A 57,671-nucleotide genomic window follows, 5' to 3' on the forward strand; every position below is an offset into this window, starting at 1 on the left:
AGGAACGGCCCCGCCGGGGTGGCGGGGCCGGTTGGGCGGGACCTCAGTCCCGGTTCGGCCGAGACCAGATCAACTGGAGGCCTTCCTCGCCTTCCACCTCGACCAGGGTGGCGTAGATGGGAGCCGGGAAGCTCGGGTCGTCGAGTTTGACCGAGAGGTAGTCCCGGCCGGTTTCCTGCGCGACGCGTTGCCAGGCCGCGCCGAGCTCGACATTAGCGGCCGCGAAGACGCGAAAGTGCGGGCCCTTGTCGGAGGGGTTCTCGATACGGCGGAACTGGGCCTTGACGTTGAGGGTGAGGGTGCGGATTGAACCGGTGAATCCGCCGTTGCCGTTGCTGGTGAAGGAGCCGATGGTCGCCATGGTATTTCGCCTTTCCTTGTGTTCGGACCGCGCCCATCGCGGTCTCGATGGCTGTCGGAAAGTCCGGGGACGATCGGACCGCACCTCGCAGAGGCCGCAATGCAATGGAGGACGGCAACTGGCGATTTTGTTAGTTGGCGAGGAATGTCGGCGCAGCCGGCAGGGGTCAGAAAATCGGCAGGCGCCGTTGCGGAAAGCCGATCGAGGCGAAGCCGGTCTCCGGTCAGACATGCCTCATCGAGCCCGCAGATGGGCCGGCACGCCCGCAGGAAAGGCATCACCATGACCCCGCGTCCATGGCGTCCATGCAAAGGGACAGTGGCGCTCACAGGCGAAACGCGAACTCCGGCGCCAACGTCAGGATGCGCTCCGCCTTCAGAACGACCGGCCAAGGGGACGGTCCCGGCAATTCGCAATGGCCCTGTTCGAGCAGCTGCCGAACCCAACAGCACGCCGCTGGCGAAACCGACACGGGACAACCCGCGGCCCGCGGCCAACGACCGCTGCACGACACCACATCCCCCATCGAGGTGAAGGGCGAGGATGACACAGCCATGATCGAAAGCGCCGCGCAGCCGCGACGAGTCTCACCTGAACGGCTCCGCGACTTGGCGGGCCGATTCATGTCCAACAGAGGTTGGAATTGCCTCGGGAGCGCCTATGTTCTAATGTGTCAACAATTCTTGGAACGGATGCCGCCATGACGATCACAACTTTGTCCAGCCGTGAGTTTCAGCAGAACGCCAACCAGGCGCAGAAGGCCGCGCGCAACGGCCCCGTCTTCATCACGAACCGGGGCCGCCCGACCCAGGTACTGCTCAGCTACGAGGACTATCAGCGGATCACAGGCAGACGCCGGAACATCGTGGCCGCCCTGTCCATGCCCGGCCTTGCAAGCATCGAGTTCGAGATCCCGCGGTCGAAAGATCTGCCCCGGCCAGCGGATCTTTCCTGATGTATCTGCTCGACACGAATGTCGTTTCGGAACTGCGCAAAGCCGGCAGCGGAAAAGCCGACCCACGCGTCGTGTCCTGGCTGTCGGCGCAAGACGCCGCATCCTTCTTCGTCTCGGCTGTCACGCTGATGGAATTGGACCTTGGCATCCTGCTGGTCGAACGTCGCGACCCGGCGCAGGGGGTCCTCTTGCGAACCTGGATGGACGACTACGTTCTTCCCGAATTCGCAGAAAGAACCGTGCCGATCGACAAAACCGTGGCGCTGCGTTGCGCGCGCCTGCATGTGCCCGATCCGCGCCCCGAGCGAGATGCATTCATCGCGGCCAGCGCCCTTGGGCATGGAATGATGATCGTGACCCGCAACGTGGCCGATTTCGAGCCCATGGGCGTCAAGATCGTCAATCCCTGGACCCATGGCGATTAAGGTTGCACGCCAGCGCCGAGTGACAACGCGCGCAGGCGAATAGGGGAAGGCTCATTGCCTTCCTCCGTCACAATCGGAGCGTGAAACATTACGCGGCCTCCCGCTCGGTCTGCGCCCGCGGCTGGAGATTGTGCAGATATGCAACGGCGCGCTGCGCAAATGCGTCAGGAAGCTAACTAGCTGCCCTCACGCAAACTTACCTCTCACATCTTGCAACCGCAGCCGCCAGTCACACCCGCCAAGATATAGGGCCCGAGTACCCGGTGGTCTCGACCAGCCTGATCGGTGACGAGCGCTGTCAGATCGTGGTACCGCCCGCCGTCTCCGCTGGCATGATCAGTCTCACGATCCGCAAGCCCTCGATACTGACCATGAACCTGGACGCTCTTGAGCGGGCAAAGCTATTCGATGAGGTCCGCTCCGCCAGTGACGAGCTGACCGCCGACGAGCATCGACTGCTCGCCCTGAAAGAATCCGGCCTCTGGCGCGAGTTCCTGGAGCTTGCGGTGCGCACCCGCCGCAATATCTTGATCTCAGGGGCGACCGGTTCGGGCAAGACCACTCTGTCCAAGGCGCTGATTGCGGCGATCCCAGCGGATGAACGGCTCATCACCATTGAAGACACTGCCGAGCTCGTCATCCCGCATCAGAATTGCGTCCGGCTGCTCTACGCCAAGGACGGGCAGGGCGTGACCAAGATTGGTCCCCGCGAACTCCTGGAATCGTCCTTGCGCATGCGGCCCGACCGCATCCTGCTGCAGGAGCTCCGCGACGGCACCGCCTTCTTTTATCTCAGAAACGTGAATTCAGGGCACCCGGGATCGATCACGACTGTGCACGCTGATAGCGCCCGTCTTGCCTTCGAACAGATGACGCTGTTGGTCAAGGAAAGCGCGGAGGGGCGTGACCTTCATCGCGACGATATCCGCTCATTGTTGCTGCATCTCGTCGACGTCGTCGTCCAGATGCAGAAGAGCGACGGCCGTTACCGCATCTCGGAAATCTACTATGACCCCGTTCGCAAACGCAACCACGCCCGTTAAGGCGGCGCTGGGCACGGCGCTTGCGCTCGGCGCCGTCGCAGTCTTCCTGCTGGTCGCCTCGAACGTTCTGCTGCTCGGACTCAGGCTCCACGATGGCGGCATTCACTGGTCGGAGATCGCCAAAGGCTGGCCCCGCTACGGCATCGACCCGCGTTTCGACCGCTGGCTGACGCTGTCGACTCTCGCCGGGTCAATTGTGGTCTTTGGCCTGCTGGGCGCCATCCTCCGGCACCGTCCGCTCCCCCTTCACGGCAAAGCCCGTTTCGCCTCCGAGCGCGAGATCAAGGCCCCTGGGCTGCGATCCAAGGACGGTCTGCTACTCGGCCGCAAAGACGGTGCTATGCTCTGCTTTGGCGGATCGGAGCACGTCCTCCTCTATGCCCCAACCCGCGCGGGAAAGGGCGTCGGCTATGTCATTCCAAATCTGCTCAATTGGCCGGATTCGGTCGTTGCGCTCGACGTCAAGAAAGAAAACTGGGATCGTTCCGCCGGCTTTCGCGCTGCCCACGGGCAGGAGATTCATCTGTTCGATCCGCTCGACGAGAACGGTCGCACCGCGCGCTACAATCCGCTGGGCTACATCCGCACCGATCCCGCCGACCTCTATGACGATCTGCAGCGCATTGCGGTGATGCTGTTTCCGGCCGAGAGCCGCGGCGACCCGTTCTGGTTCGAGGCGGCTCGTTCGGCCTTTGTGGCGATTGGCGGCTATGTTGCGGAGACGCCGGGTTTGCCATTGACGATCGGCGAAACACTGCGTCAGCTATCGGCCACACAGGATCTCAAGGCCCACTTCGACAGGATCATCGCCGACCGCAAGGCGGGTCCTTCACCGCTGTCGCGGCACTGTATCACGGCGTTGAACGACTTCCTCGCCGCCTCCGAGAACACCTTGAACTCGGTCCGCAAGACCGTGACGGCTCGGCTCGGTCTCTGGCTCAATCCCCGCATCGACGCCGCAACCTCGACTAATGATTTTGACCTGCGGCAGCTGAGACGGCGGCCCATGTCGATCTATCTGGGGTGACGCCCGATAATCTCGACCGCATGGCGCCGCTCCTCAATCTGCTTTTTCAGCAGGTGGTCGATCTCCGGCGATCTGGCAACGCCTGCAGGGTGGCGCGCGCGTGGTCGATCCGCTTGGCGTTGCGGGCATTGCGGCGGCTGACGATCTCGTCGATGAAGCCGCGGTAGGCGGCGAGATCATCGAAGTCGGCAGTGCCGCGCAACAGCAGCGCATCGGCGATCGTCCGCTTGAGATGGCCATGCGAGGTCTCGATCGCCCCGTTCTCGTGGGCGATGCCGCGATTGTTGCGGGGGAGGCCGCATGCCGTAATGGGCGCAAAGATCCTCGTACCGCCGGGTCAGATCGTCCCTCGGGTCGCGGTCGAGATTGCAGAACGCGGCCGACAGGCTGTCGGTCCGATGCTCCCGCGGTGTCCCACCGAGCGACCACAGGGCATTCTGCAGCCCTTCGGCCAAGGCGACGAAGCTCTCGCCACCGAGCACGACGTGGGCGTGTTCAAACCCGCAATAGGCCAGCCGGAAGTGATAGAGGCGATGTCCTCAGCATAGGGTCCACTTCACACATTTCCCCATAAGCAATCGCTATTTGTCTGGGACAGAGGCGAACGTTATTCTCATGTAAAGTACCAGTGAATTATCCAATCGCGGAGAGTTATTATGGATGGCGGCTTTTTTCCGAGCGCCGGAGCTGGGAACAGCTGGTACCATGAGCAGGTAGCGCAGCAGTCGGAGAACGTGCCTGCTGACCAGGCGAGTGTTGAGGAGCAGCCAGACGGGTTGCAGCTCAGTGCCTCTGATGAGCCCGAAACCAGCCCCGAACAGGCGCGTGGGGAGAGCCGGTCCCGGAATTCTGCACAGGGCGATAAGTGGAGTTTCTGCCTGACAGCGGGCACTCTGTGCCTGCGAATCAGGAGCGACAATGAACAGACGAGCCCGCCGGAACCACTCAGCGGCCTTCAAGGCGAAGGTGGCTCTGGCCGCCGTCAAGGGCGACCGAACCATCGCCCAGCTGGCAGAGCATTTCGACGTCCATCCCAACCAGATCACGACATGGAAATCGCAGCTTGAGGCAAGCGCTTCCGAGATTTTCGGACCGGGAGGCGGGACACCGGCCACGCCCGCGGTGGACGTGAAGTCGCTGCACGCCAAGATCGGCGAGCTGACGCTGGAGAATGATTCCTAAGAAACGGCACCAGCTCCCGGTTCCAACGGGTGCAGCACAAAGCCGAATGCCTTGGCAGGTCGGTGCAAATTGTTGATCACTCGCGTCCGATAGCGTGTCTCATAGGACGAGGCCCCGGGATCGACGTAGTCCATTCCGTGGCGCACAGCGTTGTAGAACAGGACTGCTATCTTGCGGGCCGTCGCGGTGACTGCTTTGGCCTTGCCAATGCGGGACGACAGTCTTCTATAAAAGGCGCCGAATGCGGTGTCAGTGCGTCCGACGGTTACGGCAGCAAGGCGCAGAAGAGCTGCGGCCCGGCCGCCGGATCGGCGCGTTCGTGACGAGAGCATTTTGCCTCCAGAGACCTTATTGCTCGGTGCCAACCCCAGCCAGGAGGTAAAATGCTTTGCACTTGGCCACGAGGTAAGGTCGTCGCCGCATTCTGCGATCAGCTTCAGCGAGAGGTAAGGACCGAGGCCGTCGATGGTGGTGACGTCCTTTCCGAGCAGCGCAAACAACGACGCGCGGACGTCGAAAGCCAGAGCGTTCGCTTGATCGGTTCTGTTCCGACGCCGCGAGACCGGCGGCGCTGATCCATGATTATGATCCCTCTGAATAGTGAGTTCCTTCAACACAGCTTCGATTCGGACATCGCAGGCAGATACCTTCTCGTGATACGCGTCATAAAGGGCGAGTGCCTGATCGAGTGCAAACAGATGCTCCGCGCGGTAGCTTCCGGTGAGCGCCTTCGCGATCGTCTCGACACTGGAGTGGCAACTGTAGTGGCGCAAGCACGCCAGCGTCTCAGGATCGCGCTCGCCGGCAAGGATCGCGCGAATGATGCGCAGGCCAGTCGCGCCCGTGATGTTGGCCACAACGTGGTGGAGTTGAAGATTCATCTCGGTCAATGCTTTTTGCATATGCTGGATGTGTGAGGCGGCGTACTCCAGCAGACGCTCGCGCTGACGCACGTAGGCTCGCAGCTCCGCAATCTGCCCTTTGGGCCGAAAGCTCGCGCGCAGTAGTCCGAACGAATGGAGGCGCTGCAGCCATTGCGCATCGCTGACGTCGGTCTTGCGCCCCGGCACGTGCTTGGCATCGCGCGCGTTGACAAGAAACACGGCAAATCCTCGTGCATCGAGAAGCTCAAAGATCGGAATCCAGTAGACGCTGGTTGATTCCATCACGACGGTCTCGACTCCGCATTCCACAAACCACTTTACTAGTTGATCGAGATCAGCCGTGAAGGTGCCAAAACTGCGTACTGGCTCAAGTGCGTGATCAGTTCCTACGGCAGCCATGTGCATAGTCGCGCCAACATCGATGGCAGCCGCGTTCGGGTGCACCATGGGCATGGTACGATCGACCTTGGACTTCGACTCCTTGCGGTTCATCTCCAATCCTCCTGCTGACAGAGAAGGGCTGAGCTGCGCAATTGATCAGATTCCTAAACGGGATCGCCTTTGCGGCGTCACCACTCTCAATTCCGCAACAGCTCATGGACCAGGTTTTTTGACGGGGTTAAATGCCACCAAAATCGTATCGGCCGCTCCCTTCCGAACGCAGTCTATCGCCAATCCGTTTCTATCCCACAGGGGGCGTGCAGCGCCGAGATCAGTTTTTTAGAAGGCGCGCTCACCAAGGCGGGATTGCTGAGCGCAAAGCGATGATCGACCGTGAGCACGAGTTGCCGATCACCAAGCAGGCGGAGGCTTTGAACATCAGCCGCGGCAGCGTGTACTACCTGCCGCGGCCGGTGCCGGACGCCGACCTTGCGATCATGCAGCGCCTCGACCGGCTGCACCTGGAGTATCCCTTCGCCGGCTCGCGTATGTTGCGAGGCCTGTTGGCTTTGCAGGGGTGCAAGATCGGCCGCCGGCATGTGAAAACGCTGATGCGGCGGATGGGGATAGAAGCGCTCTATCGCCGTCCACGGACGACAAAGCCCGAGCCGGGCCACAAGATCTACCCGTACCTGCTGCGCGGGATGGAGATTACGCGGCCGAACCAGGTTTGGGCGATGGACATCAGCTACATCCCGATGGCGCGCGGCTTCGTCTATTTGGCGGTTGTGCTCGACTGGTTCAGCCGCCGCGTGCTGTCGTGGCGCATTTCGATCACCATGGAGGCGGCGTTCTGTGTCGAGACGCTTCAGGATGCCCTGGCTCGTCACGGCAAGTCGGACGTCTTCAACACCGATCAGGGCTCGCAGTTCAGCGGACAGGCTTTTACCGGCGTGCTCGCCGCCAACGGCATCGCGATCAGCATGGACGGCAAGGGAGCCTGGCGGGACAACGTGTTTGTCGAACGGCTATGGCGCAGCGTCAAATACGAGGAGGTGTATCTGCGGGCCTATGACAGCGTCAGCGCGGCGCGCACCTCGATCGGCCGATATCTCGACTTTTATAACAGCCGACGTCCCCATTCGAGTCTTGACGGCAGCACGCCGGATCAAGCCTACTTCACCCCGCTGCCACTCCGCCTGGCAGCCTAACCCCGGTAGACGCTCCACTTATCGACGCGGAGATCCTGTTCAGACAATCGGGACCAGCTCTGAACTCATGGAACCGCTTCTCGTCGCCCGACGCGTTTTACGCGAACAGTTCACACAACTGCATCGCAAAGTGCTTCTACTTGCCCGGGAAAGCGAGGTCTGTCGTCAAGTTTTGTGTAAGAGCGTCTCTGTGAGGGGTTTGCGGGGTCAGCGGACTGACCCCATGGGGTCAGTCCGCTGAGCCTGCAAAGCGCTCGCCGAACTGGATGGCAAACTGGCCCATTGCGGCCGTCCATGCAACCGGTCGTCGCCAATGGATGCCGGCATTTCTGATGGCGAGGTAAAGCAGCTTCATCGCCGCCTCGTCGTTGGGGAAGCTGCCGCGTGTTTTGATGATCTTGCGCAGCGAACGGTTCAGCGCCTCGACCGTGTTGGTGGTATAGATCATTTTGCGTATCTCCGGCGCGAAGGCGAAGAACGGAATGACGTGCTCCCACGCCCGGCGCCAGGCCGCCCCGATCGCGGGATAGCGCTTGCCCCACTCGGCTTCGAAGTCCTCGAGCCTGAGCAGAGCGGCGTCGGCATTCTCGGCATGATAGATCGCCTTGATCGAGGGAAGGATCGCCTTGCGATCCTTCCAGGACACGAAGGATAGGCTGTTGCGGATCAAATGCACGATGCAGGTCTGGACCATCGCCTTGGGAAAGACGCTGTTGATCGCCTCGGGAAAGCCCTTCAGACCGTCGACGACGGCGATCAGGATGTCGGCGACGCCGCGGTTCCTCAGATCGTTCATGACCTTGAGCCAGAATTTGGCGCCTTCGGTTTGCTCGATCCAAAGCCCGAGCACGTCTTTCTCGCCCGATGCAGTGATGCCCAGCACGACGTAGACTGCCTTGTTCTTGACCATCCCCTCATCGCGAATCTTGACCCTGAGCGCGTCGAAGAAGACCACCGGATAGATCGCTTCCAGCGGCCGGCTCTGCCATTCGCGGACCTCGTCGAGAATCGCGTCGGTGACCTTGCTGATCAGATCGGGGGACACCTCGGTGCCGTAGAGCTCGGCCAGATGGCCCTGGATCTCCCGTACCGTCATGCCCCGCCCGTAGAGACTGATGATCTTCTCGTCGAAGCCGTCGAAGCGGGTCTGGCCCTTCGCGACGATCACCGGTTCGAACGTGCCGGCGCGGTCGCGCGGCACCTCGATCTCGATCTCGCCGTCGTCCGTCAACAGCGCTTTGCTGCTTGTGCCGTTGCGGCTGTTGCCCGACCCGCGGCCCGCCGGGTCGCCCTTCTCATAGCCAAGGTGGTGGGTCAGCTCCGCACCCAGTGCGCGCTCCAGAAGCGCCTTCTTCAGTCGTCTGAAAAGCCCGTCTTCGCCGGCTAAGTCTTCTGGCTTGAGGCTGCCCCCGGCAAGAAGCTGGTCCAAAATCTCAGGTGAAAAATCCGTAGCCATGTGAGTCTCCTGTCAAAGGTAAACTCACAGAAACCATCTTACACCGAGTTACTGACACCCTCCATGAAGAAGATTCGAACATCGGCGACGTGCGGCCGGGCCTGATCCAGATAAGCGAGCAAGGCATCCCCGGCGTCTTGCGGCAATGGTAATCTCGTCTCCCGCCGCCCCTTGCCACGAACCGACAGTGTCGCCTGTTGCCAATCAACATCGGTGAGACGAAGAGAGAGAATGTCGCCGGCCCGCAAGCCCAGTCGTGCCAACAGCAGCAGGATCGCCCGATCACGCACGCCAGTCGCCGTGGTCTGATCGCACGTTGCAATCAACGTCTCGACATCCGACGAGCGGATGTATCGCGGCAGCGACGACAGTCGCCACTGCGGAATGATTGGCACAGCCTGATCGAGTCCAGCTCGGCACAACCCCCGTGCGCTGAGGAACCGCAAATATCCTCTCAGCGCCATCGTCATCGTCTTCACATAGGCCAGCGAGACCCGCTTCGTCTCTGCAATGATCACGTCGCGAATGAGCTGAGCATTCCAACTTCGCGGCCTGATGCCAAGCGCCGGGAGCAGCCGCATGACCATGCGACCGTGCCGATCTATTGTCAGCTCTGTGACGCCGCGATGCTGTCGCAGCCAGTCCTGGAACTCGACCACCCGGCGGTGGGGCGTCGGTAATGCGGGCTTCGGCTTGCGCTGGACGATTCCGCGCTCGCCGAGAAACTCGATGAACCGGCGTACCCGCCTCACGTACTTCGCGGACACGCTCCTCTCGCGACGGATGCCGTGGCATCGACAGCGATGCCGAGCGAACCGATCGGCGACGCCATCATCGATATCAGCGACTGCGATCTTGGCCAGCGTCAGCCATTGCGCGAGGTGACGGGCTGCAGCGTCATAGCCGCTCACCGTCAAGCTCTTATGCCCCAACACCGTCAGGTGTCGTGTGAACTCCGTCACCAGCGGGTCGAGATCGCCTGCGTCCATGCAGCGCAGCCCGTGGCAGTGATCCTCACTCGACTTGGCCATTCCTTGTCTCCCTTTCGTTGCCATCAAGGCAGGAAGAAAGGCCTCAGATTATGCTGAGTGAGAAAGAGGGCAGCAGGAACTAAACTGTTGATAACGAAGCGGGTCTCGGATTGAACGGCCGCACACTCCGCATAATCGTGGGCTCCGCATAATTGCGGAAGTCGACTGGATGGCTGGCCAGGAACACCTTCACGCCGGAGGGGATCATGCCGAACGGACCGCCCGGATCACCCGCTGCAACTGCGCCTCGTCGACGTCCACGTCGGCGCGCACGATCACCTCGCCAATGGCAATTTCGATCACCGCGCCTGACACAGACGCCACCACAACCTCGCGACTTGACGGCCGCGAGGGACAATGCAACTCGGCCCGAGCATCACGGCGCCAGGCGAACAGCTGCGACGGGTGAATGCCGATCCGGCGGGCGATCGCCGATACGCTCGCGCCAGGCTCCAGCGCCTCTACCACAATTTGTGCCTTGAACTCGTCCGACCAGCGTCGGCGAAGCTGCCGCGGTGCTCCATCGAGACGGTCGGCGACCGCCTCGATCATATGGAAGGTTCTAGTTCCAGAACTAGCCCGTCCTATTCGTGAGAGTGCGGCTTTTTGGCCCGATTGATGCGGCCGCACATCTTGTCTGACGAGGCGCACAGGATTGCCTTCGGCTTTTCACCGCCTGACCACCTGTACTTTGCAACGCGCTTGAGGGATAGGTTGGGCGAACGGGGGGCGGACGCCCCGCCGGTCAAGGACTGAGCGGCAGCAGCGCGCCGGGCAAGCCGCGGATCAGATCGGCTCGGGACATGCCGCGGCGAACGCAAGGCGAATGCGGCTCGTGGTCTCGACCACACGGGCAGCGAGTTTCAAGAGACGAAGACGCAGCGTCGCGAACTCGGCAGTGGCCAATTCCCGGGCTTTGGGAATGGCGTCGCGCACGGTCAGCATCAGCCAATAAGCGGCCGTATGGAGCACGAGACGGACCTGGTTGGCGAGCGCCGAACGGCAGCTGGTGCGGTCGGAGGCGAGCTGCGTCTTATGCAGCTTGATCAGATTCTCGGCTTGGCCGCGCGCGCAATACAGGCTGTCGTAGATCCACTCGGCCGAGCCGACATCGAGGCTGGTGACGACGAAACGGATGTCGAGGCCGAGCATGGTCGCCTCAATACGGGCGACAGTGCGCCGTTCGCGATCCCAGGACTTTGCCTTGTGGCGGGTCTCGGTATAGCCACGCAGAACCGGCAGGTTCTCGATGGCGCGTCGGGTGCGGATGTCGTCGGCGACCTCGTCGACTTTTCTGGCGAGAGGCTTGGTGCCGGACAGACCGAAGATGTAGTCGATGCCGTTGGTCTCGCACCACGCCATGGCCTCCGGCCGGGCATAGTGCCCGTCGCCACGGAACGTAATTTGCGTGTTGTGCCATCGCGTGCGGATATGCCGTACCAGGCGGCGCAGATGGGCACGCACCTCGACGCCGCCCGGCGTCTTGCCGGGCCGCAGCACGACGGCCACGGGCCGGCTCTTCTCCGTGTCGTAGACGTGGATCGGCAGAAAGCAGCGTTCATCATAATGAGCGTTGAACAGCGAGAGCTGCTGATGGCCGTGGACGACGTCGCAGGTATCATCGATGTCGAGCGTGACGGATGCCGGCTCGCGCGGGTAGCTATCCATCCATGCGTCGACCAAAATGTAGGTCAGCCGGATCACGTCGCGCAGGCGCGGCGCATTCTCCAGGCGTGACAGCGTCGGTTGGGAACACAAATCCCGGCCCGTGTCCGGTAGGCGACCGCAGGCCAGCTTGAATGCGGGATCGGACCGCAGATGATCGAGGTCGTCGGCGTCCTCGTAGCCGCAGCAGATCGCGAACATGCGCGCGCGGAACATATCGACAAGGCTGTGCACGACCCGCGTCGGATCGCGCCGATCCGGGAACACCCGGGCCAGATTGTCGGCCAAACCGAGACGCCGCTCGGCCATCGCCAGAAGCATCACGCCCCCATTCGAGGTTAGGCGTCCACCATCGAAGGCAGCTGTGACTTTCTTGGCGTGAATGGCTGGAAACGAGAAGGGCGGAATCGTATCGTCGGTCATGGCGGGCGTGGCGTTCGCGGTTGGAGGTGATGGGGTTGGCTTCACAACCGAATCCTACGCCGTATCAGCGCTTTACACCACGCTCGCCAGCCTCTCGGGCGCCTCTTACGAATAAGACGGGCTAGGCTCAGACATAGAAGCTCACATCGGCTCACAAACTCAACAGCCGATAGCCGATCGCTCACCCACTCCGCTAGACGGGGTCTCTTTGCCGCTTACAGCTTTGCGGCGAGCCCGCCGCTTACGGACGGTGAGCCCTTGTATGGGGCTTGTTTTGTCAAGAAGTTCGGCAGTGCAACGCATGTCTTGTCCTTCGTCAGTTTCTTTGTTCGATCTGAAAGCCCGTTTCTTCGTCCCGACCCGCGGCAGCGCCAGGCCGTCGCGCGCAGGGGCTGTCAAGGTTGGCCGGCGGACCAACCTTTCGAGATGCTTCGCTCTTGCGAGGCCATACCTTGACAGCTTCGAGCACGCCGGCACGGTGGGGTGCGGTCGGGATGACGATCAGAGGGGAGCCCGCTTTCGGGCGCGGATCAGTCGCGCCACAACCTTGTATCCGGTGGGTCCAGGGACCCGAACCATGATGCAGTCATGCGCATCGGCAGCGAAGCTCCGAGGCGGCGGACCCATTCTTCCTCTCGGCATGACAGCCATGGGGCAACTCGGGACCCCGCCACCTCGAACCGTCATCGGCGGCCCGTCACAAGCGGACGGAGTGGGCCGAAACTGTCGGGTGCCTTCAGTGACCTCCGTTCATTGCGCCGGGCGCAGAACGACGCCGTCCGGTACCACGCCCTCGCGCACCAGCCGCCACAGGGCGATCAGAAGCTTGCGCGCCAAGGCCACGATCATGGTCTTGCGAGTGCCGCGGGCGCTCTCAGTGCGGCCTCGAAACCACTGCGCCAAGGTGCTGTCCTTCTGGAGCATGAGAAATCGCCACGCCAATTGGATCATGCCGCGTCGAACCCGAGCGTTGCCGGAACGGGCCAGCCCTTTCTCTCGCCGTTTTATCCACTCTCGTCGGGCGAACCCGTGAGGCCGGCATAACGTGCGACGGCCCGTCGATCGCGCATGTTTCGCGCCAGCACCTCCTGCACCAGCATGGCGGCCGTCTCGATGCCAACCCCGATCACCCGCGCCAGTAGGAGCACCATGGCGTTTGGTCCATCACCGGGCGCTTGCTCGATGCGTTCCAGGCGAGCATCCTCGATTTGGCGGATCTGATCATTGATCAGCTGGCGGCGCTCCATGTCGCGACGCAGCTCAGCCAACATGTTGGGCAGTATTGGCTCTCCCTCAGGAGTGCGCAAATCTTCAAGGCGTCCGGCTGCCTTCTTTAGCTTGGGATTGAAGCCGCGGATGCCCAGCCGAATTAACGCTGCTTTCATTCGGTTGACGATCCGACTCCGCTCTCCGACGAGGCTCTCGTGCTCGCGGTTGGGCCGCTTGGCGTCTTCGTCCTTGATTGTCGGGATCGCCACCATCTTGCAGTGATCACGCTCGCCGCGCAGCCAGCCGAGAAAAGAGCGCTTGAGCAAGCTGGTGTCGAGCCGATCGGTCTTGGCGCGCCGGTGCTCGCGCGATACCGCGACGCTCGATGCGTGAATGACGTGGGCCTCAATATCATGTGCCCTGAGCCAGCGCGCCAGCCAGAAGCCGTCACGGCCGGCCTCGAAAGCGACAGCGATGCGTTTGATGTGATGCCCAGCCTTCGCCGCTTCATCTCGCCATCGATGCAGCAATTTCAGCAATGCGCTCTCATCGACCGCGAGCTTCTTCAATGGCTGGCGCTCGACACCAGGCACAATGCCGGCGACGAGCCAGCTCGACAGGCTCAGTTCGATAACGGCGATCAGCGTGCCGTCCGGATCGAGTGGGCTCGGGGATCGGCTCAGATCGTTCAACTTTTGCATGGGGCGCTCCATCGGTTCACATTAGCAACGATAGATGCAATATCCTCGCCACCGCCCCATAGCATCTTCCTCGCGATAAAGCCGGTAGATCCGGTTGATCCCCGATGGCTCGCCCTCCCGCCGCAGCAGGACGAACAGCCGGCGGTAGCCGAAACGCCGCCGCTCGTTGGCAAGATCGCGCAACCGGCCGCGCAGAGCCGCGTCCGCAGGGCGGCCGGAGCGATAGCGGATCATCTTCCGATCCGCGCCCACGATCGAACAGGCCCGCCGTTCCGACAGGCTCATGACGGCCTGCAGATGCGCGACCGCAGCGCGCTTGGCGGCGGGCCCTACCATTTTTTTGAAAGGAGCTCGCGAAGGGCGGCCGCATCGAGCATCTGCTCGGCCAGAAGCTTCTTCAGCTTCGCGTTCTCCTCCTCCAGGGCCCTCAGCCGCTTCGCCTCGGAAACGTCCATGCCGCCGAATTTGGCCTTCCAATTGTAGATCGTCGCTTCGGAGACCCCGTGCTTGCGAGCTAGGTCGGCCGTCTTCGCTCCGGCCTCATGCTCCTTCAACACCGCGATAATCTGCTCTTCTGTGAACCTTGCTCGCTTCATCTGTCCGTCCTTCTTCGGGCCGGACTCTAACTCCTTCTGGAGGAAATACTCAGTGGCAGGTCAGGCCCTTCAAACTCACGACGATAGCATGACGATCAAGCCCGTTGCCCACGTCACGAGGGCCGCGTAACGTTCATTCCGGCAACGCCGGCCCGACCTAGTTCGACAGCGATCGGGAGATCCCAAAACTTGTACGGGCCAGCGCGACATCACCGCCTTCATCGAGGGCTTCTGCAACCGAACCCCGGCTCCATTCCGCACCGGATATATCACCGCGGTGTCGAGATGGAGGAAGATCAGTTCGGCGCGTCAGTGTGCGCACAGAGGTCGGATATTGAAGGATCCGATGCTGCGCGGCGGCACACATTCGCGACCGATCTGCTGGAGACCGGAGCCGAAGTGCGCATCAACTTTTGGAGCGAGAGATGAACAAGCTCGGGTTAGCGATCGTGTACTCGGCCAGACGCAAAGCTGGGTGCCGAAGCCTCTTCGAGTGTCATCTTCTCAAGCATCAGATCCGTGACAAGTTTGCGGAGGCGCCGGTTCTCGACCGTGAGCTCTTCCAACGCACGACGCATTTCATCCATGCTAGCACGAGGAGGAGGATCCCTGCCCGCGTTAGGCCCCTCCGAAGATTGCCCCACGTCCTTGCTGAGCGGCAGTTTCCGCCAACGATGGAGCGTCATAACGCTCACGCCAAGCGCCTCACAGATCGAGACCTGGGAGCTGCCTGCTCGAGCCAATTCATCCGCCTGAGCGAGTTTCAGTTTAATCTCTTGATGAGAATGTTTTTTCATTCGGACTAGGCCGGGTTCCGACAAAGTAACTCGCCGCCGGCTTGAACTGAGTGGCGGGTGCTGTCAAATAACATACAACGACGTCTGCTAACCTACAAAGGTATCATACAGCCCCGTTGTTAGCGCTACCAATGAAAGCGTTCAAGATGAATATCGAGTTTCGATCGGCATTTTCATCTTTCACAAAGCAGTCATCCGGCCTGAACGGCAACAAAGCAGGTGGAGCATGATGCGAGCCTCCAAGTTTTGAACTCCTAGCAGGCGCTTCATCCTGGAGCTAGGCAGGAACGGGGTTGCCGGCCGAGACCTCCCGAATGGCGGGATTGCCCAAGTCGCCCATCTGAGACGGAGAAGACCGAGGGGCTGCTGACCATCGATATGATCAGCTGAAGCGGACGGCAGAAGGGCGCCAATCGCAATGTGTGTTTGGGCAGCAAATGGAGGAAATCGTCCTTGCATTACGTTTTGACATCTTCATCTCAATGATCTGGATAGCCGGCAAGTGGTTGTTGCGCAAGGACCTTCAATGGGAATCAGTGACTCCGTCACGTGCCATGATTGTTCAGCATCGATGACTCTTTCGGGCAAGCACGTCGCAACCTGGTCGCGCTTGGTCACGTGCCGTGCTGACATCGGTGTAGCTCGTGGGCCATTCTTGCACAGGAAAAGCGACTATTTGCCGCGGGTCAACCACTGCAGAAGCTATCCAACCTTCAGCGAGGGGTCGTGTTGGTGGGGATCTCATCAGGCGCAGAACAGGACTGATCCAGCCTTTCCTGGGGGATAGCAATATCCCTCCCCGACCCGCAGTGTTGGCTCAGAAACCTCCGGAGTCGCCAAGCAGATCGCCGAACTTGCGAGGCTAAGCTCGGTGAAATGAGTGCGGCCAGTTGGATCTTTTCATCCTTGACACGCACTACTCACAATCTTAACATTGAACATAACATATGCTGCGGGTTTCTAATCTTCACAATCGCGCGCGGCGACTGGATGGTCACAGCGTGAAGCGCCTTGACGTGACCGGAGCATCGCGTCGTCCTCAATAAAAACCGAAAGGGCCTCCAATGGCTATATCTTACCTGACGAAAACTGAGTTGGACCAGTTTCTCCACCATAACGGAAATCACATTGAGGCGAGCGTCAGGTCGGCACTGATCGACTCGTTAGAACGTAGCGGAGTGTACAGCGATCATCCTGGGGATACTTCGAAGGCTGCGTTTCAGTCTGGACCGTTCGGAGGGGCTGTTCCAGCAGGCGTTCAGATCCTCGACATTACGCAGTCGACCACCGTCGAGACCACGCCAAACCTGAAGGCGATTATTTTCGACGACGCTGGCGGCAAGACGCTCGATGTGATTGGCGGGCATAATGATGTGTTCATCGCCATGGGAAAAGGTTCCGATAGCGTGAACATATATGATTATGGGAACGACACGGTCTATGGCGGTAGCGGCAACGACGCGATCCGCGGCGGACACGGTAACAGCTCACTGTTCGGCGGCGCAGGCAACGACAGTATCTATGGTGGCAGCGGCAACGACACTTTGGATGGCGGCAGCGGTAACGACTATCTTGAGGCGGGCACCGGCGCTCAGGTGCTCGAAGGCGGCAGCGGCAACGACATTCTGCGAGATCTATCGTCGGGACACAGCACGCTTATCGGTGGCGATGGCAACGATACGCTAATTGGCGTTCAGGGCGATGTCTTTGCGGGCGGTGACGGCAATGACGTCTTCTGGGTCTATGGTGAGTCAGGAGCGAACTCGACGCTGCAGGGAGGAAATGGCAACGATACATTCCATCTTCAGACCCACACCGGAAATGATACGATTATAGGCGGCGCAGGCTCGGACACCGTGGATTTCGCCGATCGCTCCTCCTTTGATGTCACCAAGGTCGATGTCGACGAGAAGACGAACTCCTACACGCTGCACTTCGGAGACAGCCAGACGGTGGTGGTCAGTGGCGTCGAATATCTCCACTTCACCGATGGAGACGTGCACTTGCCGAAGCTCTGAATCGGCACCTGCAAGCTGCGCTGAGAAAGCCCCGCTCATGGCGGGGCTTTGCCTTTGAGCTCAGCGCTTTCGCATCTTATGTAGGATGTCCTTTCGTTGGTGGCTGTGTTGTGGTTTGCTAATGTTATCATCTGGCCCTTTCACCGCGCGGTGCGGGCACGGATTGGTCTCTCACGATGAAGCGATTGCTCAACGCGGGCTCAGGATCCGGTACGGCACAGCGCATCGCCCGGATGATGGTCAACCATGATTGGGAAGAAACCCGATTCGACATCGACCCCGGCGTCAAACCAGATGTGATCGGCTCGATCCTTGAGTTGACTGGCGCGTTCAAGCCTCAGTCCTTCAACGCGGTGTGGACATCGCATGTGCTCGAGCACCTGTATGCCCACGAGGTCTACCCTACATTGCGGCAATTCCACCAGATCCTCAAGCCCGATGGTTTCGCCTTGATCGTGAGCCCGGATCTGCAATCGGTCGCTCACTTCATAGCCCAGCATGGGATCGGCGCAATAGCCTATCATTCGCCGGCGGGGCCGATCAGGCCGCTGGACATGCTCTATGGCCATTCGCGCGCCATCGAGGAGGGACGCGTCCACATGGCCCACCGCACCGGATTTACGGCCGAGCGACTCGGTAATCTCCTGCTGATGGCCGGGTTTGCGACCGTTTCGGTCAGCAGCCAAAATTTCGAGGTCTGTGCGCTCGCGCTGATGCCTGAGGCCGACGACGAGGCCATCCGAAGGTCTTTGTTAGAGTACGGCTTCAATTTCCAGGAAGCCAAGGCCTGAGGTATTTGTGAGTGCGGCCAGCCGTTCCTCACAATTTAACGATGAGTGAGGCTGGTTTTTTTCGCCGCTCAATGTTATGTTGGTGTTGAATGTGACGTCATAACACAACGGCGGATCGCTTGACCCCAATGACCGTCCACTGCGCCGATGACCGAAACCTGGCCGATGCGGCGCCCGCATCGGCACTAGGGTGCCTGATTATCGTCGCACGACAGCACGGGCTGCACCTCACGTCCTCACAGCTCATTCAAGACAACCTTCTGCGGGAAGAGAACGTCACACTCCATCAGCTTGTCCGCTGTGCGGAGAAAGCAGGCATGCGCGCGAAGTGCGTCAAGCTCGATTGGAGCGGGCTGTCTCATCTGAAGAAGGCGCTCCCGGTCATCATTCGGCTTCGCAATGGGAGCCACATGGTACTCCAGCGTGTCGAGGGAGACGCCCACAATACCCGCATCGTGCTGAGGGACCCGAATGCCGCGGAAGACGCGCTGCTCGTGATCGACCAACCACGCTTTGAAGGTATCTGGTCCGGCGATCTGGTCCTGATCAAGCGCAGCTACGAGATATCGGACGAAGCGCAGCCGTTCAGTTTCGGCCTGGTAGCCGCGCTGTTGTTCCGCGAACGCCGCATGGTCCGCGACGTCGCGATTGCCGCCGTGATCCTCGGGCTTCTCAGCTTGGCGCCGATCATGTTCTGGCGCCTGTTGTCGGACAAGGTGATCTTCTACAAGGCGTACAACACGTTCTATGTGCTCTGCGTCGCGATGCTGGTGGTCATAGCCTTCGAGGCAGCCTTCTCGTTCTTGAGACAATTCCTTGTCCATCGCTTGACCACCAGGCTGGACGTCAAATTGTCGACCTACGTCTTCGAAAAGGTCCTCAATCTTCCCATCGACTATTTCGAGCAGACGCCCGTCGGCCTCGTCGCGCGCGACATTCGCGAAGTCTTTCGCATCCGCTCGTTCCTAATGGGGCAATTGTTCGGCACCATTCTCGACTCTACGACGCTGATGTTCTTCCTGCCCGTCATGTTCTTCTTCAGCCCCGTCATGACGTTCGTGGTTCTCGCCTTGTCGGCATTCATCGTCGCGTGGCTCGTCCTAATGTTGCCGAATTACCGCAAGGCGTCGACTGCCGTGCTGGCCGCGGAGGGCGCGCAGGGCGCGTTTTTGGTTCAAACTTTGAATGGGATCCGGACGATCAAGTCCCTCGCGCTCGATACGCGGCAGCGCCACATGTGGGATGTTCTGGTCGCACGCGTTGCCAAGGCGCGGCTTGTGGAAGGCATGACTGGAAACGCCATCCAGTCGGTGGTGCGTCCCCTGGAGCGGCTGGCCGTCAGCGGCTCCTATGCGCTCGGCGTCTATCTCGCGCTCGAAAGCAATGACCCGGTCTATATCGGGGCGCTGTTCTCATTCCTGCTGTTGTCACAGCGCGTCTCGGGTCCGCTGATGCAGATGGCGCAGCTCATCAATCAATACGACGAGGCACGAAGTGCGGTTGCAACCGTCGGCAATCTCGTCAACCTTCCTCCCGAAGAGGGACGTTCCGGCCATGGCGTGCGTTCGCCACTCGAGGGCAAGGTGGAGTTTTCCGGCGTCACCTTCAAATACAAGGGAGCGCTATCGCCAACGCTAAACAACATCTCCTTCGAGATTCCGCTAGGGACTACTTTAGGCGTGATGGGCAAGAGCGGATCTGGCAAGACCACGATTGCGCGGCTGCTGCAGCGGCTGCATTGCGACTATGACGGATTGATCAAGATCGATGGCATTGACGTTCGCGAGTACGACATCGACCATCTCCGTCGTAACGTGGGTGTGGTGCTCCAGGAGAATTTTCTTTTCAGTGGGACCATCCGCGAAAACATCACAGCGGCCACGCCGGACGCGTCGTTCGATGATGTGGTCAGGGCGGCGAGGCTGGCGGGTGCGGAAGAATTCATCGACAAGCTGCCGCGTGGCTACGAGACGCATATCTATGAAGGCTCGCCGAACCTCTCGGGAGGGCAGCGGCAGCGGCTTGCGATCGCGCGTGCGTTGATCGTCAACCCGCCCATTCTGATTCTCGATGAGGCGACAAGCGCGCTAGACGCCGACAGCGAGACGATCGTGAACGCCAACATAACGCGCCTCGCGCATGGCCGGACGCTGATTATCATCTCGCATCGCCTGTCGTCCCTGGCAAAGGCGGACGCAATTCTCGTCCTTAATCGTGGTGTGGTCGACGATATCGGGCGGCATGAGGAGCTCCTGGCGTGCAACGATATCTACAGCTCGCTGTGGTATCAGCAGAACGCGCATTTGGTGCCGGCAGCCCGCAACGATCGGTCAACATTCGGGAGTCCAACGCTTGTCTCGTGATGGTGCGCTTGCGACTGTTCGCCAATTTCAATCGGAAACGGATGCGATCCGAGAGGAGGCTGAGCCTCTGGTCGCGCGAGCAACGCTGTTTGTCCTCTCGGCCTTCCTGGTCACGATCGTTGCCATTCTGGCTCTGACGCGGATAGATCGCGTCATCACCAGCGTTGGCGGGCGGATCGTGCCGGTGGGACAGATCCGCGTCCTTCAGGCCCTGGATCAATCGATTATTAAGACGATCGACGTGCAGGAAGGCGAGCAGGTGCAACCGGGACAGCTTATTGCGACCCTGGACGCGACCTTTACGTCGGCGGACCTGACCCAGGCGAAGTTGCAGATCGCTAGCCTCGAGACTCAGGTGGCACGCGATGAAGCCGAGCTGAACCAGCATCCGCTGGTTTTTGCGAGCAAGCCAGACCCCAACGACCAAAAATACGCAGCCTTGCAGAAGGCGCTCTATGATCAGAGGATGGCGCAATATACCGCGCAGATCAATAGTTTCGATTCGAGGATCAAGCAGACCCAGGCGACGATGGAGAAGCTTCGCGGGGACGACGCGAGATATCGGCAGCGTGACGAGATCTTGCAGAAGATCGAGACCATGCGCACGACGCTGGCCGAGCACGGCACGGGCTCGCAGCTCAATATGTTCATTTCCCAGGACTCAAGGCTTGAATTGCTGCGGACCCTGGAGAACACCCACAACAGCCTAATCGAAGCCCAGAATACGCTCGCGGTGTCAACCGCAGACCGTGACGCCTTCAAGCAGCAGTGGTTTGCGCAACTGAGTCAGGATCTCGTGGCGACCCGCAACAAGCTGGACGAGGCGAGAGCGTCTTATGAGAAGGCGCTCAGGCACCAGGATCTGGTCCGATTGACCGCTGCCGAAGACTCGGTCGTGTTGACGATGGCAAGGCTCTCGGTCGGATCGGTGCTAAAGCCCGGCGATCCTTTCATTACGCTGATGCCGACCGACACCAAGCTCGAGGCTGAAATTCGCATCGCCTCGCGCGATGTCGGTTTCATCCGGCCCGGAGACCCCTGCACGATGCGGATCGATGCGTTCAATGCCGCGGAGCATGGTACAGCCGATGGCAAAGTGCGCTGGATCAGCGAGGGCGCGTTCACCACCGACGATGATGGAAAGCCTATCGAAGCCTACTACAAGGCGCGGTGCTCGGTGGACTCAGCCAACTTCAAGGATGTCCCAAAAAACTTCCGCCTGATTCCTGGCATGACGCTTGCGGGGGACGTCCATGTCGGCACGCGGGCGGTCGGAATGTATCTGCTTGGCGGAATGCTGAAGGGTATCCGGGAGGCCATGCGTGAGCCATGACGGTATTGACCCGATCGCTCCTCCAATGGCTTCGTCCCGCGTCTCGCGGATCAGATGAAAAGCGGCTCGGTCCGGCGGAGGCAGCGTTCGAGCGCGGTCACTATCTGGAGGCACTTAAGCTCTGGAAGCGTGCCTCGCAAAACGGCGACGCGGAAGCGGACTATCGGATCGGCATGCTCTATGCCGAGAACCGGGGAGTGGCAGGCAGCATTCCGGATGCCGCGGTGTGGTACGACCGCGCGGCGCAGCGAGGTCACGTCGAGGCGCAATATCAACTCGGCCTGATCTATCTTTACGGAGTCAACGCCAGCCTCGGACCGAGTAGGCCGGAGACCTGGCGTCAATCCTCAGCCGCGCGATTGGGCGATAGCGCGTCGGATGTGCATCACCTGATATTCCCGCACGGGATCAGTTTCGCGAAGGATATTTGCGCCGCGTTTCGCTGGATATCGGCCGCCGCCGGGTCCGGCAAAGCGGATGCTCAGACCATCCTGGGCAATCTCTACAGTGAAGGGCAGGGGTGCACGAAGGACTTCGCTGCTGCATTGCGTTGGTATCTGGCGGCGGCCGATCAGAACTTTGCGCCGGCCGAGTTCGCGCTAGGCGATGTCTATTACCAGGGACGCGGAGTACTCGTCGATTTCGCGCAGGCTACGATCTGGTATGGCAAGGCCGCCGCGCAGGGGCACGTGAGGGCGCAGATTGGGCTCGCATTTATGACGTTGAAAGGTATGGGCTTGCCCGAGAACCCCACTGAGGGTGCTCGCCTGTTCCAGAGTGCAGCCACGCATGATGATCCGATCGCACTCTACAACATCGGCCTGTTACGGCTGAGCGGCAAGGGCGTCGCCAAAGACCTCGACCGCGCCGAGACCGCGCTGCGCAAGGCGGCGCGGAAGGATTATCTTCCGGCAATTCAGGCACTCGCGGAATTCTATTCGAGCGGAGCCGATGCCGAGCCCGATTTGCGTGAGGCGGCGATTTGGTATGAGAAGGCGGCCGAGCGGGGCGATGTGCAGGCGCAATTCTTCGTCGGCCGGTTTTATGCGACTGGTGTCGGTGTTTCGCCTAACACTCGACAGGCCGCGAAGTGGTTCGAGCGCGCAGCCGAAAATGGCCATGCCACTGCGGCATTCAACGTTGCGATCTTCTATCTCAACGGCTCCGGCGTTCAGCGCAACGTGGAGGCCGCGATCAAATGGTTCGAACGTGCCGCAGATGGCGGCATGAGCGCCGCACAGGTGCAACTCGGAAAGCTCTATTCGACCGGTGCGGGCGTTCCCAAAGATCAGGAAATGGCTTCGGAATGGTTGAGCAGGGCCGCCGGTAGCGGAGATCCTGACGCCAAGACCGCCTATGCACTCTTTATGATTCATCAGAATGCGTCCGATGATAACGTCGCACGCGCGCACTCTTTGCTGGCAGAGGCGGCCGAGGCAGGTCATCCTCCGGCGGCGTTCCAACTGGGCGCGCTGAAGATGGGTAAGTTCGGCGGGATCGCCGATAAGCTAGGCGCGACCCCATGGTTCACGCGGGCGGCGGATGCCGGCCATGTCGAGGCTCAGTACATGCTGGCACTTCTCCATCTGGATTCGACGAGCGGCGTGGGGAATGCGCGGGCAGCATCATCGTGGATGACCAAGGCGGCGCGCGCGGGGCATGCACCAGCGCAATTCCAACTGGCCGTCATGTACTGCACGGGCTACGGAGTGGGCCTGGATCTTGCAGAGGGTGTGAACTGGTACGAGGCCGCTGCAGAGCAGGGACATAAGATTGCGCAGTACAACTTTGCCGTGATGCTCCGGAGTGGGCAGGGGCGCGCGGCTGACGTGACGAAGGCGACGGAATGGTTTCAGAGGGCCGCCGAGCGAGGAATGGCGGAAGCGCAGGTTGCGCTGGGCGACGCGTTGATGTCGGGCCGAGGCACGGCGCAAGATCGCGAAGCAGCGGTCAATTGGTATCGATACGCGGCGCGGCAACGCAATGAAGGCGCCGTGCGGCGCCTCCAGTCGATCGGCGGCGACGGGGCTGTCACACCGTACACAGAAACTTTGTGCGGAACGATGCCTCTAATGCACGAGTGAGTAACAATGGCTGATTTTCTTTCGAACCTCGCGCGCGACGCCGGTCGAAGAGGACCTCGGGCGAGGCGCAGCGCTGCTGCAAGGCTGCAATCCAAGTCAGAGCCGGTCGCCGCAAAACTGAACGGTTCTGCGAAGCTGCTCGCCGCCGAGGGATCGGCGAGCAGGCCTGCCGGCGACCTTGCAGATGCCGCGCGCACCCTCAAGGGCCTCGGGCTTTTTGACCAGGATTTCTACGCGGCCAGCTATCCGGACGTGATCGCGGTCGGCGCCGATCCGTTTGAGCATTTCTTCCTCTATGGCTACAGGGAAGGTCGAAAGCCAAATCTGATCTTCGACCCGATCTGGTACGTCACAACCTATCCCGATGTGAAGGAGGCGGATGAGCATCCGTTCCTGCACTATGCGACGGTCGGCGAGCGCGATGGGCGGCGGCCAAGTCCCTATTTTCAACCGGCCTGGTATCGGGAGAAGTACGGCATCCCGGAAGGCGAGAGCCCGCTCGCGCACTATCTGAAGAACCGCCTGGGCCCGTTCAGCCCGATCCCGGAATTCGACGCGCAGTATTATCGTCAGATCTATCCGGACGTCGCAGCGGCCGGCGTCGATCCGTTCGAGCACTTCATCTTTCATGGCTATAAGGAAGGGCGCAACCCGTCGGCGGAGTTCGACACCAAGTTTTACATTCAGCGCTACTTCAAGGGTAAGACGGATCAGAATCCGCTTTTGCACTATCTTGCGCATCGCCACGAGGATGGCATCTATCCGTCACCTCCGGAGAACGAGGCCACCATCCCGGCCGAGATCAAGCGGTTCACCCGTCCGAGCCGGCTATTCGAGGAACTGCGTCCATTGCCCGACGGCGCAAAGCCGCGCGCCAAGGTGCTGGCCTACTATATGACGCAGTTTCACGCTTTCCCTGAGAACGACAAATGGTGGGGCACCGGCTTCACCGAATGGACGAACATCGCGCGCGGCATACCTCGGTTTAAGGATCACTATCAACCGCGGATTCCGCGCGACCTGGGTTTTTACTCTCTCGCCGACATCGAAACCATGCGCAAGCAGGCGAAGCTAGCCAAGGCGGCGGGCATCCACGGCTTCGTCTTTTACTACTACTGGTTCAACGGCAAGCGCCTATTGGAAAAACCGCTGGAGAAATTCCTGAAAGCGCGCGATATCAACATGCCGTTCTGCCTGATGTGGACCAACGAGAACTGGACGCGGCGGTGGGACGGCATGGAGGGCGAGGTCCTGATTTCGCAGGACTACCTGTCTGACGATGACGAGCGCCTGTTGTCGGATTTCAATCGTCACTTCACGGACAAACGCTACATCCGTGTCCAGGGCCGTCCCCTCTTGATGATCTATCGGCCGCGCCTCATTCCGGACACGGCAAACGTCATCGCGCGCTGGCGCGCGATCTTCGCGAAACGGTTCAACGAAGATCCAATCATCATCATGAGCCAGAGTTTTGATGATTACGATCCAACTCCGAACGGCATGGACGGCGCGATCGAATTTCCGCCGCACAAGCTTACCAAATACGTGCCGCTGGTGAACTCTGACGCCAAACTCCTGGACGATACCTATGCGGGGCAAATCTACAGTTACGACGACGTCGCCAAATATTCAGTTGATGAGCCGCGTCCGAATTTTCCGCTGATCAAGACGGTGGTGCCGAGCTGGGACAACGATGCGCGCCGGCAAGGCTCGGGCCTCGTGGTCCAGGGCTCGACCCCCCAGAAATACGAGGCGTGGTTGTCAGCGCTGGTCGAACAGGCGCAGACGCACACCTTTTTCGGCGAATCGTTCGTCTGTATCAACGCCTGGAATGAATGGTGCGAGGGCGCGTATCTCGAGCCCGATCTCCATTTCGGTTCGGCCTACCTGAATGCTACCGCGCGCGCGGCCACTGGTCTGACCTCCGATCGGTCAGTGTCCAAGATTCTGCTGGTCGGACATGATGCGTTTCCCGCCGGCGCGCAGCATCTCTTGCTGAACATCGGCAAGACGCTGCGCAGCGCCTTCAATATCGAGATCGACTTTCTCCTGCTTCAGGGCGGAGCGCTGGAAGCCGAATACGCCTCGGTCGCGCCGCTCACCGTACTCAAGCAGGCTTCCGATATCCCTGCGACCTTACAACACTTCCGGGAGAAGGGCTTTACAGCGGCCATCGCCAACACGGCCGCGAGCGGGCGCGCCACAAAATTCCTCGTCGAAATGGGCTTTCGGACCGTTTCCCTGGTCCACGAATTGCCGCGGATCCTGCACGAGAAGCAGCTGGAAGAGGCCGCTGCCGCGGCGATTGGGAGTGCGCATCGTGTGGTGTTCGCCTCGGATTTCGTGCGCGACAAGCTCGTCGAAGCGCTTGGGCTTGACGGGACGGATGAGCGTTTCCTCATTCGCGCGCAGGGCAGTTACAAGCAGATTGAGCCGGTGCCGACGGAAGCCGTGCTGTTTCGCAAGGAATTTGGCATCGCCGCTGGCGACAAGATGGTGCTCGGCGTCGGATATGCTGATCTGCGCAAGGGCTTTGACCTGTTTTTGCAAGTCTGTAACTTGGTTCGACGACGCAATGCAAATGTCCATTTTTGCTGGGCCGGCGGCATCGATCCAAGCCTCCAGGAATGGCTGGGGCCGGAGATCAAGCGTGCCGAGGCCACGGGCCACTTCCATCTCGCCGGCTATCGCTCGGACATGCAGGCGCTCTATTCCGCATCCGACGTCTACGCGCTGACGTCGCGCGAGGACCCGTTTCCGACGGTGACACTGGAGGCGCTCAGCGTCGGCGTGCCCGTCGTTGCGTTCCAGGACTCTGGCGGTATCCCCGGCTTGCTGCACAAGGAGAACGTGGGGTGCGTCGTGCCCTATTGCGATGCGCCGGCGATGGCACAGGCAGTGGAGACTTTTCTACGCTGGACACCGCCCGAGTCCGAGCGGGACCGCATGGCCGAGATTATCCGGAGCAAATTTGACTTCGCGGACTATGTCCGCGATCTGCTGCGGTTAGCCGTTCCATCATTGCCCAGCGTCTCGGTCGCCGTACCAAACTACAACTATGCGCGCTGCCTTCCTGAGCGGCTGTACACCATCTTCGATCAGACCCATCCGGTCGAGGAGATTATCGTGCTGGACGACTGCTCGTGCGACGATAGCACTTCCATCATCATGAAGCTTGCCGATCAGCGCCAGCGCGATCTGACGCTCGTCATTAACGAGCAGAATTCCGGCTCGGTGTTCGCGCAATGGGCCAAGGCTGCAGAGATGGCGAAGGGAGAGTTCCTTTGGATCGCCGAAGCCGACGATCTCTCGGAGCCGATCTTCATCTCGAGCCTGCTGGCGCTGATGCAGGGTGACCCCGACATCGCTATAGGCTTCACCGATTCGAAGTCGATCGACGCCGATGGCGCTCATCTTTACGCGAGCTACAAGCCGTATTTTGCCACGATCGAACCTGGCGCGCTGTCGCGCACGGAAGTGTTTGACGGTCGCGATTTCGTAACGCGCTATCTCGGTGTCAAGAATACGATCCTGAACGTCAGTTCAGTGCTGTGGCGTCGCGAGACGTTGCTGCGCGCGCTGAACGCCTGTCGCGATCGTCTGAAAGAGTTCCGGATGGCCGGCGACTGGGTGCTCTATCTGGAGGTTCTGGCAGGACCGGGCGCAAAGATCGCCTACGTTGCCGACCCCCTCAACGTCCATCGGCGCCATGCGGCGAGCGTCACCAATTCGTTGAAGGCCCAAAAGCACATCGAGGAGATCGACACTATGCATCGTCTCGCGCGGAGGCGTTTCGGCTTCGGGGAGCGGGAGCTTGGGGCACAGGCCGCTTATCGCAACGAGGTGTCGGCGCAACTGGCGAGCGCCGCTACCAAGCCTGATGCGCCCAGGCGGGCAGCGAAATCCGCAGTGCGTGCGACGGCGACGACGTGATCGGCTAGGGAAAACAACCAGAGCAAGTCGGGGCTGTCATGTTCGTGCCTTCCGCCGTTTCACTGTTGAGTGCACTCAACGTAGACAGTGCGGCCTTCGAGAACGGAGGCAAGATCGAAATACCAGGTGCGCTTCTGAAGCTGTTGTTGCAAATCGCATTGGCGGCCGCTGAGTTTGATGAGGACGGTTATCTCAGGGACAATCCGGACATAGCGAAGGCGCTCGTGAGCGGTGAAATCGAGAGCGCGCACGTGCACTATATCGGCTTCGGCTATTTCGAGGGACGACAGGGTGGAGGACCCGAAGTCGACGAAGCTTGGTACATGGGCAAATATCCGGATGTGGCGATTGCCGTTCGGGAGGGTCGGATCAAGTCGGCCAAGCATCATTTTCATTTGGTCGGGGCGGCGGAGGGACGCAGTCCTAACCTCGATCAGGAGGAGAATGCCGCTCAATGGAAAAACGCGCTTCGCTCCTGAAGCAAAGCGCATGATTACGGATCGAATTAGGTGGAGGACCACAATTTGCCGAATTGATATGTGAGGTATCTCGGAACAGGCGTTAAATCATACCGAAGCGAGTCCGATGATCGTTGGATCGGCAGCGCAGGCTGAGCATCGTCGAAGCGCTTTCCTGACAGGGGGGGAAAGCTCAAAATGTTAGAGAGGTGTTTGAGATGTCGGTTCTTCAATGGGACACGGATCAGCCGGAGATTCTGAGGCGCCTGCAAAACCGGGCCAAGCTCAAGATTTGCTGCAAGACTCTCAGCGAGCCCGAATTTGTCCAGAGTTGGATTAATCATCATAGCGCCATCGTCGGTCCGCAAAATCTGATCATCGCGGACAATGGATCGTCAGATGCCGCGACGCTCGACGTCTATCGTCGGGCTGCCCCTGATATCACGATCTTCCGCTTCTCCGGGGTTCACAACGATATTCACTGGCATCCTAGGTTCCGGCCATTGTTCGATCGCTTGAGGGAGACCGTCGAGTTCTTCTCCTTCGTCGACGTCGACGAGCGGCTCGTCTGGATCGATACGAAGCGTTGGTTCGCGGATGAGCGGATCCTGGATTGCCTGAAAGAGCGTGGCGCAATCTATCCAGCAACGTGGCTAATCAACGCGATCGGACGCATGGATCAATTCACGTTGTTGGACACCGAGCGCCGGCGCAACTTCTCGAACAATCTGAAGTGGGGAAAGCCCATTCTTCCGCCCGAGCTGATTGCGGCTCAATCGGGCATTCACAACATCCAGTACGCCGGTAGCCGATTTTCGGCGAGTTGCAGCAGTAATCTGTTTCTGCTGCATTTGACACAATTTCCTGATCAGCGGATCGCGGCCAATGTGAGAAAATTGGCGAACCGGAGTCTTGTCGATCACGCCATCGATCCGGAGGCGGTTTCGAGGATGGACTTCAGCAGACATCCCGATCCAGCCGTGCTTCGGTTCCAGAAGGAGGTTGCGGAAATGATTGCTTATCTCAAGGGCGACAAATCGATTCCCGATAGCGAGACCGAGGTTATAGAACTAGGACGGGGAGGGACGGTGGTCTTCTCCAACGCGGACGCGCGCGGGATTTTCTCGAAGTTCATTGAGGATGGCCCCTCCATCATCGTGAAGAGTTTCAAGTGAAGGGTCGCGCCATCAGAGCCGCGACCGTGATTGGGACGTTCCTGCCGCTCGTGCTGGGCGGACACCGCGCGACTGAAGCGGATGATCTCCCTCACGTCGTGCCGGACGCGAAATGCGACGCCCTGGACATTTCTGATGCTCCGTTGCGGGCATTTCGCTCGCCGGATGGTTCGATTACGGCATTCGCGACGCATTATCGCAACCGGGCGCTGGTTGGCAGTAGCTTCGGTGCGATGGCGAAGAACTGCTCGGTCGCGTATGAGGGAACGTTGGATCCCGATCCCTCGCATTTCAACTACAAGACGTGGATCACGGCGACGTGGATCGGCGATGATGGATCGGTCATTGCGCTTGGGCACAACGAGTATCAGGCCCACGAGTTGGTGGGGCATTGCCGTTTCGCGGACTATTCGTCGTGCTGGTACAACAGCATCGTGCTCCTCAGGAGCAATGACCGTGGTCGGACGTTTCACCGGGCTGACGATTTGGACAAAGCAGTCGTAGCCCCCGACTTTGCAGACACGCTCGGCCAGGGCCATCCCAGAGGCTATACGAGTCCGACAAACCTAGTGAAATGGGGGGACTATCTGTACACGCTGGTTGGCTATTCCGGCGTGGATAAGGGCGATTCTGGGAGATGCGTGCTCCGCAGTCGGCTGCCGGTGACGACGAGCTCTTGGGAGATTTTCACGCGCGACGGCTTTGTGCGGCCAAACCAGAGCGCTTATGAAGATCAGGCGCGCGTTCGCTGCGAGTATGTGACGGGCATGCGAGGCTTTGTCGGATCAATTGCCAAGCTAGCAAATTCGAATCTCTTCGTCGCAACCGTCGCGGAGGACATCAATGGTGGAAGCATCGTCGCATATTTCTCGGACGACCTGGTTCATTGGCACGATCGACAGGTCCTGGAGCAGGTCCCCCTGTTCTGGTCGAAGGATTGCTCGATCGGAAAGCGGTTCAGCTATCCAAGCCTGATCGACGAAAACTCCCCTGGGCCAAATTTTGATCAGGTCGGCCGAACGCCGACGCTCTATCTAGTGCAGGGGGGATGTGAGATCGGATCGGACCTAGCGTTGGTCAAGACCAAGGTCAAGATCAAGCCGCCATCGGAAGCTCATTGAGCTTGAGCGGGAACTGGGGTGCGGTGCTAGTACCCACTTTTCGTGGAGCGTGAGTCGTGATTCAAGGTCGGGATGATACCCGAAGCAAGAGAAGTCCACCTTTCGAGGAAAGATCGCAAGGTGCTTGAGGCGTGCTGTCGCTCACCGGTGACGTTGCAGCGCGATTTGAAGCGGGCGCGGATAGTTCTGTTGGCGGCGGATGGGCGCAGCACCCGGTCGATCGCCAAGGAAGTTGGGGTCCAGCCGCGGATTGTCAGCCTTTGGCGGCATCGCTATGCCGACCATGGCCTTGAAGGGCTGCAAGACAAGCCGCGGCCTGGCAAGCAGCCGATCTATACGAAGACGACCGACAAGCGGATTCTGAAGCTGCTGGATAAGCCGCCACCGCAAGGGTTTGCGCGCTGGACCGGCCCCCTGCTGGCCGAGGCGCTGGGCGATGTCGATGTCCAATATGTCTGGCGGTTCCTGCGCAGCCACAAGATTGACCTGGTGGCTCGCAAGTCCTGGTGCGAGAGCAACGACCCGAACTTTACGGCCAAAGCCGCCGATGTTGTCGGCCTCTATGTCGCGCCGCCGGCGAAGGCCATTGTGCTGTGCGTGGACGAGAAGCCCTCAGCGAGCGCAGGGTTATCTGAAGTTGCCCAATGGCCGCGCCTTGACCGGCCAAAGCCACGATTACAAGCGGCATGGCACCACAACATTGTTTGCGGCGCTCGAAGTCGCCACCGGAAAGATCATCGCGACCCATTCAAAACGCCGGCGGGGAGTGTCAGAAGTTTTGTGTAAGAGCGTCTCTGTGAGGGGTTTGCGGGGTCAGCGGACTGACCCCATGGGGTCAGTCCGCTGAGCCTGCAAAGCGCTCGCCGAACTGGATGGCAAACTGGCCCATTGCGGCCGTCCATGCAACCGGTCGTCGCCAATGGATGCCGGCATTTCTGATGGCGAGGTAAAGCAGCTTCATCGCCGCCTCGTCGTTGGGGAAGCTGCCGCGTGTTTTGATGATCTTGCGCAGCGAACGGTTCAGCGCCTCGACCGCGTTGGTGGTATAGATCATTTTGCGTATCTCCGGCGCGAAGGCGAAGAACGGAATGACGTGCTCCCACGCCCGGCGCCAGGCCGCCCCGATCGCGGGATAGCGCTTGCCCCACTCGGCTTCGAAGTCCTCGAGCTCTGAGCAGAGCGGCGTCGGCATTCTCGGCATGATAGATCGCCTTGATCGAGGGAAGGATCGCCTTGCGATCCTTCCAGGACACGAAGGATAGGCTGTTGCGGATCAAATGCACGATGCAGGTCTGGACCATCGCCTTGGGAAAGACGCTGTTGATCGCCTCGGGAAAGCCCTTCAGACCGTCGACGACGGCGATCAGGATGCGGATTCCGATTTATTCCGGCCGGGTATTCCGACTTGAAGCCGGCCATCGTTCCGATTTGAAGCCGGCCACGATTCCGAAATGAAACCGGCCGGCATTCCGATTTGAAGTCGGCCGGGTTTTTGGAAGTCGGCGTTTTCGTTTGGATCAGTCCCTCAGGCATCAAGTCCCGCGTTGATCAACGTGGGGAAGCGGATGCCGGCCAAGAGAGAACTGACCATGCGACAGATACGACAGATGCTGCGGCTTGCCCGTGATGGGGTGAGCGCCCGGGAGATTGGGCGCACGCTCGGCGTGGCGCGCAGCACCATCCAGGACAACCTCAAGCGTGCCTCGACTGCCGGGCTGGCGTGGCCTTTGGCGGGCGATCTGACCGACGCCGTTCTTGAACAACGTCTGTTTGCCCATGCCGGCGTCAGGCGCGGCTTTCGCCGGCGCCGGGAGCCGGATTGGGCCTCGCTGGCCTGTGAGCTGAAGCGGCCTGGCGTCAATCTGATGGTGCTGTGGGAGGAGTACCGGGCGGTCCACCCGGAAGGTTATGGCTACAGCCGGTTCTGCGATTTATTCCGAGAATTCGACCGGCGGCTGTCTCCGACGATGCGGCAGGACCATCCGGCCGGCGACAAGGTCTTTGTCGATTACTCCGGCAAGAAGATCATGATCGTTGATCGCGAAACCGGGGTTGTACGCGATGCGGAGATCTTCGTCGCCGTGCTTGGCGCCTCGAATTACACCTACGCCGAGGCGACCTGGACGCAGACACTTCCGGACTGGATCGAGGCCCATGTCCGGATGTTCCGGTTCTTTGGCGGGGTGCCGCGCCTCGTCGTCCCTGACAATCTGAAGTCCGGCGTGCACCGGGCTTCGTTCTACGACCCTGAAATCAATCGCAGCTACGGGATGATGGCGTCCCATTACGGCGTTGGCGTCCTTCCGGCACGGCCAAGAAAGCCGCGGGATAAGGCAAAAGTGGAGGCCGGGGTTCGGTTTGCCCAGACCTATATCCTCGGGCGGCTTCGTCGCCAGACCTTCTTCTCGTTGGCCGAGGCGAACGCAGCCATTGCCGCTGCGCTGGAGCGGATCAACGCGCACATCATGCGCCGGCTCGGTGTCAGTCGCCGTCAATTGTTCGAGACGGTCGAGATGTCGGTCCTGGCGTCGTTGCCGGACGCCGATTATCAGTTTGCGGAATGGCGCGTGGCCCGCGTCTCGCTCGATTATCATGTCGAGATCGACGGCTTCTTCTACTCAGTTCCACACGGCCTGATCCGGGAGCAGGTCGACGTCCGCGCCACCACCCGGACCATCGAGCTGTTCCATCGGGGTTCGCGTGTTGCGGCTCACCAGCGCCGCTACGGCGGCCGCCGGCACGGCACGAGCTATGGCTGATTTTGGGTGACGCGGCCTGATCAGGCGGCGTGGCTTTCAGTGTTCGGAATGACTTCGATTCCGTCGATGAACTTTACACCGGCGATGACTTTCGGCAACTGGTTCGTGCTCTTCAATCGCCGCCAGGTCTTCGATGCGGCGTCGATGAGCTTGAACACCATCAGCTTCGCAGTTTGTTGCGACAGCGATCCCTTGGTCCGCACCGTTCGGTGGCGCACCGTGGCGAAGACGCTCTCGATCGGGTTCGAGCTGCGTAGGTGGATCCAGTGCTCAGCAGGGAAGTCGAAGAAGGCGAGCAGCGCATGGCGATCCTTGATCAGGCACTCCACCGCACGTCCGTATTTGACGTGGTATTTCTCGACGAAGACGTCGATCGCGGTTTCAGCTTCGGCCCGGTGTGGGGCCAGATAGATGTTCCGCAGGTCGTTCTTCATGGGGCCCTGCACGGATTTGGCGACCTTGTCGAGTACGTTGCTCACTTTATGGCACCAGCATCGTTGGTGCCGCGTGCCGGGAAAGGCCTCGTCCAGTGCCTTCCAGAAGCCGAGGGCGCCGTCGCCGATGGCGAGTTGCGGGGCAATCCGTAACCCGCGTTGCCGCAGGTCGATCAGGAGTTCGCGCCAGCTCTGCGCGCTCTCGCGCACGCCGACCTGGAAGCCGATCAGCTCCTTCTTGCCTTCCGGCGTGGTGCCAATCAGCACCAGCATGCATTCGCTGTGATCTTCCATGCGGGCCTGCAGGTACACGCCATCGGCCCAGATGTAGACATAGCGACGCGCCGACAGATCGCGTCTCTGCCAGCGTTCGTACTCGACCTGCCAATCGGCCTTCAGGCCGGCGATCACCGAAGGCGACAGGTTCGGCGCATCCTTGCCGAGCAGCGCCGAGAGCGCCTCCTGGAAGTCGCCGGTCGAGATGCCGCGCAAATAGAGGACCGGGATCAAGGCATCCAGGCTCTTCGTCCGCCGCGCCCATAGCGGCAGGATTGCCGAACTGAAGCGGAGGCGGTCGCCTGGCCCGCTCGCTCCGCGGTCGCGGACCTTGGGACGAGCGACCTCCACCGGACCGATGCCGGTCGCAATCTCGCGCACCGGACCGTGCCCATGTCGGACCAGGCGCGCTCGACCGTCGGGCAGCGTCAGATTGGCCGTGCTGGCCAGAAACGCGCCAACCTCGATCTCGATCGCCCTGGCAAGCAGGTCCCGCGCGCCGGCACGAACGATATCGGTCAGTGGATCATCAACCGCGGACGGCTGACGGAAAGCAAGAACATTGGTAGTCTCGGTCATGGCGTATCGCTCTCCTCGAGAGGTTCTGGCAGGCTCGTCACCCGCCTCGATACGCCGCCTTCCTCACACCGTCATCACCCAGATTCCGCCATAGCTCGCACGGCACCGATCCCGACCACATGCCCAGCGCGCATCGGCGTTACGCCGAGTGGACTCCCGAGCGGTTCCGTCGCTGGGGACGATCGATCGGGCTAAACACTGAGGGTCTCGTCCTCGCCATTCTGGCCAATCGGCCTCATCCCGAACAAGGATTCCGGACCTGTCTGGGTGTGCTTCGGCTGTTCAAGGATCTCGATCCGGAACGCGCCGAGTTGATCGCGGCCCGCGCGGTTGCGGTCCGCGCGCTGACCTACAAGAGCATCGCCTCGATCATCGCCAACAAGCTCGACCGCAGCGCTCGCCCCACCGATGACGTCGTCGTCGACCATCCCAATCTGCGCGGCCCCGGCTACTTCCATTGAAAGGAAAATCCAGCATGCTGACCCATCCCACGCTCGACCTGCTGCAAAATCTCGGTCTCCACGGCATGGCCAAAGGCTTCAAGGAGCTTGATGCCCAGCCCGAAGCACGCAGCCTCGAACATGCCGAATGGCTGGCCCTGCTCCTGGAACAGGAGAAAACGCAGCGACAGCAAAAGCGGTTTGAGAGCAGAGCTCGCGCCGCCAAGCTACGTCATGCCGCTTGCGTCGAGGATGTCGACCCCCGTGGGTCGGTCAAAATCCCCCGGGTATGGTCACTTGAAACTCCCCCACCTGATGATCGCCGTGCGCGTTTCGCGGGATCGTGAGTGCGGATTTCAGGGGATCGTGAGCAGAGATTTCAGACGATCGTGAGCAACGATTTCGCGGGATCGTGAGCAAGGCTTTCGGAGCCTTGCAGCGCTTCGGCCGACAACTCAACCGGCTTAGGGATGACCTCGTGGTTAACGAGGAAGTCCAATGCCTACCCAGAGATTGTCGATGCGCCGGATCAAGGAAGTCCTTCGGTTAAAACATTTTCAAGGCCTGCCAGAGCGGGCCATCGCGCGGAGCGTGGGCGTCAGCAACGGCGTTGTGCACAGCTACCTGAGCCGCGCCCGCTCTGCTGGGTTGAGCTGGCCGCTTCCGGAGGGAATGACCGATGAAGACCTGGAGCTTTTGCTTTTCCCGGCCCCACGACCAGCGTCTCAGAGCCCGCAGCGGCCGGTGCCCGACTGGAGCTACATCGATAAAGAGCTCCGCCGGCGCAACGTAACCCGTCGCCTGCTCTGGGAGGAGTATCGCGCCGTTAATCCCGACGGTTTCGGGTACACGTGGTTCTGCACTACCTACGAGGCCTGGAAGGGGCGGGTCCGACCTTCGATGCGGCAGATTCATCTGGGCGGCGAGAAGGTGTTCGTGGATTTCGCCGGCGACACCATCGACATCGTCGATCCCCTGACCGGGGAAGTGCAGCCGATGAAGCTGTTCGTCGCGGCGATGGGCGCTTCGAACTACACCTACGCCGAGGCCTGCCCCAGCGAGAGCTTGGCCGACTGGATCCGGGCCCACGTCAACTTGTTCACGTTTTTGAGCGGAACGCCGACGTTCGTGGTCTGCGACAACCTCAAAGCCGCCGTCAGCAACCCCGACCGCTACGATCCCGGCCTCAATCGCACTTATGCCGAGATGGCGAGCCATTACGGCACGGCCATTCTCGCCGCACGGCCGCGGCGCCCAAAAGACAAGGCGAAGGTCGAGGTCGCGGTGCAAATCGCCCAGCGCTGGATTCTGGCCCGGCTGCGCAATCAGCGCTTCTTTTCCCGGGCCGAGCTCAACGCCGCCATCAAGACACTCGTCGACGAACTCAATGCTCGTCAAATGCGTGGCTTCGGCTCAAGCCGCGCCGAACTGTTTGCCGAACTCGACAAACCCAAGCTAACCCCGCTGCCAGATCAGCCTTATGCCTTCGCACGCTGGAAGCGCTGCCGCCTCGCTCCCGATTATCATGTCGAGGTCGACGGCCATTGGTACTCCGCGCCGTATCGTCTGATTGGCGAGCTGGTCGATGCCCGTATCGACGATCGGACGGTCGAGATCTTCCACAAGGGCCAGCGGATCGCCAGCCATGCCCGCGCGCCCAACCGACGCGGACACACCACCATCGCCGACCACATGCCCAGCGCCCATCGCCGCTACGGCAAATGGACCCCCGCCGCGGTGATCGCCGCCGGCGAGCGGATCGGTCCTTCGACAGCAGCGTTTTTCCAGGCCGTGATCGACGCCCGCCCCCATCCAGAACAAGGCTTTCGAACCTGCCTTGGCATTCTGGCGCTCGTCAAAAGCTACGGCGCCGAACGCCTCGACGCAGCCTGCCGGAGGGGCATCCTCATCAAGGCGCGCTCCGTCGCCTCGATTAGATCGATCCTCCAGAACGGCCTCGATCGCACGTTCTTCGACGAATCTTTCGAGCACCAGCCCCTGCGCCACGGCAACATCCGCGGACGCGACTACTTCCACTGAAGCAAGGAGAGACCCGGCATGCTTAACCACCCAACCCACGAACGGCTGATCGAGCTTGGCCTGACCGGAATGGCCAAGGCCTTCGAGGAGCAGCGCCGATCGCCCGATCTCGAAGCCCTGCCGCCAAAACCATCACCCTTGACGGCCAACCAGAACACTGACTCTATCTCCCATCGGCCGTAGCGGGCTGCTCACGATCGTCTGAATTCAGTGCTCACGATCGCGCGAAATCGATGCTCACGATCCGTGAAATCCGCAGATCGCCGTCAGCGCCGCTGAACAGCAGTAGCCGGTCAGGCAGGACGTTTATGTTCGACCCCTTTAGCCAGCAAGGGGCCGGGGAGTTGAACGTCTTGAAGCGACATCTGCAAAGCACCGTACTTACATTACTTGATCGCAACACCAGCCAGCGCGAGATTCACCGGCTGACGGGTGTCGATCGCAAGACGATCCGGCGTTATCAGGCGCTGCGGGCCGGTGCGGAGGCAAATTCCCCCGGGGAAGTGACCACCGGCTCGGTGAGCGCGGACGGCCAAATTCCTCCACCCCGACCACCGGCTTTTGGGACATCGGAAGCGACGGTCACCAGCAGCCTGGCCCGTTCGGCTTGCGAAGCGCATCGGACGTGGATCGAAGAACAGGTCCGGCTGAAGCGGAACGCGCAGGCGATTTACCAGGACCTGGTTGATCAATTTGGCTTTCCGTCCAGCTACCAGAGTGTCAAGCGGTTTGTGCGCCGGTTGCGGCACGCTGATCCTGAGCAGTTTGATCGTCTTGAGTTCCTCCCCGGCGAGGAAGCTCAGGTCGACTATGGCGAGGGCGCGCCGACGGTTGATCCGAAGAGCGGGCGGTACCGTCGTCCCCGCCTGTTCGTGATGACGCTACGCTACTCGCGGCGCAGCTTCCGGCGGGTAGTCTGGAAGTCCAGCCAACAAGTCTGGGCGCAGCTCCACGAAGAGGCGTTCCGGTATTTTGGCGGGGTCCCCAGCTATGTCGTGCTCGACAACCTGAAGGAAGGCGTCCTCAAGCCGGATTTGTACGAGCCCCAGCTCAACCCGATTTACAGCGCGATGCTGGCTCATTACGCCGTGGTCGCCGATCCCGCGCGCGTGGCCGATCCAAATCGGAAAGGATGCGTCGAGAATGCGATTCAACATACCCAGGGCACTGCGCTGGCCGGACGGCGCTTCGAGACGCTGGAGGCGCAAAACGAGTTCTTGAGGCACTGGGAGGAGAACTGGGCTTCCAAACGCATCCACGGCAGCACGCGCCGTCAGGTCGAGGCGATGTTCCAGGAAGAGAAGCCGCACCTGCGGCCGCTGCCTGTCGCTCCCTTCCGCATCTTCACCGAAGTCGTCCGGACTGTCTGCGACGACACCACCGTACGCGTCGACAACAGCTATTACGCCGCGCGGCCCGCGCCGATCGGCAGCCAGGTCGTCGTGCGCATCTACACCACCACGATCGAGATCCGTGATCGCCACACCCGTGCGCTGCTGCGTGTTCATTCCCGGATGGCGCACCCCGGTTCTGTCGTCCTGCCGACCAGCGAACGGCCGTTCAACCCGTCGCGGCAAACCGCCGTGCTGCTGGCGAGCGCCGAGCGCATCGGACCGCAGACCAGGGCCTTGTGCCAGCAGGTGTTCGACACCGAAGGGCGCCCCGGACAGCGCGCGATGTGGGGCATTGTCGGGCTGGGCCGGAAGTATCCGGCGCGGCTGGTCGAGCAGGCCTGCGCGCACGCCATCGACAACCGCATCTACCGCTACAAGCACGTGCGTGCGACCGTCGAGCGGTTGTTCGAACAGGCGATCGAGCAGGTTGGAGTGACGCCACAGCCGGCATCGCCGCTCACCCAGGATCATCCGCTGATCCGTACCCCCGCGGAATACGGCGACCTCTTCAGCCGCGCTGTGCGGCGCGACGCCGACGACAATGGTCGGCAGGCCGAGGCTCACGACGATCACGCCACGGCAATCCGCGCTCGTGTCGCCTGCGCAACCCCGGCCAACTCCGGCGCCACGAGCGCTCCCGCTGCACCTTCTCACCTTAAACTGGAGACCTAGCCACATGATGACCATGCCGGAAATTGAGCGTTGCCTACGACAGCTGCGCCTGTCGGGTGTCCGCGACACGCTGCAGACGCGCGTGCTCCAGGCGCAGGGCGCCAACCAGCCCTTCCTCGAGACCTTCTCCCTTATCCTGCAGGATGAACTGGACCGTCGTCAGTCCCGTCTTATCGAGCGGCGATACCAGCAATCCGGGCTCGACGAAAAGCTGACGCTCGCCGAGTTCGACTGGTCCTTCAATCCCAAACTGCCACGTCAGACCTGCTTCCAGCTCCACACCCTGGCGTTCATTGCCGCTGGCGAGAACGCTCTGCTTGTTGGCAAACCTGGCACCGGGAAGTCGCACATCGCCAAGGCGATTGCCTATCAGGCGATCCTGCAAAGCCACAAGGTCCAGTATCTTGAGACCGACGACTTCTTCCACCGCTACGCCCTGAACTCTCCGGCACAACGCGAGGTCCGGCTGCGAACCATCATCGACTGCGATCTCCTCGTGCTGGACGATCTATTCCTCGCACGCGCCATCCCCGACGACGCCGGCACTTTGCTGCAGACCCTGATCCATCAGCGTTACAAACTGCGCCGCAGCGTCATCGTCACCTCCAATCGCGTCGTGCAGGATTGGGGGGCATACCTTGGGGACAACACTATGAGCACGACGATCCTCGATCGCCTTATGCATCATTGCCATCTGCTTGAGTTCGACGGACGCAGCTATCGGCTCAAAGAAGCCGCTGAAGCTCTTGCCCGGGAAACAAACTCAAACTAACAGTCCCTTGTCCTGCCTCGCGGGTGGAGGAATTTGACTGACCACACCCGGAGGAATTTGAAGTGACCCGCGGGGTCGACTACCGTGCCATCCGCGGGCTCGACCGCACGCTCTTTCTAAAACTCGCCGCCGGCGACTGGATCCGAGCGAGGCATAATCTCCTCGTCACTGGGCCATGCGGCGTCGGCAAGAGTTGGCTTGCTTGCGCCCTCGGCCACAAGGCCTGCCGGGACGACTTCGCCGTTGCCTACCATCGCGTCCCGCGTCTGTTCGCCGCTCTCGCACTGGGACGCGCCGACGGACGCTATACCAGGATGCTGCGGGCGATCGCACGACTTGATCTGCTGATCCTGGACGACTGGGGACCAGAACCTCTCGACGCCGACCAGCGCCGTGATTTGCTCGAAATCGTCGAGGATCGATACGAAGCCCGTTCGATCATCGTCACCAGCCAGCTGCCCGTCGATCGCTGGTACGAAATCATCGGAAACCCCACCATCGCCGACGCGATCCTCGATCGCCTCGTCCACAATGCCTACCGCATCGAACTCAAAGGAGAGAGCCTCAGGAAGCAGAAGCAACCCGCTCAAGATCAACCGGTCTCTTGACCTTCCCAGCCCTCGACGACATCATGAAATTGACCCATGCGAACGACGCCACGGGTGGCCGGCTTCAGATCGGAATACCCGGCCGGCTTCGAATTGGAATGCATGGCCGGCTTCGTTGGAATCCACAATCAGGATGTCGGCGACGCCGCGGTTCCTCAGATCGTTCATGACCTTGAGCCAGAATGTGGCGCCTTCGGTTTGCTCGATCCAAAGCCCGAGCACGTCTTTCTCGCCCGATGCAGTGATGCCCAGCACGACGTAGACTGCCTTGTTCTTGACCATCCCCTCATCGCGAATCTTGACCCTGAGCGCGTCGAAGAAGACCACCGGATAGATCGCTTCCAGCGGCCGGCTCTGCCATTCGCGGACCTCGTCGAGAATCGCGTCGGTGACCTTGCTGATCAGATCGGGGGACACCTCGGTGCCGTAGAGCTCGGCGAGATGGCCCTGGATCTCCCGTACCGTCATGCCCCGCCCGTAGAGACTGATGATCTTCTCGTCGAAGCCGTCGAAGCGGGGGGGGTCTGGCCCTTCGCGACGATCACCGGTTCGAACGTGCCGGCGCGGTCGCGCGGCACCTCGATCTCGATCTCGCCGTCGTCCGTCAACAGCGCTTTGCTGCTTGTGCCGTTGCGGCTGTTGCCCGACCCGCGGCCCGCCGGGTCGCCCTTCTCATAGCCAAGGTGGTGGGTCAGCTCCGCACCCAGTGCGCGCTCCAGAAGCGCCTTCTTCAGTCGTCTGAAAAGCCCGTCTTCGAGCTATCGCTGAAAGTTGGTGACGGCGGGAATCGGGAAGGCGGCATATCGTGGGGGTGCTTGACGCCTCCACTTCTCCACCGAAGGAGCGATATGCCGTGTCCAACGATAACGTCACCAAGCTGATTCAGCCAGGAGTGTTCGACGACCAACTCACCGAAATCTTGCGTAACGGGGCCCGCGCTCTGTTGGCGCAGGCGGTCGAGGCCGAGGTCGCGGACTTTCTCGGCAAGCATGCCGATGTGAAGACCGAGGACGGCCAGCAGCGTGTGGTCCGCCACGGTCACCTGCCGGAGCGCGAGGTGATGACCGGGATCGGTCCAGTCTCCGTCCGCCAGCCGCGTGTGCGCGATCGCGAGGCCGCCGCCGCCGATCCCGACCGTATCCGGTTCTCGCCATCGGTCGTGCCGCCCTACATGCGGCGGTCGAAGTCGATCGAGACGCTGCTGCCGATCCTCTATTTGAAGGGGATCTCGACCGGCGACTTCTCCGAGGCGCTGGCGGCGCTGCTCGGCAAGGATGCTGCCGGGTTGTCGGCATCCGCCGTTGGTCGCCTGAAGGACGGCTGGCTCGACGAGTACGCCGCGTGGCAAAAGCGCGATCTTTCGGCCAGGCGCTATGTCTACATCTGGGCCGATGGCATCCATCTCGAAGCTCGCCTCGAGGACGAGAAGCAGTGCATCCTGGTGCTGATCGGCGCGACGCCGGAAGGCCGCAAGGAACTGGTCGGCTTCACCGATGGCGCCCGCGAGAGCGCGCACGATTGGCGCGATCTGCTGCTCGATCTGAAGCGGCGTGGGCTCGACGTGTCGCCGCGGCTCGTCATTGCCGACGGCGCGCTCGGGTTCTGGAAGGCCGCCGGTGAGGTCTGGCCGACAACGCGCGAGCAGCGCGGGAGTGTCAGAAGTTTTGTGTAAGAGCGTCTCTGTGAGGGGTTTGCGGGGTCAGCGGACTGACCCCATGGGGTCAGTCCGCTGAGCCTGCAAAGCGCTCGCCGAACTGGATGGCAAACTGGCCCATTGCGGCCGTCCATGCAACCGGTCGTCGCCAATGGATGCCGGCATTTCTGATGGCGAGGTAAAGCAGCTTCATCGCCGCCTCGTCGTTGGGGAAGCTGCCGCGTGTTTTGATGATCTTGCGCAGCGAACGGTTCAGCGCCTCGACCGCGTTGGTGGTATAGATCATTTTGCGTATCTCCGGCGCGAAGGCGAAGAACGGAATGACGTGCTCCCACGCCCGGCGCCAGGCCGCCCCGATCGCGGGATAGCGCTTGCCCCACTCGGCTTCGAAGTCCTCGAGCCTGAGCAGAGCGGCGTCGGCATTCTCGGCATGATAGATCGCCTTGATCGAGGGAAGGATCGCCTTGCGATCCTTCCAGGACACGAAGGATAGGCTGTTGCGGATCAAATGCACGATGCAGGTCTGGACCATCGCCTTGGGAAAGACGCTGTTGATCGCCTCGGGAAAGCCCTTCAGACCGTCGACGACGGCGATCAGGATGTCGGCGACGCCGCGGTTCCTCAGATCGTTCATGACCTTGAGCCAGAATTTGGCGCCTTCGGTTTGCTCGATCCAAAGCCCGAGCACGTCTTTCTCGCCCGATGCAGTGATGCCCAGCACGACGTAGACTGCCTTGTTCTTGACCATCCCCTCATCGCGAATCTTGACCCTGAGCGCGTCGAAGAAGACCACCGGATAGATCGCTTCCAGCGGCCGGCTCTGCCATTCGCGGACCTCGTCGAGAATCGCGTCGGTGACCTTGCTGATCAGATCGGGGGACACCTCGGTGCCGTAGAGCTCGGCCAGATGGCCCTGGATCTCCCGTACCGTCATGCCCCGCCCGTAGAGACTGATGATCTTCTCGTCGAAGCCGTCGAAGCGGGTCTGGCCCTTCGCGACGATCACCGGTTCGAACGTGCCGGCGCGGTCGCGCGGCACCTCGATCTCGATCTCGCCGTCGTCCGTCAACAGCGCTTTGCTGCTTGTGCCGTTGCGGCTGTTGCCCGACCCGCGGCCCGCCGGGTCGCCCTTCTCATAGCCAAGGTGGTGGGTCAGCTCCGCACCCAGTGCGCGCTCCAGAAGCGCCTTCTTCAGTCGTCTGAAAAGCCCGTCTTCGCCGGCTAAGTCTTCTGGCTTGAGGCTGCCCCCGGCAAGAAGCTGGTCCAAAATCTCAGGTGAAAAATCCGTAGCCATGTGAGTCTCCTGTCAAAGGTAAACTCACAGAAACCATCTTACACCGAGTTACTGACACCCTCAGCAGCGCTGCTGGGTGCACAAGACCACCAACGTGCTCGCCAAGCTGCCAAAGAGCCAGCAGCCGAAAGCCAAACGCGCGCTGCAGGAGATTTGGATGGCGGAGTCCAAGGCCACCGCCGAGCTGGCATTCGACGCCTTCATCGAGAGCTACACACCCAAATACGAAAAGGCGGCCGACTGCCTCGGCAAGGATCGGGACACGCTGCTGGCTTTCTACGACTTCCCCGCCGAGCACTGGAAACACCTGCGGACGACCAATCCCATTGAAAGCACCTTCGCCACCGTGCGCCACCGCACGATCCGATCGAAGGGTTGCCTGTCCAACAGGACGGCGCTCGCGATGGTCTTCAAACTGGCCGAGGCCGCGCAGAAAAGTTGGCGTCGACTCGATGGTCACAACCAGTTGCCAAAACTCGTGCTCGGTGTGACATTCAACGACGGGATTGAGGTCATCGCCAAGCACGGCTGACCGTGAGCCCAAAACCGCCGCCGCCTGACCGGCCCGGCCGTCACCAAAATTTGGCGATAGCTCACCGTCTTCGCCGGCTAAGTCTTCTGGCTTGAGGCTGCCCCCGGCAAGAAGCTGGTCCAAAATCTCAGGTGAAAAATCCGTAGCCATGTGAGTCTCCTGTCAAAGGTAAACTCACAGAAACCATCTTACACCGAGTTACTGACACCCTCCGAACCGCAAGCTTCACGTCATCCTCGACAACCTCAACACCCATAAAAAGAACGAGGACTGGCTCAAGGCCCACCCCAACGTGCAATTTCATTTCACGCCGACAAGTGCGTCATGGCTCAATCAGGTCGAAGTATGGTTTTCCATCTTGCAGGGGCAGTCGCTCAGCGGCACCTCCTTCACGAGCCTCAAGCAGCTTCAGGAACACATCGATGCCTACGTCAACGCATACAACGACAGAGCCGAGCCCTTCGTCTGGACCAAGAAAAAGGTCCGTCAACGCCGTTTCAAAGGCCGCCGTATCACTCAGCTCTGATTCCGGGTACTAGGACGGCTCCGTGTAATGGGAGCGAAGGATAGCTTCCGCGGCGTCCCGTCTGGGCAGCGGAAGGAAAAACGATAGGTCGCCGGCCGTTGCGATCTCCTGGGCTATCTTTCTCACGCAATGATAGGGACGCCGGGAGCTGAAGTCGTGAAAGCCGATGATGGCTGTCGGCTTGCAATGCAAGACGGTCTGCGCAAAGCACGCAATCCTGAAGCGGCCATCGACAAGGTAGAGATCAGCGTCTGCACTCTGCTCATACCTCCAGATGGCCGAATGGTAATCAGGCCAGCGCGACTTGGTGGCACCATCGGTTGGAAAACCCCAATCGCCGGTGGGACCGATGTCGACAAGCATCAGCTCGGGTTGGGTCTGGCATTCGGCGCATGCGCTGCCCACGCGCTTCAACCATTCCTGAGAGGAGTCAACGGACCGTATCGAACGTTTGACGTACTTCGAAGCGAGAACGGTGCTGCCACCCGTGCCGAATTCCACGTAGTCGCGGCTGTTTCTGACAAACGACAGGAACAGAGCCGTTTCTTCCTCTGACATTCTTGGCAGCATGAGCGCCTCGCGTTCAGGTGGACGCGGCAAGAGAGGCCTCACCGCCGTACGACGCGATCCTTGAAACCGAGTGACGGTTAATCATGAATTCAGTGAGACGACGCGGTTCGGCGACGACTCATTGACGCTATTGACTCAGTCCGACCCGCTTGGTCTGATATCCGCGCTCCAGGATCGCCTGCCACCACGGCTTCTGCTCGATATACCAGCGCACCGTCTTGTCGATGCCACTCTCGAAATTCTCCACCGCGCTCCAGCCGAGATCGCGTTCGAGCTTGGAGGCGTCGATGGCGTAGCGGCGGTCGTGGCCGGGGCGGTCGGTGACAAAGGAGATCAGGCGGCGGCGCGGGCCGTCCGTGCTCGGGGCGAGGTCGTCGAGCAAGTCGCAGATCGTCTCCACCACATGCAGATTGGTCCGCTCGTTCCGGCCACCGATATTATAGGTCTCGCCGACGGCTCCGTGCTCGAGCACGAGTGTGAGGGCCTTGGCGTGATCCTCGACATAGAGCCAATCGCGAACGTTTTTTCCATCGCCGTAGACGGGAAGCTGCACTCCGGCCAGACCCTTAATGATCATGTGCGGGATCAGCTTTTCCGGGAAGTGATAGGGGCCGTAATTGTTCGAGCAGTTGGTCAGGAGCGTCGGCAGCTCGTAAGTCTTATGCCAGGCGCGCACCAAGTGGTCGGATGAAGCTTTGCTTGCGGAGTAGGGTGAATTGGGCGAGTAGGGCGTGTTTTCCGTGAAGAAGCCGTCCTCGCCGAGCGAGCCGAATACTTCATCCGTGGAGATATGCTGGAAGCGGAACCGCGCCCGCTTGTCCGGACACAGCGCCCTCCAGTAGCGTAGGGCTTCCTGGAGCAGTGTGAACGTTCCTACAATATTGGTTTGGATGAATTCGCCGGGGCCGTCGATCGAGCGGTCGACGTGGCTCTCTGCGGCAAGGTTCAACACAGCGTCGGGCTGATAGCGCTCGAACAGTCGGCGTACACCGGGCGCGTCGCAGATGCATTGCTTCTCGAAGGCGTAGTTCGTTTTCGTCGCGCCGGTCAGGGGAGAAAGGACCGCGGCGTAGGTGAGCTTGTCGAGGTTGACGACGCGTGCGTGGCTATTACGCAGGAGATGTCGTACGACCGCGGAGCCGATGAACCCGGCCCCACCCGTCACGAAGATGGTGATCCCCTTCAAACGCATGATCAATCTACTCCGTCTGCCGAATCAGTCTGCTCGGTGCGCGCGTGCGACAGATTGTAGATATTCGCCGTAGCTGCTCTTGGCGGTTTTCGCAGCCACCCGCTCGAACGCTTGAATCGTAATGTAGCCCTGTCGCAAAGCGATTTCTTCTGGGCAGGCGATGCGCAGGCCCTGGCGTTGCTCGAGGATCTGGACGAAATGGCTGGCTTCGACGAGCGAGGAATGCGTACCGGTGTCGAGCCAGGCAAAGCCGCGACCGAGCACGTCCACGTAGAGATCGCCCCGTTCCATATAGACCTCGTTGACGTCCGTAATCTCGATCTCGCCACGAGCCGACGGCTTGATGCATGCGGCAATGTCGAGCACGTCGTTGTCGTAGAAGTAGAGGCCGGTCACCGCGACGTTGGACTTCGGCTGTTTCGGCTTCTCCTCTATCGAAAGCGCGCGGCCGGCCTGATCGAGCTCGACCACGCCATATTGCTCGGGTGTGTTGACGACATAACCGAATATGGTAGCGCCTTTATTGCGCAGGGATGCCTTAGTTAACATTCCCGGCAGGTTGTGCCCGTAGAAAATGTTATCACCTAACACAAGGGCGACCGGATCGTCGCCGATGAAATGCCGTCCGACGATGAACGCGTCGGCAATTCCGCGCGGCGTCGCTTGCGTCGCGTAGGAGAAACGCAAACCGATTTCGCTGCCATCGCCGAGCAGGCGCTCGAAAAGCGCCTTGTCGTGCGGCGTGGAGATGATCAAGATTTCCCTAATTCCGCCCAGCATTAGCGTGGAGAGCGGATAGTAGATCATAGGTTTATCGAAGACCGGCAGAAGTTGCTTCGAAACGACGGTCGTCACGGGATAGAGGCGAGAGCCGGTGCCGCCTGCGAGAATGATGCCTTTCATTGCTCCTCACAGTTTACTTATCACAAGCATACCATATAATGTGAAGAGTGCAAGTTAGTGCGGACGCCGAGAGAATCGGGTCGGTCGGCAAACTCAAAGTGCTGCGGAATGAATGTGATCCGGACCGAGCTCCCCGAAGTTCTCATCATCGAGCCCAAGTTCTTCGGCGACGACCGTGGCTTCTTCGTCGAGAGCTATCAATTGACTCGTTACAACACATGCGGTATCACGCGACGCTTCGTGCAGGACAACATGTCCCGTTCGCGTTACGGCGTGCTGCGGGGTCTGCATCTGCAAAATCCCATTACCCAGGGCAAACTAGCCGCCGTGCTGCGGGGCAAGGTGCTCGACGTCGCTGTCGACACCCGCGTCGGCAGCCCTAATTTCGGACGTCACGTTGCCGTCGAGTTGAGCGAGCAGAACCGGCGCCAGCTATGGGTTCCGCGCGGCTTCGCGCATGGTTTCCTGGTGCTCTCACAGGTCGCGGACTTTTTCTACAAATGCGATGATTTCTCTAATCCGGAGCACGAGGTTTCGATCCGCTGGGACGACCCGGCGATCGGTATCAACTGGGGTATCGAAAAGCCGTCGCTCTCGGCCAAGGACGCGGACGCGCCGCTGCTTGCCGACATCAAAAACCTTCCATTGTATGGGCAAGTCTGATGCGGATACTGTTGACGGGAACCGGCGGGCAGGTCGGAGGTGCATTGCAATCACTCCTGGCTCGACGGGGCACAATCATCGCGCCTGACCTCAATAAGTTCGATCTGTCGAAGCCTGACAGACTCGTCAGGGCGCTCGACACGTTCCAGCCGGATCTCATCATCAACCCCGCGGCCTATACCGCCGTGGATCGCGCCGAGGACGAACGCGAGCTCGCATTCCGCATCAATGCCGGGGGACCCGAGGTGATCGCCAAATGGGCTGCAAAACGTTGCGTGCCGCTGGTGCATTTTTCCACAGACTACGTCTTCGATGGCTCTGGGAATGCGCCATGGCGCGAGGATAGCCCAACGGGGCCGTTGTCGGTCTACGGCGCGAGCAAGCTTGCCGGTGACACTGCCATTTGCGCAGCAGGCGGTCCGCATCTAATTGCACGTACCTCTTGGGTCTACGCCGCCAAGGGCGCCAACTTCCTACGCACCATCGCGCGGCTTGCGGCGGAGCGCAAAGAGCTACGCATCGTTGGTGACCAGATCGGCGCGCCGACCACTGCGAGAACGGTCGCCAACGCCATTGCGGATATCGCGCTGCCAAATCTGTCGAACCTGAATGAGCTCTTTGCGCGCAAAGGCGGCGTCGTCAATCTCGTCTGCGCCGGCGAGACAAGTTGGCATGGCTTTGCCAGCGCGATCGTCGCCGGCCTTAGGTCGCGCGGCCTAAGGCTCGAGGTGGAACGCGTCATTCCGATCGCCACGGCCGATTTCCCGACCAAGGCGATACGGCCCGGCAATTCGCGGCTCGACCTGTCGCGCCTGAAGAGACAGTTTGGAGTGACCACGCCGAATTGGCATGAGGCGTTACCGGTCGAGCTCGACGATTTCGTTGCCTTGCAAGAAAACGCAGCACGCGCCGAGCCGGCGCGCAGCTCCCGCACCGAGCCTATTCGTGATTGAACGGCGGATCAGCGAAGGGAGCGCGCAGCGGCTGAATGACGAAGAGGCGCCGCATCAGAACCCCAACGGCACGTCACGCGCCGATTCGAGATGATTGTAGCGAGGGGCGCGCGGCCCGGGCGGCCAGGCGAGGCCGCTGTAGGGAATCCCATCGCGTGAGAGCTGCGGATTGTAGGCAGGGTCCTCGTTGAGCCATTCACCCCAGCGCGCCCGAAGCAGATTAAGTTCATGCTCGAACCGGCCGCGCCGGTCGGCGCGATCATCCCGCCCGCGGCTGGCTGATTCGGCGTGAACCAACTTCGCATGCGGCGTGAAAACGATTCGCTTGCCCGCTTGGCGCAACCGCAAGCAATAGTCGACGTCATTGAAGGCGATCGCGAAGCGCGACTCGTCCATCCCGCCAACGGCAAGATAGTCTCTGCGTCTGGTGGCGAGGCAGGCCGCAGTCACGGCGCTGCATTCGTGCGCCACAAGGAGCTGATCGAGAAACCCGGGATCATCACCGAATCTATCGGTAAAAGCGTGAGTCGCCGCGAAATTCATTCCCAGGACGACACCGCCATGCTGAACGACGCCACCAGGCCAAGTCAGGAGCGCGCCGACCGCACCGACATCAGGCTCGGCAAGCCGCGTGAGCATCTCCTCGAGCCAGTCTTTGGAACTCGCCTCGATGTCGTTGTTGAGGAGACAGAGCACGTCACTGTCGAGTGTTGCTGCGGCGTGATTGTTCAGCCTCGCGAAATTGAAGGGACCTTCGACCCGCAAAGTCCGTACGCCGCGTCTCGCCAAGCCCGCAAGATAGGCGATCGTCTTGGGGTCGACACTGTCATTGTCGACAACGAGAATATCTGCGCGGCAGAACTCGACCGCCGGCGCGATGCTGTCGATACAGGTCCGCAAGAGCGGGAGACCGTCTCGGGTCGGGATGACCACTGTCACGCGCTGGTGCGGAATCGCTCGACCAATTCGAACCGCAGGAAACAGGTTAACTTGTTGCGGGGTTACATCGGCACTGACGGCACGTGCGTCGAGGTGCATTTGGCTCGCCGCGGCGAGCAGACGGCTGGCGTACGTTCGATCGAGGTTAGGAAGCGTCGCCAGAGCTCCCGGCAGATGAAGGATGTTGTCCTCACGTGGACCAGCGTGATCGAGCAAGCAGTTGAAGAGGCGGTAAAGATTGTCGGGACGGGTCTCAAGGCCGGCGAGCAGGGCGTCTCGTCGTACAGCAAACAGATGCGCACAATAGCCTTGCTCTAGCATCCTTTCGTAATCGAATGCAGGAAAGGCCAGCGGCCAGAGCCGGCCATCCTCGGCGAGAAAATCGAGGTCGCCGTACAAGGCGATCGCCTCCGGATAGGCGTCGAATGCTGCGGCAATGCGGGCCAGGGCATTCGGCTCGAGCACCACACCCGCCATCGCGATGACGACGTGATGTGAATCGGATGCGGCGCTGTCCAGAAACTCCAACAGAGCGTCGCTGTCGACGGACAGTAGCTCGCCGTCAATCACGCCTGCCGTCCAGCTTTCGTGGGTCTGAATCGAGAGCGCGGCGAGCGTCTGCTCCGCGCCGGGCGCGCCGGCGACGACGACCGCGAGCGAAAGGCCACTTGCTCGCGGCATCGGCAGCGGGAAGCGATCGCACCAATTCACGTAGTCGGAGAACGGAAGCGAGGCGGGAATCAGTTGATCATACAGCTGACCGCGCAGGCGCTCGGCACCGTAGCCGCCGAGCGCGTCGATCATTCCGGCAAGGCCGTCGGGAAAGGCGACAAAGACGGCCGTCGATGGAATTGGCTCACCGTCCTCTCTGCGCAACGAAACGCGGTGAACGCGGCCGTCGGCAAAGCGTCGCGGGGCGTGGAAATCAAAGGCGCGCGCATTCCGGTGTGCCGCAGCTTCCCCAACATGCGTCCAAGCGGTTGCATTAACCTGAGCGACGGCCTCTCCGTCGACGATTGCCTCCAGAAAGAGCGCGGAGTCGCTATCGATCCAGCCCTGGAAATGGAGGCCGCCGAGCCAGCGCAACTGGCACGTTTTGCGCAGATCGGCGCGATTTGCGCCCTCGCTCTCCAAATTGACCGATTGGCCGACAGGCGTGCCGAGATTGGCCAGGCGGGCCTCGAGCGTGCGTGCAGCGCGCAGCAGATCGGGCTCAATCGTGATCGCGAATCCGCAACTCGCCTGGTGCGCTTGTTCAGCAAGCTCGGGAACGAAGGCGTCGGCATAGGTTGTGCTGAACACCAGGCCGTCGAGCAAAATTTCTATGCTATAGCGGCGCTCCGGCTCCTGGGCGTCGTAGACGAAGCCGGACAACGTACCATCGCGCGCGAGCTCGAGCCGGCTGACGAGCTTTGGTCTGATCGTCCGTTCGGATGGCTGGCGGGACAGACGCGACATGCTCAGGACCGCGCGACCCAGTCGACCACGAGATCGGCAAGCGCTGCCGCGTTCGCAATGGCAGAAATGGCAAGGTCGCCTTTGCGAGGCTTCAGCGCGCCGCCGGACCAGTCGCGGTAGGCGACTGGCCTCGTCGCCTGTCTGGCAGTCTCGACGAGAGGATGGCCGAAGACGGGCTGCTCAAAATCGGTGAGGATCCAGCCCGGATTGTGCGGTCTCAGGACATTGCCAAGTTCGTCCGCAGTAATCGCGCCCGTGACGAAGATATTGGGCCGTGACATCAGCCGATCATCGCCGCAGGTCGCCCCGGCGATAACGATCGGTAGCGATGGTTCGCGCCCCCACAGACAATCGGCCAATGTTTTTATCATGCGCATGGATGCGAGCGTTGGCGTCGAGGGAACGATTACAAGGGATTTATCATTGGCCGAGATCGGCGGCAGTGTCAGGAAACATGTGGGCCAGTCATGCAGCACGATCTTGCGATCGGGCCACCTGCTTTGGGCATAGGCCTCTGCCATTTTGCTGGGAACGAAAAGTGGAGTTGTGCAGGAGGGCAGGGAACCAATCTCGCCAATGCTCTCTGATACCAGCCAGCGATCGATCGGAACATCGAGGCACCGGATCAGCTCGATGAGCCGCGGCGGCGGGTTTGGCTCAAGGATCTCAATACGCATCGGGGATAGCCGCCTCAGGATGTCGCCAGAGCTGGCGAGATTTGCCTCTGCGTCGAACCTCAAACGCATGGTCTGCGGCAAACCTCCGTCGGCAGCTCGGAGATGAAGCACGTTGTTGTCCCGCGAGAGCAGGACCGTGCGCTCGCCATGCAGGCGGAGATGGCGTATTCGCGCGTCCGTTACGGCAGGGCAGGTCCGCTCGCCCGCGAGAACTAGTACCGATGGCTCAGCCGGCCATGGCAGCGCACGCTCAAGCGCGGCGCGCGCCGGCCGTAACGGATCGGCGATTTCAAAGGCGCGGCATTCCTCCCGGTAGTCTGGGAATCGCTGGTCTAAAAAGCTGAGATTGCGAAGCACGAGACCTCGCTTCTCCTCTTGAAAAGATTTCGAGCCGTGATGTCCGACATAGACCGACGGCGCGCAAACATTCCGGAAGCCGTTGGTCCGCGCGCGGAGGCAGAGATCGATGTCTTCGAGATAACCGCGATCGAATTTGTCCGAGAGCTCGCCCACACTGTCGAGGCAGGCGCGTGTAATATAGAGGCAAAATCCGATGCCGCTTGCGACATCGATCGCTTTCCCTGCATTCGTTGCGCTGGCGACGTGATCGATCGCGACAATCTCGTCATAGCGCTGCATCGGATTAACGTCGTTCGGCGTTGGAAAGGAAAAGATGTCGCCGTTGTTGGAAAGTGGTGTGACGGTTCCGATGTTTGGCGCCGAATACGCCACGTCGGCCAACCGATCGACGAAGCCGGGCGGAACGAGCGTATCGGAGTTGAGCAGTACTACGTCGCCCCTCTGGATCTCCTTCAGCGCCCGATTGATCGCGCCGACAAAGCCGAGATTGACCGGGTTTACGAGGAGACGAATCTTGCGTTTCGTCGCAAGCTCGCTCAGATGGCGCTGCAGCTCCACTTCCGGGCTGGCATCGTCGATGGCGAGAACCTGAAAGGCGTCCTTACCAGTTCCTTGTGGACGCCTTGCCTTGTCGAGGCTCTCGAAGCATTCGATCGTTGCCCGCGCATCTGCATAGACGGGGACGATAACGGTCGGCAGGTCGACGTTCGGGCCTATTCCAATGGAAGGATCGCGAGCGGCTCGGAGGTTCATCGTCGAAGTGAGGTTAGGCGCCACGCGTCGAACCTGGACGACGTCTTCGCCGCATCTCAGCGTCACGATTTGAGCTGTCGTGGACGGTGGCCGCCGAACCAAGAAGGTTGTTGCCTGCACATCTGCGCTCGCCAGCGCGTGAAACGGATTGGGTTCGAGAATGCTCGTCAGCGTGCCGTCTTCGGTTGCGAGGCTCACTTCGACGAAGAGGGCGTTGGTCCAGGCGACCCAGCCCGTCACGTGATTGTCGAACACAGAGCAGGCCGCCCAATGACGGCCCCCGGCACGCCGCAGCTCCGCGATGGCAGCTCGAAGGATGGCCAGATTGCCTTCGCGGCATATTAGTTGAGCGGCTGCGCCCAGTCGCCGTTCGTCGGCGGCCCACGCCAGCATCCGGCGGTTGGCGCCGACATCATAAGGATCGACAAGACGCGCCCGCGCAAGATCGGACAGCGCAGCTTCGGTAAGTCCGAGCCTCCAAGCAGCTTCGGCGCGGAGAACGAAGCAGTGAGCTGCTGGTGGAGGCGAAACTCGAATGCGTCGATCGGCGTATTTGTGCGCCGTCGCAAACTCCTGCGTAGTCAGCGCCTCGGCTGCGAGGCGTTCGAGCGCGATATGCGCGTGAGGCCCGACAAGCAAGGAAACATCGAGATTCTTGCGATGGTGGTCTAGCCCGGCCGAACGCTCACCCACGCTACGCGGCTCCATTTCGGATTGCCTCTAGCCGATGGAGCTCTCTTGGCGCGCCCGGCTGCGGAAGACGCGGACCCGGCTGGAGCCGACCGGCTTTGGTGACGGTTTTGCGGGAACGACGATATTGTCCGGGGCTGCTAACCGGTTGATGCCGATGCGAATGCCAACCAGAGGCTCGCGGCCGGTCGGCCCCGACAGCACGACGCGTTTGCCGAGGGCGCGCAAGGTCGGCGCGTTCAAGAACGTCGCTTCCGCCACGAACTCGAATCCCCCGGCGCCACTGATTTGCAGCACGACCCCTGTAATCGGTAAGGCTCGTCCACGCGTGCCCGCATAGGTCCCGAGCAACACCATTTTGCCGCTCCCCGCCTGGCCAATGGGGAATTGGACCGCATAGCGAATATCGAGACCCGCCGGCTTCTCCTGCCATTCAAGGGCAATTCCTTCGATGCGCGATGGCGCCGTTGGACCTGCAATCCATGCGTTAGACGCGACGACGACATCGCCGCGACCTGCGACGTGTCCGAGGATCTTGATACCGTCCACTGCAACATTTGCATGCACGGCCGCGCTCTCACCTTGCGCAGCGAGCGGCGCTCGGCCGGACTGAATCGGTTCGATACGAACCATCGCCGCGCGCGATCCCCCGGGTCGCATCGGCTCAACCTGAATCTGCAACATGCCGGGTGTGTTGACCCGAACCATCAGACCCGCATTCGGCTCCCAAAGTGTCGGCTCGGTTGCGTCGGGATGCATGATGAGCGCCATGCGCTCTTCATGTCCCCGCGTCGGTACAACCGTCACGCGCGGCGGCGAAGCGAGATCGTCCGCACTCTTGTAGCTCACGAAGAAGAGTCCCCGATCTAGGCTTACGACTTTCTGCTGCTCAACATCGGCCATCATTGCCCCCAATCAGATGAACGAGATAAATTTCTTCTCGACTTAACGATCCTGCGTGATCGCCTGAGATTCGGAGCGTCGCTGCGACGAACCGGCCTCCTTAGGAAGGGCCCCTCAAGCGAATGGCGGGGACACCAATTCGGCAACAGAGATTGGCGCAGGTATTCAGTTTCTGCGCTGAGCAGCTCCGCTATCTGACGAAGCCTGTCATTCTCGCCCCTCAATAGCGCGATAACACCAGCGATGTCATCGGCGTCGATCAAGTGGGAACGGCGGCATTGTGACTCAGAGTTGACGTGGGATTGCTTGGTACTCATCAGAATGCTCACAGTCCAACCGCATGTAAGCAGCTTATCAAACACAACACGGGAGGGAAACAACCAAAGCTGTCATGCGTTTGTCATGTTCACCTAATCTGTGACAGCAAAATACAATTCGAGCCCTGGAGAGCCGAAGGTGATACAGCAGTTTAGGATCGGGAACTGCCGATTGCACCCATTTGCGTTGATCACGCCCAGACCTTGCCGATGAAAATTCTGTTCGTTCACAACAATTTTCCGGCTCAGTACCGCAACATAGTGGCTGCCTTAGCCAGGGAGCCTGGCTTTGAACTTGTTGCCGTCGGCGCGCCGACTTCAAGATCGCTTCCATCCGTCAAATTGATCCGATATGCACTTCCAAAAGCTGATATCTCGGGAACGCATCCGTTTGCGCGACGCTTCGATATAGAGTGTCGGCGCGCGGAGCAGGTGCTGTACAGTCTTTCGAGCTTACAGATGTCCGGGTTCTCGCCTGATCTGATCCTCGCACACCCCGGATGGGGCGAGACCCTGCCGTTGCGCTCCATCTTTCCAAAGGCACGATTGCTCGTTTATTGCGAATTCTTTTACGGGGCCGAGGGGCGGGACATCGGGTTTGACCCGGAATTTCCGGTGCCCGGACTTGATGGCCACATTGGGCTTCACGTGAAGAATGCGACGACTCTGCTCGCGCTCGAGGATTGCGAAATGGGGATCTCGCCAACGAGATGGCAGAAATCCACCTTTCCCCCACATTATCAAAGCAAGATCGACGTGATCCATGAGGGCATCGACACTTTGCGCATGCGGCCGAACCCCCACGCGCGCCTGACACTACCGAATGGCCAGTACCTTCGCCCTTCCGACGAGGTCGTGACGTTTGTCGCGCGAAATCTCGAGCCGCTGAGGGGCTACCATATCTTTATGCGGGCGCTGCCGGAGATCTTGAGATGCCGGCCGAACGCGCAAGTCATCATCATCGGCAGGAGTGGCGTGTCCTACGGTCTGCCGCCACCGACGGGTACGACCTGGAAGTCAACCTTCCTTGCTGAGGTGCGTGATCGCCTCGACTTATCCCGTGTACATTTCCTGGGCGGCGTGGCGTATGAAACCTTCATTGCAGCCCTTCAGGTATCATCCGCACACGTCTATTTTACCTACCCTTTCGTACTGTCCTGGTCGATGTTGGAAGCGATGAGTGCGGGATGCCTAGTGATCGGTTCTGACACGGCGCCGGTGCGCGAGATCATCCGCTCCGGCGACAACGGTTTGCTTGTCCCATTTTTCGCGGTGGACGAGCTTGCTGAACGGATTATTGACGCGCTGGCGCAGCCAACAAGGTTCTCCGAGCTGCGCGCGGCCGCCCGCCACCACGTGATTGATCATTATGATGCGGAGCAGGTCTGCGTGCCGCGGATGCGTCTTCTTCTGAATCAAAGACTGGGTGCGCCTCCTCCGGGCGGCACTTGCGTCTACGCACCGGCCGGTTGCAATGACGCATAAAGCCGCCGAATGAGCCGCACTTCTGACCAGACCTGCATGTGTGGATGGCTGCCGCGGTGCAAGGGTTTTGTTTGAGCAATGCGCGAAAAGTTGGCGGCTTGCATGTGCCCGGCCTACGTAAGAGGCGGCACGTTTGGCCGCCGGCCCAGATGAGGTCCGCGGATCGGATCCATAACAAACTGACGCGCTTAGGGCGCCTACAGGTCTACTGGGTGTCCCAATCTCGTCTATCACTGTCGCGTCATCTTCCCATTCAGCGCCGATGCACCACGACCGCCAGGACCCGGCTGGTCCGGCCGGCCGATACTTATGCCGTGCGGTAGGTCTCTCTCGCGTCATCACTGCCCAGATGACCCTCGCCATTTTGTTGGCCAGGGCGACTGCAGCGAGTTTGATCGGCTTGCGAGCGATAATGCGCCCCAGCCAACTTTGAGCGAAGTTCTGCTTACCCCGCGACCAGAGTGTCGTGGACATAGCGCCAATGACGAGGAGCCGGCGGATAGTGCGATCGCCCATTTTCGTGATGCGGCCCAGCCGCTCTTTGCCACCACTCGAGTTCTGACGTGGCACAAGTTCACGAGCCTCGCAGGCTGGAACAAACGGGATCAGCTAAAGGCCGGATCCCGCCGTTCGTAGCTTGCGCCGGGCTTAGTCATCACTACCCATGCGATCCGCGCAATCTTTGCCGCCAAGGCGACGGTGACCTTGTTAGTGTGTGAGCGTCATGCAGGGACCACGCGCTAAGGGCTGATCTGGTCGGCTAGAAGATCTCGCGGAATGGTTGGTCGCGAGGTCACAATGTCGAAGGATAGTCGTAAGAATAGCGATAAGGATAGGCATACGCCTATCCTCGAACACGGCGCCGACACGCTGCGGCGTGTCGAAATCATCACCGGGACGGGCCGGCGTCGGCGCTGGTCGACCGATGCGAAGGCGGCGATTGTCGCGGAGAGTTTCGCGCCGGGTGCAAGCGTGTCCGCGGTGGCACGAGGACACGACATCAGCCCAAGCCTGTTGTTTCTGTGGCGTCGTCAGACCACGCGGGTGAAGCTCGCGGAGCGCCGGGACGGAGATGTGCCACCTGGCTTTGTGCCGGTCGCGATCACTGGCTGCGGCGGCGAATTGTCGTCGCGCGAAGAGCAGGCAGCAATTGAGATCCAAGTCGGCGCGGTTCGCATCCGTGTCAGGGGGACGGTCGACCGGCG

35 protein-coding genes and 17 pseudogenes (1 of these 52 only partly in view) are annotated in these 57,671 nt (G+C 60.8%); 31 read left to right on the forward strand and 21 right to left on the reverse strand.

The window, feature by feature from the left end:
• Window positions 1-43 precede the first annotated feature (43 nt).
• A complete protein-coding gene (locus tag ABIF91_RS44460; RefSeq protein ID WP_027584750.1) occupies window positions 44-361 on the reverse strand; it encodes a DUF736 domain-containing protein in 318 nt (105 codons plus the stop codon).
• A gap of 700 nt (window positions 362-1,061) precedes the next feature.
• Here ABIF91_RS44460 and ABIF91_RS44465 point away from each other — a divergent pair.
• The 4 genes and pseudogenes from ABIF91_RS44465 (at window position 1,062) to ABIF91_RS44480 (ending at window position 3,811) form a co-directional block, all read left to right on the forward strand.
• Window positions 1,062-1,316, forward strand: a complete 255-nt coding sequence (locus ABIF91_RS44465) for a type II toxin-antitoxin system Phd/YefM family antitoxin (protein WP_028152609.1) — start codon at window positions 1,062-1,064, stop codon at window positions 1,314-1,316.
• Window positions 1,313-1,741, forward strand: coding sequence for a type II toxin-antitoxin system VapC family toxin (locus ABIF91_RS44470; RefSeq protein ID WP_284278404.1), 429 nt, complete (start codon window positions 1,313-1,315; stop codon window positions 1,739-1,741). Before ABIF91_RS44465 ends, ABIF91_RS44470 begins: the two co-directional genes overlap by 4 nt.
• Before the next feature lie 182 nt (window positions 1,742-1,923).
• Window positions 1,924-2,784: pseudogene (gene virB11, locus ABIF91_RS44475) on the forward strand (P-type DNA transfer ATPase VirB11); the annotation flags it as partial.
• Window positions 2,750-3,811, forward strand: a complete 1,062-nt coding sequence (locus tag ABIF91_RS44480) for a type IV secretory system conjugative DNA transfer family protein (RefSeq protein WP_424579895.1) — start codon at window positions 2,750-2,752, stop codon at window positions 3,809-3,811. The pseudogene virB11 and the gene ABIF91_RS44480, both read left to right, overlap by 35 nt.
• Window positions 3,812-3,872: 61 nt before the next feature.
• On the opposite strand, the pseudogene ABIF91_RS44485 reads toward ABIF91_RS44480, so the two are convergent.
• A pseudogene (locus ABIF91_RS44485) lies at window positions 3,873-4,341 on the reverse strand (IS21 family transposase); the annotation flags it as partial.
• Between the two features lie 388 nt (window positions 4,342-4,729).
• Between ABIF91_RS44485 and ABIF91_RS44490 the strand changes: the two are divergent.
• A pseudogene (locus tag ABIF91_RS44490) lies at window positions 4,730-4,987 on the forward strand (transposase); the annotation flags it as partial.
• Between the two features lie 2 nt (window positions 4,988-4,989).
• On the opposite strand, the gene ABIF91_RS44495 reads toward ABIF91_RS44490, so the two are convergent.
• The gene (locus ABIF91_RS44495) at window positions 4,990-6,369 is read right to left on the reverse strand and encodes an IS110 family transposase (protein WP_284278389.1); all 1,380 of its coding nucleotides are present in this window, start codon (window positions 6,367-6,369) and stop codon (window positions 4,990-4,992) included.
• A gap of 221 nt (window positions 6,370-6,590) precedes the next feature.
• On the opposite strand from ABIF91_RS44495, the pseudogene ABIF91_RS44500 reads away from it, so the two are divergent.
• Window positions 6,591-7,469, forward strand: a pseudogene (locus tag ABIF91_RS44500) (IS3 family transposase); the annotation flags it as partial.
• A gap of 229 nt (window positions 7,470-7,698) precedes the next feature.
• Here ABIF91_RS44500 and ABIF91_RS44505 read toward each other — a convergent pair.
• The 6 genes and pseudogenes from ABIF91_RS44505 to ABIF91_RS44530 form a co-directional block, all read right to left on the reverse strand.
• A complete protein-coding gene (locus tag ABIF91_RS44505; protein WP_424578759.1) occupies window positions 7,699-8,925 on the reverse strand; it encodes an IS256 family transposase in 1,227 nt (408 codons plus the stop codon).
• A 38-nt stretch (window positions 8,926-8,963) separates the two neighbouring features.
• Window positions 8,964-9,956 (reverse strand): tyrosine-type recombinase/integrase, encoded by a 993-nt coding sequence (locus ABIF91_RS44510; protein ID WP_284277918.1) that lies wholly within the window; start codon window positions 9,954-9,956, stop codon window positions 8,964-8,966.
• A 204-nt stretch (window positions 9,957-10,160) separates the two neighbouring features.
• Window positions 10,161-10,508, reverse strand: a complete 348-nt coding sequence (locus tag ABIF91_RS44515) for a transposase (protein ID WP_038946114.1) — start codon at window positions 10,506-10,508, stop codon at window positions 10,161-10,163.
• Window positions 10,509-10,701: 193 nt separating this feature from the next.
• A pseudogene (locus tag ABIF91_RS44520) lies at window positions 10,702-12,044 on the reverse strand (IS1380-like element ISBdi2 family transposase).
• A gap of 750 nt (window positions 12,045-12,794) precedes the next feature.
• Window positions 12,795-13,954 (reverse strand): annotated as a pseudogene (locus tag ABIF91_RS44525) (IS110 family transposase).
• Window positions 13,955-13,999: 45 nt separating this feature from the next.
• Window positions 14,000-14,550 (reverse strand): annotated as a pseudogene (locus tag ABIF91_RS44530) (transposase); the annotation flags it as partial.
• Between the two features lie 1,891 nt (window positions 14,551-16,441).
• On the opposite strand from ABIF91_RS44530, the gene ABIF91_RS44535 reads away from it, so the two are divergent.
• From ABIF91_RS44535 to ABIF91_RS44580, 10 genes are all read left to right on the forward strand, one after another.
• Window positions 16,442-17,365, forward strand: a complete 924-nt coding sequence (locus ABIF91_RS44535; protein WP_348522404.1) for a calcium-binding protein — start codon at window positions 16,442-16,444, stop codon at window positions 17,363-17,365.
• 176 nt (window positions 17,366-17,541) lie between these two features.
• Window positions 17,542-18,156, forward strand: a complete 615-nt coding sequence (locus ABIF91_RS44540; protein ID WP_155251987.1) for a class I SAM-dependent methyltransferase — start codon at window positions 17,542-17,544, stop codon at window positions 18,154-18,156.
• 128 nt (window positions 18,157-18,284) lie between these two features.
• Window positions 18,285-20,519: a peptidase domain-containing ABC transporter gene (locus ABIF91_RS44545; RefSeq protein ID WP_049807962.1), complete on the forward strand. Its 2,235-nt coding sequence runs from the start codon at window positions 18,285-18,287 to the stop codon at window positions 20,517-20,519.
• The gene (locus ABIF91_RS44550) at window positions 20,509-21,852 is read left to right on the forward strand and encodes an HlyD family type I secretion periplasmic adaptor subunit (RefSeq protein ID WP_424579896.1); all 1,344 of its coding nucleotides are present in this window, start codon (window positions 20,509-20,511) and stop codon (window positions 21,850-21,852) included. Before ABIF91_RS44545 ends, ABIF91_RS44550 begins: the two co-directional genes overlap by 11 nt.
• A complete protein-coding gene (locus ABIF91_RS44555) occupies window positions 21,849-23,936 on the forward strand; it encodes a tetratricopeptide repeat protein (RefSeq protein WP_028153475.1) in 2,088 nt (695 codons plus the stop codon). The genes ABIF91_RS44550 and ABIF91_RS44555 overlap by 4 nt, the downstream gene beginning before the upstream one ends.
• A gap of 6 nt (window positions 23,937-23,942) precedes the next feature.
• The gene (locus ABIF91_RS44560; protein WP_424579897.1) at window positions 23,943-27,869 is read left to right on the forward strand and encodes a glycoside hydrolase family 99-like domain-containing protein; all 3,927 of its coding nucleotides are present in this window, start codon (window positions 23,943-23,945) and stop codon (window positions 27,867-27,869) included.
• A 38-nt stretch (window positions 27,870-27,907) separates the two neighbouring features.
• Window positions 27,908-28,348 (forward strand): hypothetical protein, encoded by a 441-nt coding sequence (locus ABIF91_RS44565; protein WP_028153476.1) that lies wholly within the window; start codon window positions 27,908-27,910, stop codon window positions 28,346-28,348.
• 197 nt (window positions 28,349-28,545) lie between these two features.
• Complete coding sequence (locus tag ABIF91_RS44570) at window positions 28,546-29,502, forward strand: hypothetical protein (RefSeq protein ID WP_035696954.1); 957 nt, start codon at window positions 28,546-28,548, stop codon at window positions 29,500-29,502.
• Window positions 29,499-30,623: a hypothetical protein gene (locus tag ABIF91_RS44575; RefSeq protein WP_028153478.1), complete on the forward strand. Its 1,125-nt coding sequence runs from the start codon at window positions 29,499-29,501 to the stop codon at window positions 30,621-30,623. The genes ABIF91_RS44570 and ABIF91_RS44575 overlap by 4 nt, the downstream gene beginning before the upstream one ends.
• A gap of 72 nt (window positions 30,624-30,695) precedes the next feature.
• On the forward strand, window positions 30,696-31,409 hold the full coding sequence (locus tag ABIF91_RS44580; protein ID WP_284279410.1) for an IS630 family transposase: 714 nt from the start codon (window positions 30,696-30,698) through the stop codon (window positions 31,407-31,409).
• A gap of 49 nt (window positions 31,410-31,458) precedes the next feature.
• Here the strand turns inward: ABIF91_RS44580 and ABIF91_RS44585 are convergent.
• A pseudogene (locus ABIF91_RS44585) lies at window positions 31,459-31,993 on the reverse strand (IS256 family transposase); the annotation flags it as partial.
• A 195-nt stretch (window positions 31,994-32,188) separates the two neighbouring features.
• On the opposite strand from ABIF91_RS44585, the gene istA (ABIF91_RS44590) reads away from it, so the two are divergent.
• The gene (gene istA, locus ABIF91_RS44590) at window positions 32,189-33,382 is read left to right on the forward strand and encodes an IS21 family transposase (protein ID WP_424579898.1); all 1,194 of its coding nucleotides are present in this window, start codon (window positions 32,189-32,191) and stop codon (window positions 33,380-33,382) included.
• Between the two features lie 20 nt (window positions 33,383-33,402).
• Here istA (ABIF91_RS44590) and ABIF91_RS44595 read toward each other — a convergent pair whose 3' ends face one another.
• Window positions 33,403-34,671, reverse strand: a complete 1,269-nt coding sequence (locus ABIF91_RS44595; protein ID WP_038952271.1) for an IS256 family transposase — start codon at window positions 34,669-34,671, stop codon at window positions 33,403-33,405.
• A gap of 119 nt (window positions 34,672-34,790) precedes the next feature.
• Between ABIF91_RS44595 and ABIF91_RS44600 the strand changes: the two genes are divergently transcribed.
• From ABIF91_RS44600 to istB (ABIF91_RS44630), 7 genes and pseudogenes are all read left to right on the forward strand, one after another.
• A complete protein-coding gene (locus ABIF91_RS44600) occupies window positions 34,791-35,132 on the forward strand; it encodes a hypothetical protein (RefSeq protein ID WP_424579899.1) in 342 nt (113 codons plus the stop codon).
• Between the two features lie 14 nt (window positions 35,133-35,146).
• Window positions 35,147-35,378 (forward strand): annotated as a pseudogene (locus ABIF91_RS44605) (ATP-binding protein); the annotation flags it as partial.
• Window positions 35,379-35,609: 231 nt separating this feature from the next.
• Window positions 35,610-37,151, forward strand: coding sequence for an IS21-like element ISFK1 family transposase (gene istA, locus ABIF91_RS44610; protein WP_060907903.1), 1,542 nt, complete (start codon window positions 35,610-35,612; stop codon window positions 37,149-37,151).
• A gap of 18 nt (window positions 37,152-37,169) precedes the next feature.
• Window positions 37,170-37,274, forward strand: a pseudogene (locus ABIF91_RS44615) (IS21-like element ISFK1 family helper ATPase IstB); the annotation flags it as partial.
• Window positions 37,275-37,459: 185 nt separating this feature from the next.
• A complete protein-coding gene (istA, locus tag ABIF91_RS44620; protein WP_100214066.1) occupies window positions 37,460-39,217 on the forward strand; it encodes an IS21-like element IS1631 family transposase in 1,758 nt (585 codons plus the stop codon).
• Between the two features lie 4 nt (window positions 39,218-39,221).
• Window positions 39,222-39,989 (forward strand): IS21-like element IS1631 family helper ATPase IstB, encoded by a 768-nt coding sequence (istB, locus tag ABIF91_RS44625; RefSeq protein WP_038952109.1) that lies wholly within the window; start codon window positions 39,222-39,224, stop codon window positions 39,987-39,989.
• Between the two features lie 74 nt (window positions 39,990-40,063).
• Window positions 40,064-40,597: pseudogene (istB, locus tag ABIF91_RS44630) on the forward strand (IS21-like element helper ATPase IstB); the annotation flags it as partial.
• 126 nt (window positions 40,598-40,723) lie between these two features.
• On the opposite strand, the pseudogene ABIF91_RS44635 reads toward istB (ABIF91_RS44630), so the two are convergent.
• A pseudogene (locus ABIF91_RS44635) lies at window positions 40,724-41,352 on the reverse strand (IS256 family transposase); the annotation flags it as partial.
• Between the two features lie 98 nt (window positions 41,353-41,450).
• Between ABIF91_RS44635 and ABIF91_RS44640 the strand changes: the two are divergent.
• Window positions 41,451-42,245 (forward strand): annotated as a pseudogene (locus tag ABIF91_RS44640) (IS256 family transposase); the annotation flags it as partial.
• 73 nt (window positions 42,246-42,318) lie between these two features.
• On the opposite strand, the gene ABIF91_RS44645 reads toward ABIF91_RS44640, so the two are convergent.
• Complete coding sequence (locus ABIF91_RS44645) at window positions 42,319-43,545, reverse strand: IS256 family transposase (RefSeq protein ID WP_038960272.1); 1,227 nt, start codon at window positions 43,543-43,545, stop codon at window positions 42,319-42,321.
• A gap of 61 nt (window positions 43,546-43,606) precedes the next feature.
• On the opposite strand from ABIF91_RS44645, the pseudogene ABIF91_RS44650 reads away from it, so the two are divergent.
• Together ABIF91_RS44650 and ABIF91_RS44655 are read left to right on the forward strand one after the other, a co-directional pair.
• Window positions 43,607-44,105, forward strand: a pseudogene (locus tag ABIF91_RS44650) (transposase); the annotation flags it as partial.
• 183 nt (window positions 44,106-44,288) lie between these two features.
• Window positions 44,289-44,603, forward strand: a pseudogene (locus tag ABIF91_RS44655) (transposase); the annotation flags it as partial.
• 9 nt (window positions 44,604-44,612) lie between these two features.
• Here the strand turns inward: ABIF91_RS44655 and ABIF91_RS44660 are convergent.
• The 3 genes from ABIF91_RS44660 to rfbA all read right to left on the reverse strand — a co-directional run bounded on the left by ABIF91_RS44660 (window position 44,613) and on the right by rfbA (window position 47,268).
• On the reverse strand, window positions 44,613-45,173 hold the full coding sequence (locus tag ABIF91_RS44660) for a hypothetical protein (RefSeq protein ID WP_225006010.1): 561 nt from the start codon (window positions 45,171-45,173) through the stop codon (window positions 44,613-44,615).
• Window positions 45,174-45,300: 127 nt separating this feature from the next.
• Window positions 45,301-46,365 carry a dTDP-glucose 4,6-dehydratase gene (gene rfbB, locus ABIF91_RS44665; RefSeq protein ID WP_028153761.1) on the reverse strand — a complete coding sequence of 355 codons (1,065 nt, stop codon included), beginning with the start codon at window positions 46,363-46,365 and terminating at the stop codon, window positions 45,301-45,303.
• Window positions 46,366-46,389: 24 nt separating this feature from the next.
• Complete coding sequence (gene rfbA / locus ABIF91_RS44670) at window positions 46,390-47,268, reverse strand: glucose-1-phosphate thymidylyltransferase RfbA (protein WP_028180435.1); 879 nt, start codon at window positions 47,266-47,268, stop codon at window positions 46,390-46,392.
• Window positions 47,269-47,376: 108 nt separating this feature from the next.
• On the opposite strand from rfbA, the gene rfbC reads away from it, so the two are divergent.
• Window positions 47,377-47,931, forward strand: coding sequence for a dTDP-4-dehydrorhamnose 3,5-epimerase (rfbC, locus tag ABIF91_RS44675; RefSeq protein ID WP_028180436.1), 555 nt, complete (start codon window positions 47,377-47,379; stop codon window positions 47,929-47,931).
• The gene (gene rfbD, locus ABIF91_RS44680) at window positions 47,931-48,884 is read left to right on the forward strand and encodes a dTDP-4-dehydrorhamnose reductase (RefSeq protein ID WP_028153757.1); all 954 of its coding nucleotides are present in this window, start codon (window positions 47,931-47,933) and stop codon (window positions 48,882-48,884) included. Before rfbC ends, rfbD begins: the two co-directional genes overlap by 1 nt.
• Before the next feature lie 54 nt (window positions 48,885-48,938).
• Here the strand turns inward: rfbD and ABIF91_RS44685 are convergent, their stop codons facing one another.
• From ABIF91_RS44685 to ABIF91_RS44695, 3 genes are read right to left on the reverse strand one after another with little or no spacing between them, the layout of a single operon-like run.
• Window positions 48,939-51,281, reverse strand: a complete 2,343-nt coding sequence (locus ABIF91_RS44685; RefSeq protein ID WP_038945154.1) for a glycosyltransferase family 2 protein — start codon at window positions 51,279-51,281, stop codon at window positions 48,939-48,941.
• A gap of 2 nt (window positions 51,282-51,283) precedes the next feature.
• Entirely contained in the window at window positions 51,284-53,764 is a 2,481-nt protein-coding gene (locus ABIF91_RS44690; protein WP_208089652.1) for a glycosyltransferase family 2 protein, read from the reverse strand.
• 27 nt (window positions 53,765-53,791) lie between these two features.
• Window positions 53,792-54,667 (reverse strand): hypothetical protein, encoded by an 876-nt coding sequence (locus ABIF91_RS44695; RefSeq protein WP_028153754.1) that lies wholly within the window; start codon window positions 54,665-54,667, stop codon window positions 53,792-53,794.
• A 524-nt stretch (window positions 54,668-55,191) separates the two neighbouring features.
• Between ABIF91_RS44695 and ABIF91_RS44700 the strand changes: the two genes are divergently transcribed.
• Window positions 55,192-56,466 (forward strand): glycosyltransferase family 4 protein, encoded by a 1,275-nt coding sequence (locus tag ABIF91_RS44700; protein ID WP_050995308.1) that lies wholly within the window; start codon window positions 55,192-55,194, stop codon window positions 56,464-56,466.
• 473 nt (window positions 56,467-56,939) lie between these two features.
• On the opposite strand, the pseudogene ABIF91_RS44705 reads toward ABIF91_RS44700, so the two are convergent.
• Together ABIF91_RS44705 and ABIF91_RS44710 are read right to left on the reverse strand one after the other, a co-directional pair.
• A pseudogene (locus ABIF91_RS44705) lies at window positions 56,940-57,039 on the reverse strand (transposase); the annotation flags it as partial.
• A 32-nt stretch (window positions 57,040-57,071) separates the two neighbouring features.
• Window positions 57,072-57,188: pseudogene (locus ABIF91_RS44710) on the reverse strand (IS110 family transposase); the annotation flags it as partial.
• A 76-nt stretch (window positions 57,189-57,264) separates the two neighbouring features.
• Here ABIF91_RS44710 and tnpA point away from each other — a divergent pair.
• Window positions 57,265-57,671 carry the 5' portion of an IS66-like element accessory protein TnpA gene (gene tnpA / locus ABIF91_RS44715; protein WP_060913208.1) on the forward strand. It continues 46 nt past the right edge of the window, so the window shows 407 of its 453 coding nt (coding positions 1-407); it begins with the start codon at window positions 57,265-57,267; its stop codon lies off the right edge, out of view.

Origin of the sequence: Bradyrhizobium sp. USDA 241 (assembly GCF_049739505.1) — a bacterium.
Classification (GTDB): Bacteria; Pseudomonadota; Alphaproteobacteria; order Rhizobiales; family Xanthobacteraceae; genus Bradyrhizobium; species Bradyrhizobium liaoningense.

Coding starts and splice junctions, on each gene's coding strand:
- rfbD (WP_028153757.1), top strand. CDS start 47,931: ATGCGGATACTGTTGACGGGAACCGGCGGGCAGGTCGGAGGTGCATTG.
- ABIF91_RS44540 (WP_155251987.1), top strand. CDS start 17,542: ATGAAGCGATTGCTCAACGCGGGCTCAGGATCCGGTACGGCACAGCGC.
- istA (WP_100214066.1), top strand. CDS start 37,460: ATGTTCGACCCCTTTAGCCAGCAAGGGGCCGGGGAGTTGAACGTCTTG.
- istA (WP_424579898.1), top strand. CDS start 32,189: ATGCCGGCCAAGAGAGAACTGACCATGCGACAGATACGACAGATGCTG.
- ABIF91_RS44560 (WP_424579897.1), top strand. CDS start 23,943: ATGGCTGATTTTCTTTCGAACCTCGCGCGCGACGCCGGTCGAAGAGGA.
- ABIF91_RS44495 (WP_284278389.1), bottom strand. CDS start 6,369: ATGAACCGCAAGGAGTCGAAGTCCAAGGTCGATCGTACCATGCCCATG.
- istA (WP_060907903.1), top strand. CDS start 35,610: ATGCCTACCCAGAGATTGTCGATGCGCCGGATCAAGGAAGTCCTTCGG.
- rfbA (WP_028180435.1), bottom strand. CDS start 47,268: ATGAAAGGCATCATTCTCGCAGGCGGCACCGGCTCTCGCCTCTATCCC.
- rfbC (WP_028180436.1), top strand. CDS start 47,377: ATGAATGTGATCCGGACCGAGCTCCCCGAAGTTCTCATCATCGAGCCC.
- ABIF91_RS44685 (WP_038945154.1), bottom strand. CDS start 51,281: ATGTCGCGTCTGTCCCGCCAGCCATCCGAACGGACGATCAGACCAAAG.
- ABIF91_RS44480 (WP_424579895.1), top strand. CDS start 2,750: ATGACCCCGTTCGCAAACGCAACCACGCCCGTTAAGGCGGCGCTGGGC.
- rfbB (WP_028153761.1), bottom strand. CDS start 46,365: ATGCGTTTGAAGGGGATCACCATCTTCGTGACGGGTGGGGCCGGGTTC.
- ABIF91_RS44580 (WP_284279410.1), top strand. CDS start 30,696: ATGATACCCGAAGCAAGAGAAGTCCACCTTTCGAGGAAAGATCGCAAG.
- istB (WP_038952109.1), top strand. CDS start 39,222: ATGATGACCATGCCGGAAATTGAGCGTTGCCTACGACAGCTGCGCCTG.
- ABIF91_RS44600 (WP_424579899.1), top strand. CDS start 34,791: ATGCCCAGCGCGCATCGGCGTTACGCCGAGTGGACTCCCGAGCGGTTC.
- ABIF91_RS44465 (WP_028152609.1), top strand. CDS start 1,062: ATGACGATCACAACTTTGTCCAGCCGTGAGTTTCAGCAGAACGCCAAC.
- ABIF91_RS44505 (WP_424578759.1), bottom strand. CDS start 8,925: ATGGCTACGGATTTTTCACCTGAGATTTTGGACCAGCTTCTTGCCGGG.
- ABIF91_RS44660 (WP_225006010.1), bottom strand. CDS start 45,173: ATGCTGCCAAGAATGTCAGAGGAAGAAACGGCTCTGTTCCTGTCGTTT.
- ABIF91_RS44510 (WP_284277918.1), bottom strand. CDS start 9,956: ATGGCCAAGTCGAGTGAGGATCACTGCCACGGGCTGCGCTGCATGGAC.
- ABIF91_RS44695 (WP_028153754.1), bottom strand. CDS start 54,667: ATGATGGCCGATGTTGAGCAGCAGAAAGTCGTAAGCCTAGATCGGGGA.
- ABIF91_RS44700 (WP_050995308.1), top strand. CDS start 55,192: ATGAAAATTCTGTTCGTTCACAACAATTTTCCGGCTCAGTACCGCAAC.
- ABIF91_RS44460 (WP_027584750.1), bottom strand. CDS start 361: ATGGCGACCATCGGCTCCTTCACCAGCAACGGCAACGGCGGATTCACC.
- ABIF91_RS44565 (WP_028153476.1), top strand. CDS start 27,908: ATGTTCGTGCCTTCCGCCGTTTCACTGTTGAGTGCACTCAACGTAGAC.
- ABIF91_RS44595 (WP_038952271.1), bottom strand. CDS start 34,671: ATGACCGAGACTACCAATGTTCTTGCTTTCCGTCAGCCGTCCGCGGTT.
- ABIF91_RS44570 (WP_035696954.1), top strand. CDS start 28,546: ATGTCGGTTCTTCAATGGGACACGGATCAGCCGGAGATTCTGAGGCGC.
- ABIF91_RS44545 (WP_049807962.1), top strand. CDS start 18,285: ATGACCGTCCACTGCGCCGATGACCGAAACCTGGCCGATGCGGCGCCC.
- ABIF91_RS44515 (WP_038946114.1), bottom strand. CDS start 10,508: ATGATCGAGGCGGTCGCCGACCGTCTCGATGGAGCACCGCGGCAGCTT.
- ABIF91_RS44555 (WP_028153475.1), top strand. CDS start 21,849: ATGACGGTATTGACCCGATCGCTCCTCCAATGGCTTCGTCCCGCGTCT.
- ABIF91_RS44645 (WP_038960272.1), bottom strand. CDS start 43,545: ATGGCTACGGATTTTTCACCTGAGATTTTGGACCAGCTTCTTGCCGGG.